Below are 40,897 nucleotides of genomic sequence, written 5' to 3'. Positions count from 1 at the left end.
GTTGCCCCCTCAGATTCTCGCTGGGCAACCCACCGACTCAGGGGTTAACCCCTAGATGTCGCGCGGGGGTGGGGTGAAGGGCGCGGGGTGGGGTGAAGGGTGGGGTGGGGTGCGGGCGAGGGGTGAGGGTGGCCGGGGGGTCAGTTGGGGTTTTGGCCCGACGGGACCGGCTGGGTGGGGCGGATGCTGGGGAGGCAGAGGGTGGTGTTCTTGGGGAGGGTGATCGAGGGGATGCCCTGTTCGCGCAGGCCGAGGTAGCCCTGGCCCAGGACGAGGTCGACGGTGTGGTCGGGGCGTTTGTCGGCGGTGGGCTTGACCTTGCCCTTCACCTGGCCGGCGACGAGCCGCATCTCGGGGCCGTTGGCCTCCGTACCGCGCAGGGCGACGCCGGTGATCTTGTCGCCGTTCGGCTCGTTCGCGACCTTGGCGACGTGGAACCCGCGCTTGCGCAGAATGGTCGCCACCGCAGCCGCGGTACCGGCCTTGGCGCCGCCGTTGTAGACGTTCACCGAGACCTGCTTGGGTGTCAGCCGGTCGTTCGCCATCTTCGTGTCGACGCAGTTCGGCTCGGCGCTGCTCTGGGTCAGCGAGTTCCAGCCCCACCAGCCGCCGCCGACGAGCACGCCGAGCAGCACCACCATGGTGATCGGTGTCCGCCACTGGATCCGCGGGTGTGGGCGCGGCTGTGGGTGGAAGGCGCTCATCTGACAGTCCCCCGACTCATCGAATCAGTCCACGACCAGGACCCGGGCGTGCAGGACCAGACGCTGCTGCAACGCCGCGCGCAAGGCGCGGTGCAGGCCGTCCTCGAGGTACATCTCGCCTTTGAACTCGACCACGTGGGCGAACAGGTCACCGTAGAAGGTCGAGTCCTCGTCGAGCAGCGCGTTCAGGTCCAAGGTGCCCTTCGTCGTCACGAGCTGGTCGAGCCGCACCTGCCTCGGTGGCAGCACGGACCAGTCCTTCGGCTTGTACCCGTGGTCCGGGTAAGGCCGTTCCTCGCCGACGCGCTTGAAGATCACCCACCGGAGTCTAGCCGGGAAGGAGGGTCGGTGAGAGGTCAGGAATGTCACCGGAAAAAGACGCGCCGAGCACTCAACCAGAACCGGTCCCCGGGCGTCTCATGGGGTTAAGGACTAGTTGGGGGAGAAAAATGAGGACTTTGACCCGAATAGGCGTCGGGATGGCTGCCCTCGCGGTGGCTGTCGCCGGTACGACGATCCCGGCCGACGCGCTCACCGTGACCCAGACCAAGGCGGCCCAGACCCGTCTGACCAAGCTCGGCTGCACACCGGGACCCGTCGACGGCAAGGCCGGGGCGATGACGAGTGCGGCGACGGTGCGATTCCAGTCCGCCAACGCGCTGAGCCAGACCGGCGCGCTGAACAGTACGACGTACGCCCGGTTGCTGGCCTCCACGGCGAAGCGCTGTGACGTGCGCGCGGTTCCCCGGCGTACCGGAACTGGTCGCCGGATCGTGATCAGTCAGGGCCAGAACTGGGTCTGGCTGGTCGATGCCAGAGGCAAGGTGGTGCGCCAGGGCGGCATCATCGACAACCCGACGTACCTGAAGCCGGGCACCTACACGAGCGGCGCCAAGTGCGGCCGGGCGGCCCGGATCCGCAAGAACACCGACGGCGGCCGGCTCTACCTGAACAACTTCGTCCGGTTCGCGCCGTGCGGGATCGGCTTCCACCAGATCCCGACGTACAAGAGCAACGGCGCCCAGATCCACGCCGACTGGCTGCTCGGCACCAACTCCAAGGCCTCGCACGGCTGCATCCGGGTCTCCGCCTCGATGTCGGCCACGATCTGGTCCTTCGCGGCGACTTCCGTCAGGGTCGTCGTCATCCGCTGACAATCCCACTAGCATCTCGAACGCACGGGGAAGCTTCCCTTCGTACGTTCGAGAGGCACGTTGAGATGGCCGAGTCAGCCGACGTCGTGGAAACCGTCAAGCAGGGGTACGCGTTCGAGGGGCCGGCGATCGAGCTGGGCGCGCTGCTGGTGGACGGTACGCCGAAACCCGAGGCGGCGGTCCGGATCCCGCTCTCGATGGTGAACCGGCACGGGCTCGTCGCCGGCGCCACCGGTACAGGCAAGACCAAGACCCTGCAGCTGATGGCCGAACAGCTGTCGGCTGCGGGGGTCGCGGTCTTCGCGGCCGACATCAAGGGCGACCTGTCCGGCATCTCGCAGCCGGGGCAGTCGAGTGACAAGCTGCTCGACCGGACCAAGACGATCGGCCAGGAGTGGACGGCGACCGGCTTCCCGACCGAGTTCTACGCGCTCGGCGGACAGGGCACCGGCATTCCGATCCGGGCCACGATCACGTCCTTCGGGCCGGTGCTGCTGTCGAAGGTGCTCGGGCTGAACGAAGTACAGGAGTCCTCACTCGGGCTGATCTTCCACTACGCCGACTCGCAGGGCCTGACGCTGCTGGACCTGAAGGATCTGCGGTCGGTGATCACACACCTGACCAGCGACGAGGGCAAGGACGACCTCAAGGACCTCGGTGGGCTGTCGGCGGCGACGGCCGGGGTGATCCTGCGATCCCTGATCGGGTTTGCCGACCAGGGGGCAGAGGCGTTCTTCGGGGAGCCGGAGTTCGACACCGCCGACCTGATGCAGCAGCGCGACGGCAAGGGCGTCGTGTCGCTGCTCGAGCTGCCGAACCTGCAGGACCGGCCGGCGCTGTTCTCGACCTTCCTGATGTGGCTGCTGGCCGACCTGTTCCACGACCTGCCCGAGGTGGGCGATGTGGACAAGCCGAAGCTGGTCTTCTTCTTCGATGAGGCGCACCTGCTGTTCGCGGACGCGTCGAAGGCGTTCCTGAGCTCGATCGCGCAGACCGTGCGGCTGATCCGGTCGAAGGGGGTCGGCGTCTTCTTCGTCACCCAGACGCCGAAGGATGTGCCGGACGACGTGCTGGCACAGCTCGGGTCGCGGGTCCAGCACCAGCTGCGGGCGCACACCCCGAACGACGCGAAGGCGCTGAAGGCGACGGTGTCGACCTTCCCGAACTCGTCGTACGACCTGGGCGAGGTGCTGACCCAGCTCGGTATCGGCGAGGCGATCGTGACGGTGATGAACGAGAAGGGCGCGCCGACCCCGGTCGCGTGGACCCGGTTGCGCGCCCCGCAGTCGCTGATGGCGCCGGCTACGGCCGAGCAGCTGACCGCTGCCGTGCAGGCGTCGGCCGGCAACGCGAAGTACACCGAGGTCATCGACCGCGAATCGGCCTACGAGAAGCTGGCCGCCCGGGTCCAGGCCGGCGCTCAGCAGGCGGAGGAAGAAGCCAAGTCCGCACCGCAACCCAAGGCGGCGCCGGCTCCCCGCCCCCAGAAGCACGAGAAGTCGATGGTCGAGCAGGTAGTCGGTTCCTCGGCCTTCAAACAGTTCGCCCGCACCGCCGGCCGGGAAATCGTGAGAGGCCTCTTCGGCGCCGCCCGCCGCAAGCGCTGACCGAACGCCCTCGCCAGGGTGACTATTCGATCCTGATCGAATAGTCACCCTCCGTACGGCGATCATTGATCCTTGATCAAACGACTGATCGCTCAACGACTGATTTTCGTTTCCAACTGGTTATCCACAGCACGCCGTAGCGGATTGGGACCAAACCCTCACTCGACGTACCGTGAGAGGCAATGGTCGCGCAGAGTAGGCGAGCGGTACGTTCCTGGGCGCTGTGGACGCTGTCGGTCCCAGCGCTCGGCCTGGTCGTGCTCGTGGACCTCGCGGCGATCGCCTACGGCTTCGAGGCGTTCTCCGAGGTGCAGTCCTGGAGCGGACTCACCGTCGTCTTCGCGCTGACCGTCTCGGCATTGATCTCGGTCGAGGGCGCGCGAAGGGTCGAGAGCCGGCGTCGGCGCGGTGGCGCGCTGCACAAGGACCTCGCGCCAGCCTGGATGATCGCGGCCGCGCTGATCCTCCACCCGGCCCTGGCGATCATCGTCGTGCTCCTCCTGCGGAGCTGGTGGCGGATCCGGGCCGGCAAGTGCATCCCCTATCGGTGGGCCTTCTCGACGGCCGTCTGCGTCCTCGCCGTCGGCGCCGCCCACGCGGTCTACAAATCGGCGCTGGACCTCACCGGCGGCGGCGATCTCGGTCTGGTCGTCTCGATGGCGGCCGGAGCTCTGGCCTATCTCGCCGCCGACACTTTGCTCTGCGGCCTGGCGATCTCCCTGATCGTGCCGGGCAGCAGCCGGCAGGACGCGATCGGCGACAAGGACGACCTGTGCGTCGACGCGACGGCCGGCACGCTCGGCGCCCTGCTCGCGGCGGCGACGCTGGTCAGCCCGTGGTTCGCCTTCGTCGCGATCCCGATCACGCTGACCGCCCAGCGCGCGTTGCTGCTCGGCCAGTTGGAGACCGAGGCGCAGACCGACCCGAAGACGAGCCTCGGCCGGGTCGACTGGTGGCGGCGCCGGACCGAGGAGATGCTCCGTACCTCTCGCACCCAGCGCGAGCCGATGGCGGTCCTGCTGATCGACATCGACCACTTCAAGCAGGTGAACGACCGGCACGGCCACCTGGTCGGCGATGAGGCACTGCGCGCGGTGGCGACGATCCTGCGCTCGGCGATCCGTACCAAGGATGTGATCGGCCGGTTCGGTGGTGAGGAGTTCGTCATCGCCCTCCCCGATACCGATCTGGACGACGCCACGGTCACCGCCGACCGCCTCCGCTCAGCAGTCGCCGGCAGTCCGCTGGCCGCGATGTGCGCCGGCGTCCTCGACGATCCCGACCTCGACCCGGACACCTTCCGTCTCACCGTCTCCATCGGTGTGGCTGTCTACCCAGCGGACGGCAGCACGGTCGACGACCTCCTCCTCCGGGCGGACAGGGCCATGTACGCCGCCAAGGCCGCCGGCCGCGACCGAGTCCGCCTGGCCGCCGACCTCCAGCTACCCCCACGCCAATCCGGCCCGGAGCGGACCGCCCTCCCACGCCCGACCCCAGCAGATCTCCAACACCGCTAGAAGCTTTTCCTCGGTCGCGCAGAACCTTTCGGTGGTGGGCGGCGTCCTCTGGGTGGGACGTGATGGCTGAGGGCAGGAGAGTGGATGCAGCGGGCGGTGAGTCGCGATGAGGACTTCACGGCCTTCGTACTCGCCAGGTCGGCGCGGTTGGTGCACTTCGCGCGGATGCTGTGCGGGGATGCCGAGCTGGCGGAGGATCTGGTCCAGACGGCGCTGGAGAAGGCCTACCTGCGCTGGGACCGGATCGAGCTCGGCGACCCCTTCGCCTATGTCCGGCAAGCCGTCGTCAACCAGCATCTGTCCTGGGTTCGCCGTCGGCTGTGGAGGGAGCGGCCGACTGGGAGCACCGCCGAACTGGACGAGCAGGCAGGCTATTCGCTGCAGTACGCCGAAGACCCGAGTGCCGGGGTGGAGCACCGGATCGCGATCGCCGAGGCGCTGGCGACGCTGACGAGAAGGGAACGGGCCGTGGTGGTGCTGCGATTCGTCGAGGACCTGACCGAGGCGCAGACCGCGGCCACCCTCGGGATCGCGGTGGGAACGGTGAAGAGCGCGAACGCCCGGGCCCTTCAGAAGTTGCGGGCCGCCCCCGAGTTGAGCGGCAGCTATGCGGGGGAGCAGTCATGAACGACGAAGACCTGCGGGAGGCACTGCGGCCGCCGGGTGGCATCGAGCCGCTCGACCCGGCCAAGGTGATCGCCGGGGCACACCGCCGACGCCGGCGCGGCATTGTGGCCGGCGGGGCGTCCGCTGGCGGAGTACTGGTTGTGGTCGCGGTCAGTGTGCTCGTCGGGATGCGGCCGAGCGGCAGCCCAGTGATCGAGCAGCCGGTGACGCCTTCGATCAGTACGCCGAGCACGCCGCGGCCGAGCGCAACCCCGAGTACTCCCAACCCCGGTACGCCGACCCCCGGTCAACCGTCCCAGGCACCGACCAGCCAACCGGTGCCACTCGTACCTCCGAACAAGACCCCGCCGCCCTTCACCCCGTCCGCCCGTACGCCGACGCCACCCGAGACGCCATCGGCCAACACCCCACAGCCGCCGGCCTCGCCGCCGACCGGTACGCCGAGCAGTCCGGCGCCGCCGCAGACGCCCGGCACTCCATGATTGCCTACTGATCCGGCAGAACCTTTTCGCTGGCCGGTCGCGTCCTTGAGCCCGACAGTGAGAAAACCTTGCGGAGGGCAACAAATGACGAAGACCCTGATCAAACAACTCGTGGCCGGCGGGGTGGCCGTGATGGCGCTCGCGGGTGGCGCCCTGGCTGCCTCCGCCGCCGCGGACGGTGGTCCGGGCAACCCGCCCAAGCCAAGCTCTCAAACCCCGAGCAGCGCCCCGATGCCGCCGACCGAAACGCCCCAGCAGACGCCGAGCAACGCTCCGGTACCGCCGACCGAAACCCCGAGGCAGACGCCGAGCAACGCCCCGACGCCGCGCCCGGCCGAGCCGCCCACGGAGACACCCAGGCAGACCCCCGGGCAGACCCCCAGCGCTTGGCCTACCCCGCAGCAGCCGCCCGCGCAGACGCCCAGCAGCTGGCCTACCCCGCAGCAGCCCGGGCAGACGCCCAGCACTTGGCCCACTCCCCAGCAGCCGCCGACCCCGAGCCAGGCGCCCAGGAAGTGACTTGTTCCGAAGAACCGGAGGCACACAACTCCGGTTCTTCGGAACATGGTGAGCTCAGCAGGCGCCGAAGGAACCAGCCGAGATCCAAGCCTTCGACACATACATCCCGGCATGGACGCGCAACCACACATTGGTTGTGCCCTGCGATCCCGTGACGCTCTGACCAGTCGTCTGGCATTCGACCGTCACCTGCGCCGACTTCCCCGCCATCCCGACAACGGCGCCGCTGGAGCTCGCGGAGTTGCGGACGTTCAGATAGCCCGACGAGATCGACACAGTCCCGCGTCCACCATCCCCCGTCCACAGGTACGTCGCGTCTACCCACGAGTTGTCCGTGAGCTTCAGTGCATCCCAGAAGACGCCGTCCGCAAGATCGATCCCGGCCGGATTCGCGACCGTCCGGCCGAACTGATCCTTCCCGCCGTTGTAGCCGTTCTGGTACGCCGCCTGCGACTCGGGCTTGCCCTGCGGCAGGTCCTTCCACATCTCCCGGGTGGCACCCGGGTTCCAGTAGTCGTCCTTCGTGTTCCACGGCCCGACGTCCCACACCGGCTCGAACGCGCACCGGCTGGCGGTGCACACCTTCACCGTGTAGCTGCCCGATCCGTTGCTCGCCAGCCCACGCCGCGACGGCAACGCGACGAAGTGATCGCGGCTCGCGATGACGTGTCCGTTGGCCGTCGTACCGCCGACCAGCCCCTCGCGAGTCGCGAACACGTGCGACTTCAACGGAGCCGCCTGGATCGTCATTCGGCTCTCGGCTGCCTTGTCCGTGGGCTGGACGCTGACATCGCTGATCCACGGGCTGCCACCCTGCGGCGGCGCGATCACGATGATCCTGAGTTGCACCTGGTCGCTGGCGTCGGGCAACGCGGTCGGCTGCCCTGCCTTGGCGGGCGTCCATTCCGTCCAACGGTCTTTGACCAACGCCCGTACGTCGACCTCAGCCGTCGACCTGTCCGGCGTACCGGCGGTGTAGTTGACCACGACGGCTGAGGCGGCCGAGGCGAACCGTACCGGCGCCAGGTTGGCGATGCCCGACCGTTGCCGGACTTCCACCGAGCCCATCGAGGCCGGCGCGTCGCCGAGGATGATCCGCTGCCCGTCGACGCGGACGTTGGTCGAGCCGTCCACTGGCTGAGCAGCCGGTTTGACCGGGTCGGTCGGGCTTGCTGAGCTGGGTCCGGCCGCGAGCGCGAGCGGACTGATGGCGACGGCGACGGCCAGACAGGCCGCCGTTCGCAGCTTGGCGGTGAGATGCATGACTGGTACCTCCGGGGCGGTGAAGGTCACCGGGTGCGATCACCCGGTGAACCCAATGTGACAAACAAACCGCCTCCGTGTATAGCTCGTGAATAAATTTCTGAAGATTACTTGGTGACGAACAGAACCTAAGTGGTGACCCAGCGGGTTCTACCGGGTGTGACAGAGGCTGAAGCTGAGGAGAATCGATGACCCGGACCGCGGACGCCGACTTCGAGCATTTCGTGCGGGCGCAGTCGACCCGATTGCTCCGGTTCGCGGAGATGTTGTGCGGTGATCGGCATACGGCCGAGGACCTCGTGCAGCAAGCGTTGATGCGGTCTTACCCGAAGTGGCACCGGCTCGACGGTGACCCGCTTCGCTATGTACGCCGGGTGCTGGTGAACCGCTTCTTGTCGGCGTCTCGCCGGCACTGGTCCAACGAGGTCCCGAGTGACCCGGTCGACAACGACTGGGACCAGCGCGAGGTCGCCGACTTCTCCGCGGAGGTGCAGACAAGGGAGGCCGTACTCGCGGCCCTGGCTGGTCTGACCGTCCGGGAGCGGGCCGTGGTCGCGCTGCGCTACTCGCAGGACCTCTCCGAGGCAGAGACCGCCGAATTGCTCGGCATGGCCGCAGGGACCGTCAAGAGCACGGCGTCCCGGGCACTGGCCAAGCTGCGTCTGGCACCCGACCTGATCGACACCACTGTTGGAGGAAACGTATGACCGACGAGCAGCGGGTGCGCAGCGCGCTCGAGTACGACCTGGAGCCCTGGCAGCCCGACCCGGCCGACCTGATGCGTCGTGGCCGCCGGCTCGCCTGGATCCGCCGAGGACTGGCCGCGGCGGGCGTGACTGCCCTCGCCGGCACTGTCGCTACAGTGTCCGCCGCGGTCGGGGGACCTGCCGACGTGAAGAATCTGCTGGCGGGTGGCGGCAAGCCGCCGGTGCCGGTCACGGTCCCCACGCCGACGGTCGACCCCACTTGCCTGCCGAAGGTGCCGGGCAAGGTGGAGGTGTCGGCCAGCATCAAGGTCGAGGTGCCGCCGGTGAAGAAGCCGCACGTGCCGGTACCGACCACGACGTACACACTGCCGGGCAAGCCGGGTAAGCCGGGTAAGCCGAGCCTGCCTCCGGTACCGACGACGAAGCCGACCCTGCCGCACGTCGCGACGCCTTCCCTGCCAGGGAAGCCGGGCCTTCCGGGGAAGCCGAGCCTGCCGGGCAAGCCCACCCTGCCGCCGGTACCGACCACCAAGCCGACCCTGCCGGGCAAGCCGTCGCTACCGCCGGTGCCGACGACCAAGCCGACTCTGCCGGGCAAGCCCACCCTGCCGAAGCTCCCGACGACCAAGCCGTCACTGCCGGGCAAGCCCACCCTGCCGAAGCTTCCGACGGCCAAGCCGACCCTGCCGGGCAAGCCGGAGCTCCCGCCGGTCCCGACCCCGTCACACCCGCCGGTACCGCCGTGCGTTCAGGTTCCGGTCCCGACCGCCAAGCCCTCGCTCCCGGGCAAGCCGGAGCTCCCGCAGGTGCCGACCACCGCGCCTTCGCTGCCAGGTAAGCCGAGCCTGCCGGGCAAGCCGACCCTGCCCCCGGTACCGACCACCAAGCCGACGCTGCCGGGCAAGCCCCAGCTCCCGCCGGTCCCGACCACCAAGCCGACCCTGCCCAAGCCGTCGTGGCCCACCGCCACGCCGAGCTGGCCCGGCAAGCCCCACAACCCGTTGCCCACCGGTACACCCTCCTTCAACCGGTAGGCCTTCCCCCCGAAAAGGCCGATGGAGCCACCAGCGAGACGAGAGAATCGACCTCTACTCGCCGGTGGCTCCATCTGCCAACTCCCGCGCGATGTCCAGCTGGCCGACCTGCCGCGCGTGCTCCTGCAGCAGCAGTTCGCGGGAGTCGGCGAGTTGGTCGTCCGGCAGCATCAGTTCTCCCGGAGGTACTCGGCGGTCATCTCGTCGGCGGGGAAGAAGGACTCGATCATCAGCTCCGAGACGGTGACGTCGAGGGGTGTGCCGAAGGTGGCGATCGTGGTCAGCAGCGACAGTTGGTGATCGCCGTGCCGGAGCTTCAGCGGTACGACGACCTCGGAGGCCGCGGCGATCTCCGTCCGCTCGCCACTGGAGTACTGGCGCAGTTCGTCGTACAGGTCCTGGAGTTCTGGGTCCGCGGTGCTGGCGACCTGGCGGTGGAGGCTGGTCAGAACGCTGGCGCGGACCTCGGGGAGGTTGCCGATCCGTGGCGCGAGGCCGTCGGGGTGCAAGGTGAGGCGCAGGGCGTTGATCGGCGGTTTGAGCAGCTCGGCCGAGACTCCCTCGGTGAACAACGCGATGCCCGCGTTGGATTCGACGATGTTCCACCAGCGGTCGACGACCAGGGCCGGATACGGCTCATGTGCCTTGAGCAATCGCCGCAGCGCTGCCCGAATCGCCAGCATCGCCGGTGAATGCAGCGACGCCTCGGTGTAGATCGGCGCATATCCGCCCGCCAGCAGCAACTGGTTGCGATCGCGCAGCGGTACTTCGAGATGCTCGGCCAACCGCAACACCATCTCCCGGCTCGGCTTCGACCGCCCGGTCTCGACGAAGCTCACGTGCCGGGTCGACACCTCGACCTGGTTGGCCAGATCGAGCTGGCTGAGCCGCCGGCGCTCCCGCCAGCCGCGCAGCAGCTCACCCACCGGGCGCTGGAACGTCTCGTCGATCGTCGCGGTCATGCCCCGACCGTAACCGCTCAGGTGGTCACCCTCATTACCTCCGACGTCATCGACCGCCCGCACCATCCGGCGGCAAGGTTCTGGTCATCGAGACCAACCCGAACCGAGGAGAAACACCATGAACGCCAGCACCATCGCCACCCGGTACTTCGCGATGTGGAACGAGGCCGACGCCGACGCCCGGGCCGCCATCATCGAGCAGACCTGGTCCTCCGACGGCACCTTCACCGACCCGAGCTTCGAGGTCACCGGCCACGAGGGCCTGACGAAGATGGTCGAGACCGCCCACCAGATGTTCCCCGGCCACGCCTTCTCCCTCACCGGCACCGTCGACGAACACCACAACCACCTCCGCTGGTCCTGGCATCTCGCCGCCCCCGGCCAGCAACCCGTCGCAGGCGGCACCGATGTCGTCACTCTCACCGACGACGGCAAGATCACCGAGGTCATCGGCTTCCTCGACTTCGCCCCCGCCCACTGAGGACGGCACCGGCCCCTGGAACCAGGGGCCGGTCAGGGGCCGGCTACGACTTTCGTCGGGGCCGGCGGCCCGACGGATGGGGGATGTCCGCCGGCCCACCCGGCCGCTTAGGTTCGACGGTATGGAAAAGCGTTGGAAACAAGGAGTTCTGGCGACGGTGGTCGCCGCCGTCATCCTCGCCTTGGTGCCGGGTAATGCGATCGCCGAGCCGGCCGGGATCAAGTGGAGCCCGTGCAAACCGGACAGCGTGGTGCAGTGCGGATATCTGACCGTCCCGCTGGACTGGTCGAAGCCGGACGGAGTGAAGACGCAGATCTACGTCGCGCGAGTACCTGCGAAGGATCAAGCGCACAAGCTCGGCTCGCTGACCTTCAACCCCGGCGGCCCCGGTGGAGCCGGGGCATCGATCTTCGCCGAGGGCCTGGCGGACCAGGTGTTCCCGGACTATCGCGAGCGCTACGACCTGGTGAGCTTCGACCCACGCGGGACCGGCCTCAGTACGGCCCTCGCTTGTGGGCCGGTGCTGCGTCCCGGCGTACCGATGTTTCCCAAAAGCAAGGCCGAGTACGCCGCGATGGTCGCCTCCAGCCGCAAGACCGGAGAAGATTGCCTCAAGCAACATGGTGACCTGGTGCGCAACCTCGACACCCGCACGGCCGCCCGTGACCTGGACGCGATCCGGGCGGCCCTCGGCGAAGCCGAACTCAACTACATCGGCCTGTCCTACGGGTCCTATCTCGGTACTACGTACGCCCAACTCTTCCCGCGCCATATCGGCCGGATGGTCCTCGACGGCATCGTCGATCACGCTCAAGGAGCCACCCGGTTCACGCTCAATGAGGCGAAGAGCATGGAGGACACCTTCGACCGCTTCGCCGCCTGGTGCTCCACCGATGCCCAGTGCGCACTGCACGGGCAGGACGTCGGCGCCGTCTGGGACAAGTTGGTCGCCAAGGCCGACAAGACTCCGCTGCAGGTGCCCGACCACCCGCCGGTCACCGGCGACACGATGCGGATGACGTTGCCGGCGCTGCTGCCGAGGACCGACTTCATCGGCAACCCGTGGCCGTCGCTGGCCGAGGGGATCGCCAAGGCGGTGAAGGGCGACGGCACGTTGTTCGCCCAGGTGAGTTATCTCGCCGACTACGAGACGGCGTACGCCGCGGTGTCGTGCATGGACTTCCCCGGCGAACTGAAGGGGTACGCCGACGCGAAGGCCCGGATCGCCCTCGCCGAGAAGATCGCACCGCGCGTGGGCGCCGCCGTGGAGGGGTGGGCGATGACCGCCGCGTGCTCGGGCTGGCCGATTGAGCCGAGCAACCCGTGGCAGCCGACGCCGGTGAAGGACGCGCCGCCGATCCTGATCACTTCGACGACGCATGACCCGTCGACGCCCGTGAGCAACGCGCGGGGGCTGGCGCGTCAGGTGAGGGGCAGTCACCTGTTGCTGGCCGATGACGCCATCGGGCACACGGCTTACTTCAACTCGCCATGTGCTCGTGGGGCGATCGCGGAGTACCTGCTCGACGGGAAGTTGCCGCCCAAGCGGTCCACGTGCGGCTAGTCCACGAAGGCCTGGAGGATTCGGCGGCAGCGTTCGGGGTCGATGGTCAGGCGGTGGGCGAGTCCCCAGAGTCCGTAGTCGAGGGCCCGGAAGACGACCCAGTCGCGCGCCCGCTCGGGGTCGAGTTCGGCTTCGGAGACGATGGTGGCGAAGTGGTCGCGGATCTCGGCGCCGTCGGCCATCTCGTCGACGCGGGTGAGCAGTGTCCGGGCGAGATCGCATTCGGGGTCGCCGCGATAGAGGAGGGGGTCGACCACGATCCAGGGTTCGCGGGCGCCTCGTAGTACCTGGTCGGCGTGGAAGTCGCCGTTGGCGGCGAGACCGCTCGTGGTGTGGGACAGATGTTTGGCAACTCGGAGCGCCTCGGTGAGCTGAGCCTGGTCGAAGGGCTTGCCGAGGCGCTCCCAGTCCGCCTGCAACTGGGGCGTGCGGCCGCTCACGTTGGCTGCGGTCGACACGGCATCGGCGGGCGCGGGTACGGCGAGCCGGCGCATCAAGCGGCCGAGGACGGCCATCGCGTCGCCGATGGGCTGGTCGAGGAGGGAGTCGCCGAGGCGCTCCAGCAGCATGGCGCCGCGCGGGAGGTCGACGTCGTACAGGCGAACCGTCCCGCGGCCGTCCCACCAACGGAGCGCCCGGGCATGCTCGGGGAGGTCGGGGCCGGGCGGGGACATCCGGAGCACCAGCTGCTCATCGTCTCGGCTCACCCTGACGACGATCGCATTCGACCCATGGGAGATCGGCCCGTCAATCTCGAGCCCCCACATTTCACACTGCCGATCAACCGCCGCAGGCAGCCCAGCCAGCCACTCGCCGCCCTCGGTCCACCACCGCGGCATCGCAAGGAAGGCCTCCGGCAACGAGATCATTGGGGCACCGTAGCGAGTTCGTGCGCATCTGGTCTCCCCGTTTACCGGTTCGGCACCCCATGATGTGGAGCATGGGCGGAACGGTTAGGCGTGTGGATGAGTAACTTGCAGTTCGATCCCGAGGTGTCGCGGCAGATCGAGTCGGTCTACACGACACCGGACGTGATCGAGCAGCGGCGAGTGGTCCGGACCGCACTTGCGCTCCGGCCGGGTGACCGGGTGCTGGACGTCGGCGTCGGGCCGGGGCTGCTGGCTGCGGAGATGGCGGCGGAGGTCGGCCCGGAAGGGCGGGTCTGCGGGATCGACATCAGCGACAGCATGCTCGCGATCGCCGCGACCCGGGCCAAGGTGCCGGACGGGCCGACGCTGGAGCTCGAGCTGGCGGCCGCGGGGCGGATCCCGCACGGCGCCGAGAGCTTCGATGTCGTCGTGTCGACCCAGGTCTTCGAGTACCTGGACGACGTACCGGGCGCTCTGAACGAGATCCGCCGGGTACTACGCCCCGCCGGGCGCGTGGTCCTGCTCGACACCGACTGGGGTTCGATCGTCTGGCGCTCCACCGACGACGCGCGGATGGGCCGGATCCTCACCGCGTTCGAGGAGCACCTGGAGGACCCACACCTCCCGCGCACCCTCGGCGACTCCCTCACCAAGGCCGGCTTCACCGTCACCCATCAGCAAGTCGTCCCGATGCTCAACACCGGCTACGACGCCCGCACGTACAGCGCCGGCCTGATCGACATCGTCGAAGCCTTCGTCCCCGGCCGCGCCAAGGTCACCGAGCCGGAAGCCACCGCCTGGGCCGACGACCTCCGCTCCCTGGCCGACAGCTACTTCTTCAGCCTCAACCGCTACCTCTTCGTCGCCTCAGCCCTCTAGCTGTCGCCTCCGCGCTCTAGCTTTTGACCGGCAACAGCCGATCAACCGTCGCGCGGCCGACCTCGCGCATCGCCTCGGGCGTCATGTCCGTCTTGAGGAGGAACTGCAGTCCCTGCTGGATGGTCAGTAGCAGGCGGCCCAGTTCGCGCGGATTGGTGTCGTCAGGCAGATCGCCCTCCGCCACCGCCCGGGCGACCGCAGCGGTGAAGCAGTCCTCCACCGACTGGTACGTCGTACGCGCGCAGCTGGTCACCTCGGGGTCACGGGCCGCCAGCTCGGTCGAGCTGTTCGCCAGGAAGCAGCCGCGGGTGGTCGCGACCGGCCCGCCGTGCTCGGCGACCGGGTCCGGCGGGCCGGGGATGAAGAAGCTTCGCAGTACGTCGATGGCGCGGTCGCTGCTGCTCACTGCGTCGCAGACCCCATCAGACGTCTCATGCGCATACGTGCTCAACACCTTGAGGAACAGCTGACGCTTGTCGCCGAACGCGCCGTACAGGCTTCCCTTGCCCAGCCCGGTCGCCTTCATCAGGTCGTCGAGCGAGGTCGCGGCGTAGCCCTTCTGCCAGAACTCGTCGCGCGCAGCTCGCAGTACCTGCTCCTCGTCGAACATCCTCGGCCTGCCCATGGCGCCAGCATACCGGGTATTTGACCGATCGGTCCTGAAAGGCTTTACTGGACCGTATGGTCAATTACTCACTGCAAGGCAAGACCGCACTGGTCACCGGCGGCACCCGCGGCATCGGCGCGGCGATCGTCGCCAAGCTGCTCGCCGGCGGCGCCACCGTGGTCACCACCTCCCGAACGCCGGTCGACAACCTCCCGGCCGGCGTCCACTACGTCCAGGCAGACCTCGGTACGCCGGAAGGCGCGACCCAACTCGCCGAGCAGACCCTCGAGCACTTCGGCGGCAAGCTCGACATCCTCGTCAACAACGCGGCCTCCGGTCAGGCGCATCCTCAGGGCGCCGCCTCCATCCCGGACGACGAGTGGCGATCGGCGCTGGACACTTCGTACCTGAGTGCCGTCCGGGTCACCTCACGCCTGCTGGCCAGCCTGCTCGAGTCCAGGGGTGCGATCGTCAACATCTCGTCGGCGGTCACGCTCGAGGTCGTGCCCGCACTCGCGCATTACGCGGCGGCGAAGGCCGCGCTGGAGAAGTACAGCCAGACCCTGGCCGCGGAGCTGGCGCCCCAGGGCGTCCGCCTCAACGTCGTCATCCCCGGCAACGTCCTCACCCCGGGCGCCGACAAGATCCGCCAGGACATCGCCGACGCCGCCGGCATCCCACTCGAAGCAATGACCGCCGGTACTCCGCTCGGCCGCGCCGGTATCCCCACCGATATCGCCGAAGCGGTCGGCTTCCTGGTCTCCGACCAGGCCGAGTGGATCACCGGCTCGCAACTGCTGGTGGACGGCGGCGCCTCGGTCGGCCTCGCCGCCTGACTTCGCCTGCCGACACTGTGTCGCCTGACGAGACCGTAGTCCGGGGGTGAGATCGTGGTCCGGGAGTGACGGCCAGGGGCGGGCGCATCGTGGGATACGCCCGCCGCCGTCGGTCGTTCTCCCGCCCCTCAGTGGGAGAACTCGCGGCTCGGTGAGCGCCACCCATGCCCGAATGGGGCCGACTGAACCGCGGGACCATCTACTCGTACCCCACTCGTCACCGCTCACACACGGCTGGTCGGAAAACTTGACGTTTCTCGTACACCCGGTGCCCGGACGGACATGGACGGATGCCACCGGGCCCCCTAACCTGAAAGGCGATTCCGGGGCCGGGGGAGGCCGTGGGCGTCAGGGGGAGGGACGAAGCGATGACGGACGTCTTCGACGAGATCCACGAGGACGAGTTGACCGAGGACGAACTCGACGAGTTGGAGGCGCTCGGCGCCGCCGAGGATGCCGAGCTGATCCTGGCTCAGGTCGACGTCGGGCAGTTAGATGCCTGAGGCAAGGATCGTCTGGCGCAAGACGCTGCTGAACAAGCGGACGGTGGCGATGCTGATCGCCGCCGAGAAGATCTACCACTCGAAGTTCAAATATCTGCAGGGGTCGTACAACAAGGGTGGTGTGGAGGCCTCGGCCGGCACCCATGACGGTGGCGGCGCGGTCGACATCGGCGTGGCGAGCCAGAGTCCGGCCCAGCGCCGGGCGATCGTGCTCGCGCTGCGCCAGGTCGGGTTCGCCGCCTGGCTCCGGACGCCGGCCCAGGGTCGCTGGCCGTACCACGTGCACGCGATCGCGATCGGGGACAAGGATCTGTCCCGTGGCGCGGCGGCTCAGGTACTCGAGTACAAGCGCAAGCGGAACGGGCTGGCGAATCGAGGAGCGGACGACGGGCCGCCCGGGTACTACTCGATGACCTGGGAGCTCTACCTCAAGGCGCATCCGGCGCCGCCGCCACCCGCAGTACCGGATTCGTCGATCTCGCTCGGGGCGATGGCCTATGCGCGGACTCATGACGCGATGACCGGTGCGTGGGGTGCCGATCGGGCGCGCGTGGTCGCGTGGGCCGCGCATCCGAAGGTCGCGGCGATCGGCCGGCACGAGACGGTACCGCCGGCCGGGGTGCCGTGGCATCTGCACTTCCAGCAGGTGCTGCGGAAGGTGCAGCTGAAGTTCAAGCTGCCGCAGACCGGGATCTTCGTCGATGGTGTCGACGACCAGATGAAGCGCTACGGCTACACGATCACTGCTTGAGCTGTTCGGAGCAACGACAAGGCCCCACCGGTAGCAGCCGGTGGGGCCTTGATTGGTCCACTACCGCCCGAATTCCGGTGCAGCTGTGGAGGTGGAGAGCGGAACCGGCGCCGATGCAGGGGTCAAGACGCCAGCTCCGCTTGCTTATGGGGTTATCTCGCGTCGACCGCCCAGACGTGCGCCTGGTGGAACTCGAGGTCCTTCTGCATTCCGACCGGCGCACCGTTGGCGCCGAGGTGCTGCAGGGTCGGTACGACGACCGCGCGTACGTCCGTCCGCTTCACTTCGTCCAGCAGCGCGTGGAACGCGGCGGACTCGGCGGCATCGCGCTCGGTGTACACCGTGCCGAGGGTGAATCCCTCGGCGCTGGCGAATGCCGCGAGCGAGTTCGTGGCCGCGGCCAGTTCCTCGGCGCAGCTGAGCGCGTCGGCCCGGACATAGCCGAGCAGCGTCGGACGGGTGGTCATCGCGAGCGCTCCGGGGCGCCGACCGCGTCGACGAGAACCGGCTCGCTGGTCACTCGCAGCGAGGCGAACCGGCGGCGCATGGCCTCTTCGTACTGCGCAGCGTGGTCGACGTCGGCGATGTGATCAGCGATCGTGGTGTGGCCGAACCAGACCCGCACGCGGCGGTGCGAGGCGGGAATCTCGATCGACTCGGTCATCGTGGTCACCAGTTCTCGAGGGGGCTGCCCGACGCTGGGCATAAGGAAAGAACACCGTATAAAGCCTGCCCCCGGAATAGACTGGCAGGGACCTTTACAGAGGCCTTACGCTGCTCTGGTTCCACCGCCTCATCCACCGTGAAACCGCTGGTCAGAGCACCGGTAGCGGTTCCGGGAAGCGGCCGGGTTTATGGCCTGTCAAGAATGTTTGCAGGAATTTGCCAATAACGATTCGGACAGCCGCTTCTATTAGGCCCCGCTGCAAATGTAGGGCTTCCTGGTAACTGTTGGCACACGCCCGGCCACGCTCCGAACCATTCCCTGACGACCTGCGGATCCGCCCGCAGGATTCCCTTCGCGCCACGCCGATCAGGCCGTCACCCACCCTGTCCGCAAACACTTACAGCCAGGACCGTAACTACACCGAGTAGCGCCTGCTGTAACGCAGAATGACGCCATGCAGCTGACCACCGAGCGCCTCGCCCTGGTCCCCCTCGACGTCGACCGCGACCTCGCCGACCTGCATGTCATGTTCGCCGACCCTCTCTGGGCGGAAGCCGCCTTCGCCGAGCCGACCGCCGACTTCGACGCCTCGCGCGACCGGCTAGCTGAGAACTTCAGCGACAACGGCGACCTGACCTGGGCACTACGTGCGCCGGGGTCGTCGGATGCAATCGGAGTAATAGGCGTCTACTCCGATCAGGGCACCTCCACTCGCCGCCTCAGCTGGTACCTCCGCCGCGATCACTGGGGCCAGGGGCTGATGGGTGAAGCTGCGCGGGTTGTCGTCGACCATCTGCTGACGCTGCCGGGTATCGATGACGTTGGGGCTCGATATCGGCGTACCGGTTGATGCTGTCTGTTCGGCTGTTGTGGATGCGGGGCTTGCTGTTGAGTCGGCGCCGGCGGACATGCCTTGGTCTCGGCGGGAGTTTGTGTTTCGGCTTGCGGATGGGCATGTGGTCACGGTGTCGGGAGCTTTGTCCGGGTGAGTGCGGCCGGATGGCTGGGTACTGCGAAGAGGGTGACCGGGGCGGCTAGTACTGCGAACGCGGCGATCGCGTTGAGGGTGAGTGGTAGGCCTGCGAGCCTGACCAGGGCTGGGGCGGCTAGGGCGCCGATCACTACCGTCAGGGAGTCCATCGCGAAGAAGAGGGCGCCGATGCGGCCGAGTAGTTCGGTGGGGGCTACCCGCTGGACTGTGGTTTCGGCGGTGATCAGGAGGATGCTGCCGGGGAATCCGATCAGTGCGGTGGCGGCGATCGCCCAGGGAATGTCGGGGACGTTGAACAAGGCGAAGAATGCCGCACCGACGGCTACCTGAGTGGCGATGAGCAGATCGCGAATGCTTAACCAGGTAAGGGCTTTCGGGCTCAGTGCGGCACCTAGCAGGAAACCGGCGCCCAGGCCTGAGATCAGATAGCCGACCGTTTGCCCCGGCGCGTCGAGTCGTTCGACGGTGAAGGGGACCAGCAGTGCTGTCGCTCCCGCGTTGGCGGTCAGGAAGACGCCGTTCGCGATCAGAATTCCGGACAGGATTTTGTTGTCGGCAACGCCTCGCAGGCCCTCTTTCAGTGCCTTGAATCCCTTACCTGTATCAGGTTTGCTGTCCAGGCGTCGATGGCTGATCGTCGCGATGATCGCTGCCGACAGCAAATAGCTGACGATGTCGATGATCAGGACGAAGGTGATCCCGGGGCCGGTCAGCAGGAGTGCGCCGAGGGGTGGTGCGGCCAGGCGGATGACGCTGCCGGAGAAGGCGCTCAGTGAGTTCGCCGCGGCCAGTTCTTCGCCGGTGCCCACCACGGCTGGGGTGAGCGCTCGGGCCGCGGGTCTGAACACTGTGGTCGCCAGGTTCTCGGCCAGCACTGCGACGTACACGACCCATACGCGGTCGGCGGAATCGGCGAACAGGATCAGGGCGACGGCGGCGGCGCCGGCGAGATCGGCCAGCCACATGGCGCGCGACAGATTCCACCGATCGAGCAGCACGCCGGCCCACGGCCCGACGACCAACGCCGGTACGGCTTCCAGCGCGACCGTGAGGCCCGTTGCCGCAGCCGAGCCGGTCAACTGGAAGACATGGACCGGAATCGCGACCACCAGCAGCCACGAGCCGATCCCGGAGATCGCCCCGCTGACCCACAGCCGCCTGAAGTCGCCGTTCCGCAAGATCCTCACGCCGGAAAAAACTATCCTCACGCGACATTCCTTGGCAACAGTGTTCTGTGAAGATACTCTCCTGTCGTGGACCTGAGCGCCGAACTGAGAGCCCGCCGCAAAGCGGCCAACCGCACCATCGCCTCCGTCGCCGTCGACGCCGGCCTCTCCGTCCCCTACATCGCCAACCTCGAGAACGGCCGCGGCAACCCCACCCTCTCCGCCCTCGACCGCCTGGTCACCGCCCTCGGCGCCCAACTACAACTCACCATCGTCGACGAAACGCCCCCTGACCCGCCCGAGCCATCGGGCGCGGCCGCTCTCCTGTCAGCGTCGCCCCGAGCCCGCCAAGTCATCGCCGAACTCGCCACCGCCCAAGCCCAAACCAAACGCTCCATCGAACGCCACCTGACCACCACCCTCGACGCCCTGAGCGAACTCCTCCCAGGCGAACCCACCACAGCCGACCTAGACCGCCTACTCGACCTCCTCCTACTCGCCCGCAAAACCTGAGCGGGTGGTTGGGGGTACGGCTAGGGTCGGGGAGTGGAGATTGCTGCGCGGATTGCGTCCGCTCAAATGATGGGACTGGGCCGGTCGCGGCGGCAGATTGTGGCTGGGCCGTTGGTCGGGATGCTGCACGACGAGGATGTGTGGTTCTTGTCGAGTGCGGTCGCCGCTGATCCGGGGACAGCCTTCGACCCCGAAGAAGTGCCGTGGGCGCTGGATACCATCCGCCAGGCCTTCGCCGCCGAGGGACGCTGGTTGCACGTCGAGCTCGTCGAAGAAGCCAGCCCCGGACTGGCTGAGGCCCTCGTGGCAAACGGCATGACGATCGCATCCCGCCCACCTCTGCTCGTGGTCGAGCCTGCCGACCTCAAGCTCCCCGACTTCCCCGAAGGCATCACCGCCTCCGTCATCACCTCCGTCGAGGAGCAGTCCGAGGCCGACGCAGTAGCTGCCGACGCCTACGAGACCGAAGACGCCGCAAACCCCTTCCAGCCCGACCCTGCCGACGGCGCCAGCATCCTCATCCGCCAGAACGGCGTACCAGTCGCCACCGCCGCCTGGACCGCCATCGCCGACGGAGTAACCGAGGTAGCCGGTGTAGGCACCCTCCACTCCCACCGCCGCCAAGGCCTGGGCGCGCTGGCCACCGCCTACGCAACCCAACAAGCCTTCGAAACCGGCGGCGCCACCCTCGCCTGGCTAACCCCCGGCGACGCCGGCGCCGACCGCCTCTACCGCCGCCTCGGCTACACCCCCCAAGCCACGGCAATCCACCTAGGCGACCCCGACGGCCACCTCGCCGACCTGCGGTAGGCAGCTGGGGTGGTTGGTTGTCCCGATCGACAGGACATAGTCCGCCAAACCGCCCTCCCGGCCTACGCCACAAGCGTGGCCGCGTCGCCGACCGGCGACTATGTCCTGTCGATCGGGACATCAACCTCGCGTCTCGCCGTACCGCTGGATCCACCGGCGCGGACGTCGGCGCGCTGTTCGGCGCCAAGCCGTTCGACGGGGTGACCTTCCTGCTGGCGATCTCGCTCGGCGCCGGCTTCCTCGCCAACCAGGTCGGCTACCTCGGTACGCTCGCCGGCCGCGGCGGCATCGCGTTGCTGATTTACCTGGTGATCGTCGTCGGCAAACTGGCCGTCAACTGCCTCAACGCGTACGGCGGCTCGATGACCCTGCTCACCACGGTCTCTGCCTCCACCCGCGCCGCCAAGATCGGCCCGGCCGCGCGTTCGGCTTAGCCTGCCCAGCTGATCCAGCCGTCTACACCAGTGCCTGGACCTGGTTTCTGATCTCCTGCACGACATCGTCGACCGGGGCGGCGACGTTGATCGTCGCCGCCATGCTGACGAACATGATCGCGGAGACGATGTGCGCGAGGGTCGCGGCATCGCCGGAGCCGATCCGCTCGTCTCGCTGGAGCACGTCGGCGATCGCCTGCTCGGTCTGCACGGTCAGCAGCAGCGCGTCGCGGTGGTGAGGCTCCTCGGGATCGCCGAAGATCATCTCCCGCAGGTAGGTCCGCCCGTTGTCGATCTGTTTGCGGTTGCATTCCACGACCGGACGGACGATGGCCATCACCGCGTCGAGCACAGCCGGGATATGTTCGGCCGCCGACGTGCCTTCGGCGAGTGCGTCAGCGTAGCTGGAGTTCTGTACGAGCAGGAGGAGCTCGCCCTTGGTCTTGGCATAGAGGAACAGCGTGCCCGCGCCGATGTCGGCCTTGTCGGCGATCTCCTGGGTGGTGACCTCGTCGACACCGCGCTCGGCGAAGAGCTCTCGGGCGGCGGCGGTGATGCGGTCGAGTTTCTGCTGCTTGTTCCGCTCGCGCCGTCCGACTGGTTGCGAGGCGAGTGGCATAGCTGCCGTCCTTGTCTGCTGGATGGACTCGAAGGTGCCGGCCCTCATTCTTCCATGTCGAGGAGAAGCGCCCACGGAGCGCGGAGCAGCGCTCGGGTCGTCATCGGCCGAGGAACTCGACGGCGACCGGGGCGAACTTCTGATGGAACTGGAAGATGCCGCCGTGTCCGGAGTCGGGGTAGATGATCAGCTCGCTGTCCTTGATGCGTCGGTGCAGGTCCTCGGAGAGGATCGAGGGCACCATCCGGTCGTTGTCACCGTTGGCGATCAGGGTGGGCTGGGTGATCTTCGACAGGTCGTCGGGGGCGGAGCGTCCCCACTTCTTGATCGCCTCGAGCTGCGTCCGGAACCCCCGCAGCTTCATCGGCGCGTCGCGGTCGACGGTGCGCTCCTCGAGCCGCTTGACGAACGCGCGCGCGGCGGGCTTGCCGGAGGCATTGCGGTTGAAGAACAGGAACTCCTTGGGGTCGGACCGGGTCAGGGTGGCGCGCAGGATGTCCCAGTACGTCGTACCGGCGACCTTGTCGATGTCCTTGCCGCCCTTCGGCCCGGTGCCGGTGAGGACGAGCTTGCGGACGAGGCCGGGGTGCTTGTCCACCAGGGCCTGGGCGATCATGCCGCCGAGGGAGAAGGAGAAGATGTCGACCTTGGTGAAGCCGAGCGCCTTGATGAAGGTCACGGCGTCGTCGGCCATGGCCTCGACGCTGTCGGGCACGCTGCCGCTGGAGGAGCCGACGCCGCGGTTGTCGAAGGTGATGACGTGGTGCGCCGCGGCGATGGGGTCGATGATTCGGGGGTCCCAGTTGTCCAGGGTCGCGGCGAGATGGACGAAGAAGATGACGGGGACCCCGCCCTTCGGCCCCAGCTCTCGGTAGGCGAAGGTGACGCCGTCGGCGTCGACGGTGCGGGTGGGCGCGTCCTTGTAGCTGGTGACGACGTCGTCGTGTGGGTTCCTGTTCGTGCTCATGGTGTTCTCCTGTTTCGGGTTCGTGCATGGTGTGCTGGGTTTCGTCAGGCTCTGCTGATGACGGCTTTGCCGCGGATGCCACCGCCTTCCAGCGGCCGCACGGTCAGTGACTGCACCGCCTGCGTGGTCTGGTCGAAGTCGAAGACCCGTCCGACGATCGGGCGCAACGCGCCGCCGTCGACGAGGGCAGCGATCCGGCGAAGCTGGTCACCGCTGGCGCGCATGAAGAGGAACTCGTAGGTCACGCCGAGGCGTCGGGCCTGGCGGCGGATGCCGCTGCTGAGTGCCGTCGTCACCAGCCGGAGCAGTGGGTTCGCGCCGATTTCACGCGCGAACGCCGAGTCCGGGGGCCCGGCGATTCCGATCGCCTTGCCGCCGGGGCGTAGTACCCGGAGCGACTTTTCGAGGTTCTTTCCGCCGAGGCTGTCCAGCACCAGGTCGTAGCCGTCAAGGAGCTGTTCGAAGTCCTCGCTGCGGTAGTCGATGACGATGTCCGCCCCGAGCTCGCGCACGAAGGCGACGTTGCCGGCGCTGACCGTGGTGGCGACCGTGGCGCCTAGGTGCTTGGCCAGCTGGATCGCGATCGTCCCGACTCCACCGGCGCCGGCGTGGATGAGGACCCGTTGCCCCGGCCGCAGGTTGCCCCGCTCGACGAGCGCCTGCCAGGCGGTCAGGGCCACCAGCGGCAGCGAGGCCGCTTCCTCGAGGCTGACTGATGCCGGTTTGAGTGCCAGGTCGGCCTCGGCGATCGCGATGCGCTCCGCGAATGTTCCGATGCGGTCCTTGTCGGGGCGGGCGTACACCTCGTCGCCGGGCTTGAATCCCTTCACCTTCGCACCGACGCCGATCACCGTTCCAGCGACGTCGTTGCCGAGGATCTGCGGCAGTTCGTACGGGAGGACCTGCTTGAACTCTCGCCGGCCCGGATCTTCTCGTCGAGCACGTTGAGCCCGGCCGCCTGGACCTCCACGAGCACATCGCGCTCGCCGACCACGGGCTCGGGGACCTCCGCTTGCTGCACCGGCCCCTTGTAGTGATTGACGACGAATGCTCGCATGGCGACCTTTTCTTCCCGCTCCGACGGCTTGCGCTCGATCTCTGAACCTGAGTTGACTCAATAATGAGTCCACTCAGTAAATCTGTCAAGGAGGCGCGATCCGGACACACGAATGCCGTCACCCCAGAGGTGGGGTGACGGCATTCGCCGAGCGGTACGTCGAGTTGGTTCAGTCGGGAACGGCCGGGGTCAGGTGCAGTAGCCCGGGGACGAACAACCGGCCGGCAACCCGTGGGGGTTGCCGGCCGGTATGCGTTGTTCTGGGTGTCAGCGGACGGTGAAGCCTGCCTTGCGGAAGGCGTCGGCGAGGGAGCCTTCGTCCATCGGTACGTCCTTGGCCGGCTGCGAGTTGCCCGAACCGCGGCCGCCCTGCCCACCGCGACCTTGACCGCCACTGCCACCTTGGCCACCGCGACCACTGCTTTGACCGCCGCCTGGGCCGCGACCTCCGCCGCCGGAGCCGCCCGGGCCACGGCCGCCGCCACCCGGTCCGCGACCGCCACCTGAGCCGGGGCCGCCTGAGCTGCCTCGGTTTTCGCCGGAGCGGGCTGAGCGGCCTTCGCCGGTGCGGGGGCCGGAGGTGGGGGCGCCTACCTCGTCGTCGAGGCGCAGCGTGAGGGAGATGCGCTGGCGGGGGATGTCGACCTCGAGGACCTTCACCTTGACGATGTCGCCCGGCTTGACCACCTCGCGCGGGTCCTTGACGTAGTTCTTCGACAGCGCCGACACATGCGCCAGACCATCCTGGTGCACACCGATGTCGATGAACGCGCCGAAGGCCGCCACGTTGGTGACCTGGCCCTCCAGCCGCATCCCCGGCTTCAGGTCGCCGATCTTGTCCACACCTTCAGCGAAGGTCGCCGTCTTGAAGGCCGGCCGTGGGTCGCGCCCCGGCTTCTCCAGCTCGGCCAGGATGTCGGTCACCGTCGGCAGACCGAACATGTCGTCCACGAAGTCCGCCGCCTTCAGCGCCTTCAGCGCGGGCGATCCGATCAGCGACTTCAGGTCCGTACCAGTCGAGTCGATGATGCGCCGCACCACCGGATACGCCTCCGGGTGCACGCTGGACGAGTCCAACGGGTCCGCACCGTCAGGAATCCGGAGGAAGCCGGCCGCCTGCTCGAACGCCTTCGGGCCGAGCCGCGGCACCTCCTTCAGAGCGGTCCGGGTCTTGAACGGACCGTTCTGATCGCGGTAGATGACGATGTTCTCCGCGAGCCCCTGGGTGATGCCCGAGACCCGGGTCAGCAGCGGCGCGGAGGCGGTGTTGAGGTCGACGCCGACCGCGTTCACCGCGTCCTCGACCACCGCGTCCAGCGAACGCGACAGCGAGGCCTCCGGCAGGTCGTGCTGGTACTGACCGACGCCGATCGACTTGGGATCGATCTTCACCAGCTCGGCCAGCGGGTCCTGCAGCCGGCGTGCGATCGACACCGCGCCGCGCAGCGTGACGTCCATCCCGGGCAGCTCGGCCGAGGCGAACGCGGACGCGGAGTACACCGACGCCCCGGCCTCGGACACGACCGCCTTGGTCAGCTTCAGCTCAGGGTGCTTGGCGATCAGCTCGGCCGCCAGCTTGTCGGTCTCGCGCGACGCCGTACCGTTGCCGATGGCAATCAAGTCGACCTTGTGCGCGGCGGCCAGCGCGGCCAGCGTCGCGATCGACCGGTCCCACTGGTTCTGCGGGACGTGGGGATAGATCACCCCGGTGGAGACGACCTTGCCGGTCGCGTCGACCACGGCGACCTTGACGCCGGTACGGAAGCCCGGGTCGAGCCCCATCGTCGCGCGGGTGCCGGCCGGTGCGGCGAGCAGCAGGTCACGCAGGTTCGACGCGAAGATGCGGACCGCCTCGTCCTCGGCGGCCTGGCGCAACCGGGTGCGCAGGTCGATGCCGAGGTGGACCAGGATCTTCGTCCGCCAGGCCCAGCGGACCGTCTCGACCAGCCACTGGTCGGCCGGGCGGCCCTTGTTCTCGACGCCGACCTTGCGGGCGATGGTCGCCTCGTACTCCGTCGGGCCGTCGGATTCCTCGGCGCCCGCGGGCTCGGGCTCGACGGTCAGCGAGAGGACCTCTTCCTTCTCGCCGCGGAACATCGCCAGGATCCGGTGCGACGGCATCTTGGTGAACGGCTCGTCGAAGTCGAAGTAGTCCGAGAACTTCGCGCCCTCGGTCTCCTTGCCCTCACGCACCTTCGACCCGAGCCGGCCGCGCGACCAGACCCGCTCACGCAGCTCGCCGATCAGGTCGGCGTCCTCGGCGAAGCGCTCGACCAGGATCGACCGGGCGCCGTCGAGGGCGGCCTGCGGGTCGGCGACCTGGTCGTTGACGAAGACCGTCGCGGCGGCCAGTGGCGGCACGGTCGGGTCGGCCAGCAGCCCGTCCGCGAGCGGCTCCAGCCCGGCCTCGCGGGCGATCATCGCCTTGGTCCGCCGCTTCGGCTTGAACGGCAGGTAGATGTCCTCCAGCCGCGACTTGGTCTCCGCCGCGAGGATCGATTCCTTCAGGGCGTCGTCCAGCTTGCCCTGGCTCTCGATCGACTCGAGCACGGTCTGCCGGCGCTCCTCGAGCTCCCGCAGGTACCGCAGGCGCTCCTCGAGCGTACGCAGTTGCGCGTCGTCGAGCTCGCCGGTGATCTCCTTGCGGTACCGCGCGATGAACGGCACCGTCGAGCCCTCGTCCAGCAGTCCGACGGTTGCCCGGACCTGCCCCACGCCGACTTCCAGCTCGTCGGCGATCCTCTGCTCGATCGACTGCAATGCCACTGTGTCCCGCATCCCCTCTACATCCGACTGACAGACGAGCTTTCTGCCCCGCTCGTCACACGCACATCCTTCCCTATCCCACAGACCACCGGCGACCACCGCCCCCACCCTGTGGACAACTCATCCAAGAAATAACGTGTTCAAGGTCGCCGCTTGGTGTTCAAGGTCGCCGCTTCTGGCCGGTCGAGGGGGTGCGGGGGCGCTACGAGGGGGAGAGGCGCCGGGGTTGGGGGACTCAGGAAATGCGGCGCGCCCGGCCGCTGGACCGGGCGCGCTAGGGGGCGGAGTACGGGTCAGGCGGCGTCGAGGACTAGTTCGGCCTCGGCCTCGGTTTCAGCGGCTGTACGGGTGGGGCGCATGAGGGTGCAGGCGATTAGGACGGCGGTGGCTACTAGTAGGCCGGCTACGGCGAAGGAGAGGTGGAAGCCGCTGGTGAGGGCTTCGAGGACGGGCTTGCCGGCGGTGGTCAGGGTTTCGGTGCGGGTGGCGGAGAGGGTGGCCAGGATGGCCAGGCCGAGGGCGGCGCCTACCTCGCCCATGGTGCCGATCAGGCCGGAGGCGAGGCCGGCGTCTTCGGGCTTCACGTCGGCCATCGACAGGCCCATCAGGGCGGGGAAGCAGACTCCGCCGCCGAGGCCGAGCAGGAAGAGGACCGGCATCACGTGGATGAAGTAGTTGCCGTTGACAGGAGCCTGGGTGAAGAGCGCGAGGCCGATCACGATCAGGACCAGCCCGCCGATCAGCGGCCGGCGCGGTCCGAAGCGCATCACCAGCTTCTCGGAGTACTTCACCGACAGCAGCCCCATCACCAGCGTCGTCGGCAGGAACGCCAGCCCGATCTCCAGGGCGTCGTACCCGAGAACGCGCTGCAGGTAGAGCGACCCGAGGAAGAAGATCCCGAACATCCCCGCCGAGGACAGTGCCTGGATCAGGTTGGCCCCGGTCAGCGTCCGCGACCGGAAGATCCGCAACGGCACCAGCGGGTTGGCGGCGGTTGCCTCCCGCACGACGAAGCAGGCCAGCAGCGTCAGCGTCAGCATCGACAGCGCGATGCTCCGGGGAGCGGTCCAACCGAGCTCGGCCGCCGGCTTCACGATCGTGAACACGCCGACCATCAGTGCCGAGGTGATCAGCACAGCACCCGGTACGTCGGTACCGCGCCCGAACCCGATCCCCTTGTCCTTCTCGATCACGCGCACGGCCAGCAGTGCGGTGACGACCCCGATCGGCAGGTTCACGAAGAAGATCCAGTGCCAGCTGATCGCCTGCGTCAGCACGCCACCCGCCAGCAGACCGATCGACCCACCGGCCGACGCGACGAAGGCGAAGACGCCGATCGCCTTGGCCTGCTCGCGCGGTTCGGGGAACAGCGTCACGATCATGCCCAGGATGACGGCCGAGGTGAGCGCCCCGCCGACGCCCTGCAGGAACCGGGCGGCGATCAGCAAAGTCGCGGAGGAAGCGAGCCCGCAGAGCACGGACGCGACGGTGAAGACGATCAGGCCGCTGACGAAGATGGTCCGCCGCCCGAGCAGGTCGCCGAGCCGTCCGGCCAGGAGCAAGAGGCCACCGAAGGCGATCAGGTACGCGTTCACCACCCACGCGAGGCTGGAGCTGCTGAAGCCGAGGTCGTCCTGGATGGCCGGCAGTGCCACGTTCACGATCGTCACGTCGAGAACGATCATCAGCATGCCCGCGCAGAGGACGTAGAGAGCAAGCCAGCGCGAGCGGCCGCCCTGGGTGGCCGGCGTCGTCACCGGGGTGTCGGTCGTCGCGTACATATCGGGGTACTCCTTCTGGTCCGGTAGGGGCCTTACACACCTACGTCGAACCAGCAGGGCTCAGATTGACACGTCTGGAGAATCTTTTTTCGCCGGTACGGTCCGGCTGCGCGAGATCCAGTAGCCGATCAGCGCCGGAACCAGCCCGGAGCCGATCGCGAACAGGGTCGGCAACTGGCTGACCAAGGCGAACCAAGTGAACAAACCGATCACGCCACCGGCCACCCCGAGCGAGCGCCGCAGCAGGAAGAGGTTCGCCTCGCGGAACAGACTCTTGGGCGTGCTGTCCTCGGGAGCGGCGGGCAGGACGGCGAGCGCGCTGAGGTACAGCCCGACGATCATGCCGGTCAGTGGGATCAGGATGACCAGCGCGACGACCCGGATCGGGCCGTTCGCGTTCGCCCAGAAGATCAGCCCGAAGGCGAGCGCGATGCTGCCGAAGTACAGGGCCAGACCGGACAGCCAGAAGCGCGGGAAGGCCCACCTGAACTGGCGGAAGAAGCGCCGCAGCAGCTGCGGATGCTCCTGGCTGAGGGCATCCGGCAGCACCCGCTGGAACGCGAACGCCGCGGGGTAGAGGGTGACGATGCCGAGGCTGAGGACCAGGAAGACGATCTGCAGCATCAGCAGGTCACCGACCACCGACAGCTTCGACAGCACGGCGTTGGTCCGGCCGGCTCCAGTGCCGGTTCCACCGGTCTCGCTCACGCGTTCTCCCTCACCTCGAAGCTCATGATCGTATGATCACAAACAATCACATCCGGATCACCGTCCCCGGAGGACCGCATGCTCGCACCGGAACGCCACGAGCTGATCCTGCGCAGCCTGCGCCGGCACGGCCGGCTGCGGGTGGCCGAACTGGCGGCCGAGCTGGGCGTTTCCGCGATCACAGTACGCCGGGACCTCGCCGAACTGGACACGGCCGGACTCCTGCGCCGGGTCCACGGCGGCGCCGTCGGCACCACGCCGGCCCCCGGCCGCAGCAGCCAGAGCGGCAATCAGCCAACCATCGGCATCATCGTCCCGAGCTCGACCTTCTACTACACCGACGTCATCCGCGGCGCCGAGGCGACGGCCGACCGGTACGGCGCCCGCCTGGTGCTCGGCGTCTCCGGGTACGACGTCGCCGTCGAGCGCGAGCGCCTCGAGAAGGTGCTCAGCATCGGGGTCGCCGGGCTGCTCCTCAGTACTGCGCTCGGCGACGGCCGTGCCGCCGAGATCAGCCGGACGCTGGACTCGATCGACGTGCCGGTCGTGCTGATGGAGCGGGCGTTCGGGTTCCCGGATGTCGGGCGTGAATACGACCACGTACGGACGGATCACGCGTACGGCGCGATGCTCGCGCTGCGTCATCTCGTCTCGCTCGGCCATCGGCGGATCGGGATCAACCTGAACGCCAGCGTTACGGCGTACTGGTTGCGGCAGGGCATCACCCAGGCGGCGGAGTCGCTCGGGGTGGAGCTGTTCATCTCGCCGGTCGCGCTGCCGGCTCGTGGTGAGGACCCGACCACGCTCGCCCAGCACGACAAGTTCCTGGCTGAATGCGAGGCGTTCGGTGCCCGGGCCGCGCTGGTTCACTCTGACGAACACGCCGCGCGACTGACCGAGCGGGCGATGGAACGCGGGCTGCGGATCCCGGACGACTTCGCGATCGTGGCGTACAACGACGAGACCGCCGCACTGGCCGTCATCCCGCTGACCGCCGTCTGTCCGCCGAAGCTCAGGCTCGGTGAGGCCGCCTGCGAACTGCTCCTCCGCAAGCTCCGGACGCCCCCCGATCAGGCCTCGGCGACCCAGCATTTGAGCCTCCTGCCGGAACTCCGCGTCCGCGAGTCCTGTGGGGCGGCACTAGCTGATCGAATTTGATCATTCGAGCGCTGGGGTATTGACGGGAAAGCCCTTTCCCCATACTTTCGCTGCACTCGGTGGTCTGGTCGTCACGTAGCTGGCGCCGGTCCCGCCCGTCAGCGAAGGAGTTCCCCTGTGAGACGTGGTGCCCGGAGTGGATTGGTGGTGCTGGCCGCCGTGCTCGGCCTCGCCGCCAGCAGTTGTGGCAACGGGGTGATCGACAAGTCCACGGACGGTGTCCCGCCGGCCGAGGCGACCGGCACGTTGCGGGTGCTGATCCCGTCCTTCCCGCCCAGTACGAAGGGGCGAGAAGAGTTCGACAAGGTCGTCGCGGACTTCAACAAGGCCTATCCGAAGATGAAGGTCGAGCCGGACTTCGCGACGTACGGCAACCTGAACGAGAAGATGTCGACCTCGATCGCGGCCGGCATCCCGTACGACGTGATGGTCACCGGCGTCGGCTGGATCCAGCCGTTCGCGTCGAAGCGGATCTTCGCCGACCTGGCGCCGTACGGGGTCACGCCGGACGTGATCAAGGAGAAGAGCATCGGCGCGATGGTCCCGGCGGCGACGTACGACGGCAAGCTCTACGCCTACCCGGTGGTCGCCGACGCCCGCGCCGTCGCGTTGCGGATCAGCGCCTTCAAGGAGGCCGGCCTCGACCCGGACAAGCCGCCGACGAATCTCGAAGAGCTGAAGGCCGCCGCGGAGAAGCTGACCAAGCGCAACGACAAGGGCACCATCACCCGGTCGGGGTTCGACCTGGCCGCGCCGACCAGCTTCCGGCAGACCTACACCACCCTGCTCGCCTCCACCGGCACCAACCTGTACGTCGACGGCCAGCCGAACTACGACAACGACAAGGGCCTCGAGGTCCTCAACTGGCTGAAGTCGATGATCAACCACGTCCAGCCGTACGGGCAGCAGAACGCGGCCCAGCAACCCCTCGTGCTGTCTGGTGATGCCGCGATGGGGATCGTCGGCGGCGCGGTCGACTGTTCCGACAAGGGGATCGGCCAGAAGAACTGCGACGACCTCAAGTTCTTCCGTTTCGACAACGGCAAGGAGGTCGAGTTCGTCGGTGGCGACCTGGCCTCGATCGGCTCCCGCAGCCGGCACAAGGAAGCGGCCTGGTCGTTCATCCAGTCGCTCACCAAGCCGAGTTCGGTCGACGCGATCGCCAAGCTGAACCGCAAGATCCCGGCGTACAAGGACGCGGTCAACTCGCCCCAGGCGCAGTCGAACCCGCTGAGCAAGTTCGTCGCCGGCGGTCTGGAGCTCGCCATCTACGAGGGCGGCTCGGCCAACTGGCTGGAGATGCGGGCCAATTTCGACTCCCAGCTCACCCAGGCGGTCCTCGGACAGAAGGATCCCGCCAAGGTGCTGGCCAACCTGGCAGGACAGTCCCGATGAGCGCAACCCTCGAACGTGCCACCCCTGCGGTCAGTACGAAGCGTTCGGCCGCCCCGGCCAAGGACAGCCGCAAGCTGATCCGCGGCCAGGTCCGGGCCGGCTGGGTGCTGCTGGCGCCCGCCCTGCTGCACTCTGGAATCTTCATCGTGATCCCGGTGGTCGCCGCGATCACCTTGAGCTTCACCGACTACAGCTTCGGCGACTCCTGGTCCTGGGTGGGCTTCACCAACTACACCGACCTGTTCCGCGACCAGGACTTCCTGGCCGCGCTGAAGAACACGATCCTGTACGCCGTCGTCGTGATCCCGCTGTCGATGGCGATCTCGCTCGCGGTCGCGATGGGGCTGAACCAGAAGATCAAGGCGATCGGCTTCTTCCGGACCGCCTTCTACCTGCCGACCGTCACCGCGACGGTGGCGATCGCGACCATCTGGCTGTGGATCTACAACCCGGGCTCGGGTCTGGCGAACGGCTTCCTGAGCCTGTTCGGCTTCGCCCCCGGCCGCTGGCTGTCCGACCCGAACACGGCCCTGCCGTCGCTGATGGTGGTCGGCATCTGGCAGGGGCTCGGCACGAAGATCATCATCTATCTGGCCGCCCTGCAAGGCGTTTCGCGGGATCTGCTCGAGTCGGCCGCGCTGGACGGCGCGAACCGCTGGCAGAAGTTCGTCAACGTGACCTGGCCGGCGCTGGGGCCGGTGCAGTTCTTCGTCCTGGTCACCTCGATCGTCGGCACCTTCCAGGTCTTCGACCTGGTCTACGTGATGACCAAGGGCGGTCCCGGTACCGAGACGACGGTGCTGGTGCTGGATATCTATCAGAACGCGTTCCAGGCCCTGCGACTCGGTGCAGCGTCCGCCGAGACGGTCATCATGATGATCCTGATCGCGGCGTTCATCGGGCTCGGACGCCTGCTCCAGAAGGCGGATGTCAATGACTAGCGCAACGCTGACCGGTCCCATCGTCGGTACCAAGCCGCCGGGTCTGCGGCCCGGCCGGGTGCTGCTGTACGTCGCGCTGAGCATCGGCGCGCTGCTGATGATCACGCCGTTCCTGTGGATGGTGCTGACCGCCTTCAAGAGCGACCTGGAGATCGCCAAGTTCTCCTGGCTGCCGGGCGAGCTGCGCTGGCACAACTTCGTCGAGGCGATGCAGACCGCGCCGTTCCTGCGGTACTTCCGCAACAGCCTGTTCATCGCGGTCGGCGAGACGGCCTTCACCCTGGCGGTCTGTACGACGGCCGGCTACGCGCTGGCCAAGTTGCCGATCCGCGGCTCAAAGGCACTGCTCAGCTACTTCATCCTGCTGCTGCTCGTGCCGTTCCAGATCATCTTGGTACCGCTGTTCCTGATCGTGAAGTCGATCCCGCTGTTCGGCGGCAACAACATCATCGGCCAGGGCGGCATCGGCTGGCTCAACTCCTGGTGGGGACTCATCATCCCGCTCGGCGCCGCGCCGCTGTTCACCTTCCTGGCCAGGCAGTTCTACGTCTCCATCCCGAACGAGCTGGCCCAGGCGGCCCGGGTCGACGGGCTGGGCGAGTTCGGCATCTTCTGGCGGATCATGACGCCGCTGGTGAAGCCGGCCCTGATCACCATCTGCGTCTTCCAGATCGAGGCGGCCTGGAACGGCTTCCTCTGGCCGCTGATGATCACGACGTCGGACTCGATGCGGCCGCTGCAACTGGGACTGGCGATCTTCGCCCAGAACCCGGCAGAGATCCAGTGGCCGTACCTGATGGCCGGCACGGCGCTCGCGACGCTGCCGATGATCGTGATGTTCGTCTTCGCCCAGAAGCGCTTCGTCGAAGGCATGGCCAACGTGGGAATCAAGGGCTAGAAAGCCGAAAAGGCCCCCTCCGCAGGTGCTCACCCCGCCCCGGGCGAGCACCTGCTGGGGCCCCCTCCAAACCACCGGCGATTCCGAAGAACCACCGGAGCGTCCACTTGCCCCCCTCAAGACCAGGACGTCTCAACCTTTTATCGTCACAACCTGAGGGCCGTTACACCTTTCTCCACAATTTCCCCGATCCCCCGCACTTTTTCCGTTCCGGCCGCCTTTCGGCCGCAATTCCACTACGGCTGGAATCGGTCGTATAACTCTCTGTGACGACAATCCGAAAATCTTCGTACTCCGGATTGGCCGGCGGCCGCGGCGGGCACCGGCCGATCGATGCGAGTCCTGACGATGAACGTCCAGCACGATCAGGGCGATCCGCGCCGGACCGCCCTGATCAACGCTGAACTCCGCCGCGCGTCCCCCGACATCGCGACCTTCCAAGAGGTCTGCCACCCCGGCACCCAACTCGCGGAACTGACGGCCGGTACCGGGCTGATCCACACCACTTCGCAACATGAGCTGATCGCGCCGGTCGGCGTCGGCCATGGCACGGTCGTCGCCACCCGATGGCCGCATCGGGTCGTCGACGTCGATGAGCATCGCGGCGATCCACACTGGTGGACGGTCGCGGTCGCGGTCGACGTACCGGACGGAGGCGAACAGCTCCTCATCGTGCCCACCACCCCGTGGCGACCCGAACACGAGCAAGCCCGCCTCCAGCAGGCGCACGAAATCACCGCGCTGGATGCCAGGCACCACACGGCGTCGCCGACGGTCGTCGCCGGTGATTTCAACGCAGCGCCGGACTCGCCGACCATGAGCTATCTCCTCCGGTACTACGAGGACGCCTGGTCCGCGACGACCGATGCACCCGGGTACACCTGGACGGTCGACAACCCGGTCGCGGCGGCCGAAATCCTCCGGCTACTCGGAGAAACCGAGCACCGTCGCCGCATCGACTACATCCTCACCCTGGCACCGATCAGCGCAGCTCGTCTGATCGGCGCCACCCCCGTCGAAAACATCTGGCTCAGCGACCACTACGGAGTACTGGCCGACCTCCGTTGAACTCTTCAGGAGAGGTGGGTGTGCACGATGCCCGGGATCAACGCGGCCGGGTCCGCGTCCAGAAGAGCCAGGGCGTTGGTGATGGTGAGGGTTGCGAGGCCGTGGAGGTTGGTCCAGAGGGTGATGGTTCGGGTGGGGGCGTCGGCGGCGCCGGTTTGTTCGATCAGGGTGGTGATGGTGGCCAGCAGGGGGAGTGAGGTCTGACGGAGGTTGCCGCCCGCGCCTTCGAGCAGGTCGTGGCGGAAGATGAGTTGGAACATCGCCGGGCGGGTGCGGGCGAAGGCCAGGTAGCGGACGCCCAACTCGATCAGCTGCTCCTCGGCGGAGCCGGCCGCTGTCGGCGTACCGAGGTCTCTTGCCAGATCGGCGAGACCGGTGGCGGCGATGGCTGCCAGCAAGGCGTTGTGGGTTGGGAAGTAGCGGCGAGGTGCGCCGTGCGAGACGCCGGTCCGCCGAGTGATCGCCCGCAACGAGAGCTCGGCCAGCCCTTCGGTTTCGAGCAGCTCGACACCGGCCACGACGAGTCGGTCGCGCAATGAGTCCACGACAGACATTGTGACCCGCTTGCTGGTTAATCTCTTCCCTGTGACTGCCGGGTCGGCCTCGAGCCATACACGAGTAGGGCACCCGGCTGCTCTCTGAGCGGCGGCGGGGGCGTTCGCGGGCCCCCTTCATCTCTGCGTTTCTCCGGTCCTGAGATTTCACTTCAGCCAGAAAGCAGACAGAACCCTGTCCGACTTCACCCAGCAGCTCATCGAGGAGTTCCGCGCGAACGACGGCCGCGTCGGCGGCCAGTTCGAAGATGCGCGATTGTTGCTCCTGACAACGACCGGCGCCCGCACCGGTCTGCCCCGGACGGCGATCCTCGGGTACTACCCCGACACCACCGACCGCGTCCTGGTCGTCGGCTCGGCCGGCGGCGGCCCCAAGCACCCCGGCTGGTACCACAACCTGCTCGCCAACCCCGCGTGCACGGTCGAGACCGGCCTCTTCACCTACCCCGCCACAGCCCTCGTACTACGAGACGCCGAGCGCACCGAAACCTTCGCCCGACTGGCCGCGGCCGACCCCGGCTGGGCGAAGTACCAGGCGAACACCACCCGAACCATCCCGGTCGTGGCCCTCGTCAGCGCGACAACCGGCCCGCCTGGCGAACGTACCGGCTCGATCGCCGACCTACTCCTGAAGATCCACGAAGCCTTCCGCCGCGAACTCACCCTGATCCGCAAGGAAGTCCTGACCACCGGCGCCACCACAACCCTCGGCGCCCAACTCAGAATCAACTGCCTCAAACTCTGCCAGGGCCTCCACAACCACCACAGCGGCGAGTCCCAGGGCATCTTCCCCGCGGTCCTGGCCCAACACCCCGAAGCAGCCGAAACCATCAACCGCCTCCAAGCCGAACACGACACCATCGCCACCCTCCTCGACGACCTCCAATCCCTCCTCGCCACAGCCACCCCCGCTGCCATCGCCCCGGAACTGGACCGCCTGACCAAAGCCCTCCTCGACCACCTGGCCCACGAGGAAGCCCAGCTGCTTCCTTTGCTCGGCGGCTGACCCCGTCCTTCCGGCTGGCCGTCAGTGCTGTTGTGATGGCCCTGACGACCAGTCGGAGGAGGCGCGCATGCAGGTTGGTGGGATTCGGGTGGATGCGGTGAGTGACGGGACGTTCGTCGTGCATCCGAAGTACTTCGGAGAGGATGTCGGGCCGTCTGCGTTTTTTGGGCGGGCTGGGTTCGCCTGGTTGCCGATCGGGTGTTTTCTGGTTCGGACCGGGGAGCGGACGATTCTGGTCGATGCGGGGCTGGGGCCGGATCAGGATGAGTTGGCGCAGGGGATGCGGCTGGTTGGCGGGCAGTTGTTCGTCGGGCTGGGGGCGTTGGGGGTGGCGGCCGGGGACATCACCGACGTCGTGGTGACGCATTTTCATACCGACCATGTGGGGTGGCTCTTCGATCTGGCGGCCGAGCCGGTTTTTCCGAACGCGATGATCTGGTACGGAGCGGCGGACTGGGACTACTTCGTCAACGGGCCGGGTGATATCCGGGCGCATATTCGGGACGGGTTCCTGGCGCATGCCGATCGGCAGCATCCACTGACGCATGACACAGCGGTCGCGGCGGGCGTCAGCGTCGTACTGACTCCGGGGCATACGCCGGGGCATCTGTGCCTGGAGGTTGCCTCGGGCAATGAGGCTTTGCTGCTTGTGGGGGACGCGATCACGTGTCCGATTCAGTTGGCCGAGCCGAGTTGGCATTCCTATGGTGACGTTGACGCCGCGGCCGCGCAGCGCAGTCGGGACCGGCTCTGGGAGCGGATGCGGAGTACGCCGGGGGTGGGTGCGCATTTCCCGGGGCTGGCCGCCGGCCGGGTGAGCTCCGGCATCGAGTGGGTCACAGGCTGAATCTCGGTCTGGTCCGGAACGGCCTTCTGTGCTTAACCTCGAAAGAAGGGGAGTGGGGTCCAGGGGGGAACCATGGTCCGGAGGGTGTTGTTTCTTGCTGTCGTTTTGTCGGTGATCAGTTCGGTACTGACCGCAACCGCTGTGGTGAGCGCCAATGTGACCGTCACCGCGTCCACAGGGTCGCCGACGACCCTGACCTATCGCGGAACGATCACCCGCGCGGGCGTACTGCGAGACGTCGTCATGGCGGTGCCTCCCGGATCGACTGGCAGGATCACCTCCGTGAACGGCACGGTGACGACGGCGTCGCCCGGTGTACTTCGCTGGCGTCCGGCCAAGCCGATCGCTGTCGCTGTCGGCGCCAGACTCGCCATCCCGCTGTACGGCCTACGCTTGCCGAGCGGCGGCCCCTGGAGCCTTGTTTTCAAGGCGACGGGGACAACCGGGGCAGTACTGTCCTCAGGCAGCGGCATATTGGGGCTGCAGGCAACCGTCCCGCCGGCGGCGGTGAAGATCATCGCCACCAATCCGATTCCAGGGCAGACGACGACGCTCACCTACGCCGGTACGGTGGGGCGGGCCGGCGTGCTGAGCTCGGTGCGGATGCAGTTGCCGGCCGGCGCATCGGGCGCCGTCACGAGTATCAACGGAACGCTGGCCACCTCCGGCGGATACGCCACCTGGAGGCCACGAGCACCGCTCTCGGTCAAGGCCGGCGCCCGCTTGTCGATCCCGGTCAACGGGCTCGTACTGTCCAAGTACGGCGGAATTCTCACGCTGGCGATGTCCGCGTCGACCTCGACGGGCACGGCGCTGATGTCCGGATCCACGACCCTCGCCCTGATCGCTCCACCGGCCGCGATGCCTGCCATACCGCCCGGATCGCTCCCGGGAGGCCGTGCGGGATGTCCGGCGAACTGGCCGGCCACAGCTACCGAAAACGCGAAGACCGGGACCGCCGACTGGGTGATCCCGCCCTCGATGAACGGTGCGCTCGCCGCGTACCTCACCCAGACGTCCGCGACCTGCGGCGACATCGTCGGCCTGAAGGTGACGTCGGGCGACCCGGTCAGCGTCGTCGCCTACCGGATGGGCTACTACCAAGGCTTGGGCGCTCGAGAGATCTGGCGACAAGATGGCGTGCCGACCGTGATCCAACCGGATCCGACCACAGGCGGCACGGACAACGGCCACGACTTGCGGATGACGTCGGCGGCGCACTGGTCGATGACTACGACCATTCCGATCGATGGCACATGGGTGCCCGGCACCTATCTAGTCAAGGTCAGCGGCGGCGGCGTCGCGTCGTACGCGCCGCTGACGATCCGCGACGACAGCGGGGCGAAGCACGATCTGCTCATCCAGCAGGCCACGGCGACCTGGCAGGCGTACAACAACTACGGCGGCGTGAGCTTCTACACCAGCCTGGCCACCGGCTCGGGCCGGCTGACCTTCGACCGCCCGTACGCCGAGGGGCAGGGCTCGGGCCAGTTCCTTCCGCTCGAGCAGGGGCTGGTGTTCTGGGCCGAGTCGAAGGGGCTCGACGTCACGTACTGGACCGACGAGGACCTGGATGCCTTCGGGGGGCAGGTGGCTGATCGGGCCAGGACCGTCTTCCTGCCTGGGCATGACGAGTACTACTCGTTGCGGATGCGGGCGGCTTTGAGTCAGGCGATTGCGGCTGGGGTCAATGTGGCCAACCTCGGCGCCAATACGGCGTACCGGCGGATCACCTATACCGACGACAGCAGGCGGGCCTGGGACATCGACCGCTACACGGCCGGTTACACCTCGACTACCTGGCGGTACCTGGGTGATGGCTATGCGTCGCAGCCGTTGCTCGGCGCGGAGTACATCTGCGCCGTCGTCGGCAACACCCTGACGACCACGAACGGTTGGCTCTTCGACGGAGTCGAACCAGGCACGGACCTGCCCGGATTCGTCGCGGGCGAGGTCGACTACGTCCAGCCGGGTCTCTACCAGCAGGCGGGACAGGCGATCGTGGCGTCCGCTACCGGAGCCTGCCGGACGAGCGGCCAGGCGACACCGATGCACGTGACGACCTATACGGCGCCGTCCGGGGCTCGGGTCCTCAACGGCTCGACCTTCGCATATGGCTGCTTCCTGGTCGCGCGATGTCCGTCCAACTGGGCAGTCCCCGCGCCATCGGTGACCTCCCAGCAAGCGGTCGGCGCGATGGTCGCGAACATCGCCGAATGGGTGAGTCGCGGCGACCTCGTCGTACCGATCGACACCGCGAAGCTCCGCGCCGCAGTACCGAAGCAGGCCCTCGCAACGGCCAGTCAGCCATAGGGCGTTTCGGGTGCAGGTGCGCGGGCACTGGGGATTGATGACGACGGCTGGCGTGGTGGTGCGGACGCGGGGGTGGCGGCTGCTGCGTGGGGTCCTCGCGATGGCGGTGTTCGCGCTGCCGGTGCTGGTGCTCGGGTTCGCGGTGCGGCAGCAGTTCGATCCGTTGATCGATCTGGACAACTCGGCGATCGGGCGGGCGACCAGCTTCTCCGTGCGGCACGGGCTGGTGACGGCGTTGGAGGTCGTGCAGGCGATCAGCCAGCCGGTCTGCGTCTACGCCGTCTCGCTCGTCGTGGTGATCTGGGCGTGGCGGGCCAGGAAGTTGAAGGGCAGGGCGTTGTGGGCGGGCGTCACGATGATGGCCGGCTGGTCGATCGGGGCGCTGGCCAAGCTCGTCGTTCAGCGGGAGCGGCCGATCGTCGACGATTCGGTTCCGCATGCCCAGGGGTACTCGTTTCCCTCGGGTCACGTCCTCAACATCACCTTGGCGGCCAGCGTCCTGGTGTTCTTGTTGTGGCCGTTGCTGTCGGTGGCCGGCCGGCGGATCGGGACGGCGGTGGCTGCCCTCGTGGTGGTCGCCGTCGGTCTGGACCGGATCTTCATCGGCGCCCATTTCCCGTCCGACGTGGTCGCGGGATTCATCCTCGGCGTAGGGATCGTGTACTCATCATGGATCGGTTTCATCGGCAAGACGGCAGCGACCTCCTCACCCGGGCCGTCGCACCCTGCGTAGGGCTGGGTGGCGTGATCGTCGGCTTCGGGTTCGCCTTGAAGGGCCCGCTCGACGGGTTGTCGCACTCCGAGGAGGCGGTCAACAAGGACCTCGCGAACCAACGCGACGGTACCTGGAACACGATCACGCTGATCTGGTCGCACATCGGCAATACGGAATCGGTCATCGGTGTCTGCATCATCGTCGCGGCCATCCTGTTGTGGCGGACCCGTGACTGGCGGTTCGCCGCAGTACCGGTGCTGGCGATCGCCATGCAGGGCCTGATCTTCCTGATCGCCTCCCAGGTCGTCGGCCGGCAACGCCCCGAGGTCGAGAAACTCGACCCCTCACCCCCGACGGGCAGCTACCCCAGCGGCCATACCGGCGCCTCCACCGGCCTGTACCTGTCGTTCGCCCTGCTGGCCCTGGCCATTCACCGCGCCTGGCTCCGAACCCTGAC

The 40,897-nt window shown here is 67.7% G+C and carries 45 protein-coding genes (1 of these 45 running past the window's edge); 27 read left to right on the top strand and 18 right to left on the bottom strand.

Annotated elements, in window-relative coordinates:
• Positions 1–140: 140 nt before the first annotated feature.
• The gene (locus ABD768_RS25665; protein ID WP_343967186.1) at positions 141–704 is read right to left on the bottom strand and encodes a LytR C-terminal domain-containing protein; all 564 of its coding nucleotides are present in this window, start codon (positions 702–704) and stop codon (positions 141–143) included.
• A gap of 24 nt (positions 705–728) precedes the next feature.
• Positions 729–1,022 (bottom strand): type II toxin-antitoxin system VapB family antitoxin, encoded by a 294-nt coding sequence (locus ABD768_RS25660; RefSeq protein WP_020388608.1) that lies wholly within the window; start codon positions 1,020–1,022, stop codon positions 729–731.
• A 131-nt stretch (positions 1,023–1,153) separates the two neighbouring features.
• On the opposite strand from ABD768_RS25660, the gene ABD768_RS25655 reads away from it, so the two are divergent.
• The 5 genes from ABD768_RS25655 to ABD768_RS25635 all read left to right on the top strand — a co-directional run bounded on the left by ABD768_RS25655 (position 1,154) and on the right by ABD768_RS25635 (position 6,091).
• On the top strand, positions 1,154–1,858 hold the full coding sequence (locus ABD768_RS25655; protein WP_343967188.1) for a L,D-transpeptidase family protein: 705 nt from the start codon (positions 1,154–1,156) through the stop codon (positions 1,856–1,858).
• A gap of 65 nt (positions 1,859–1,923) precedes the next feature.
• Positions 1,924–3,465 carry a helicase HerA-like domain-containing protein gene (locus tag ABD768_RS25650; protein WP_343967190.1) on the top strand — a complete coding sequence of 514 codons (1,542 nt, stop codon included), beginning with the start codon at positions 1,924–1,926 and terminating at the stop codon, positions 3,463–3,465.
• Between the two features lie 182 nt (positions 3,466–3,647).
• Complete coding sequence (locus tag ABD768_RS25645) at positions 3,648–4,982, top strand: GGDEF domain-containing protein (protein ID WP_343967192.1); 1,335 nt, start codon at positions 3,648–3,650, stop codon at positions 4,980–4,982.
• Between the two features lie 84 nt (positions 4,983–5,066).
• Positions 5,067–5,609, top strand: a complete 543-nt coding sequence (locus ABD768_RS25640; RefSeq protein ID WP_344844726.1) for a SigE family RNA polymerase sigma factor — start codon at positions 5,067–5,069, stop codon at positions 5,607–5,609.
• Positions 5,606–6,091 (top strand): hypothetical protein, encoded by a 486-nt coding sequence (locus ABD768_RS25635; protein WP_344844724.1) that lies wholly within the window; start codon positions 5,606–5,608, stop codon positions 6,089–6,091. The genes ABD768_RS25640 and ABD768_RS25635 overlap by 4 nt, the downstream gene beginning before the upstream one ends.
• 209 nt (positions 6,092–6,300) lie before the next feature.
• Here the strand turns inward: ABD768_RS25635 and ABD768_RS25630 are convergent, their stop codons facing one another.
• Together ABD768_RS25630 and ABD768_RS25625 are read right to left on the bottom strand one after the other, a co-directional pair.
• A complete protein-coding gene (locus tag ABD768_RS25630; RefSeq protein WP_344844722.1) occupies positions 6,301–6,657 on the bottom strand; it encodes a hypothetical protein in 357 nt (118 codons plus the stop codon).
• A 7-nt stretch (positions 6,658–6,664) separates the two neighbouring features.
• Positions 6,665–7,873, bottom strand: a complete 1,209-nt coding sequence (locus tag ABD768_RS25625; RefSeq protein WP_344844720.1) for a hypothetical protein — start codon at positions 7,871–7,873, stop codon at positions 6,665–6,667.
• A gap of 188 nt (positions 7,874–8,061) precedes the next feature.
• On the opposite strand from ABD768_RS25625, the gene ABD768_RS25620 reads away from it, so the two are divergent.
• Positions 8,062–8,580: a SigE family RNA polymerase sigma factor gene (locus tag ABD768_RS25620; RefSeq protein WP_343967203.1), complete on the top strand. Its 519-nt coding sequence runs from the start codon at positions 8,062–8,064 to the stop codon at positions 8,578–8,580.
• Positions 8,577–9,614, top strand: a complete 1,038-nt coding sequence (locus ABD768_RS25615) for a hypothetical protein (RefSeq protein WP_344844718.1) — start codon at positions 8,577–8,579, stop codon at positions 9,612–9,614. The genes ABD768_RS25620 and ABD768_RS25615 overlap by 4 nt, the downstream gene beginning before the upstream one ends.
• Positions 9,615–9,784: 170 nt before the next feature.
• On the opposite strand, the gene ABD768_RS25610 is transcribed toward ABD768_RS25615, so the two are convergent.
• Positions 9,785–10,576, bottom strand: coding sequence for a helix-turn-helix domain-containing protein (locus ABD768_RS25610; protein WP_344844715.1), 792 nt, complete (start codon positions 10,574–10,576; stop codon positions 9,785–9,787).
• Positions 10,577–10,694: 118 nt separating this feature from the next.
• Here ABD768_RS25610 and ABD768_RS25605 point away from each other — a divergent pair, with 118 nt between their 5' ends.
• Together ABD768_RS25605 and ABD768_RS25600 are read left to right on the top strand one after the other, a co-directional pair.
• Positions 10,695–11,057 (top strand): nuclear transport factor 2 family protein, encoded by a 363-nt coding sequence (locus ABD768_RS25605; RefSeq protein WP_344844713.1) that lies wholly within the window; start codon positions 10,695–10,697, stop codon positions 11,055–11,057.
• 121 nt (positions 11,058–11,178) lie between these two features.
• Positions 11,179–12,621, top strand: a complete 1,443-nt coding sequence (locus ABD768_RS25600; RefSeq protein ID WP_344844710.1) for an alpha/beta hydrolase — start codon at positions 11,179–11,181, stop codon at positions 12,619–12,621.
• On the opposite strand, the gene ABD768_RS25595 is transcribed toward ABD768_RS25600, so the two are convergent.
• A complete protein-coding gene (locus tag ABD768_RS25595; RefSeq protein WP_344844707.1) occupies positions 12,618–13,490 on the bottom strand; it encodes an aminoglycoside phosphotransferase family protein in 873 nt (290 codons plus the stop codon). The genes ABD768_RS25600 and ABD768_RS25595 overlap by 4 nt on opposite strands.
• Before the next feature lie 96 nt (positions 13,491–13,586).
• On the opposite strand from ABD768_RS25595, the gene ABD768_RS25590 reads away from it, so the two are divergent.
• Positions 13,587–14,369: a methyltransferase domain-containing protein gene (locus tag ABD768_RS25590; protein WP_343967217.1), complete on the top strand. Its 783-nt coding sequence runs from the start codon at positions 13,587–13,589 to the stop codon at positions 14,367–14,369.
• 16 nt (positions 14,370–14,385) lie between these two features.
• Here the strand turns inward: ABD768_RS25590 and ABD768_RS25585 are convergent, their stop codons facing one another.
• Entirely contained in the window at positions 14,386–14,994 is a 609-nt protein-coding gene (locus ABD768_RS25585; RefSeq protein WP_344844703.1) for a TetR/AcrR family transcriptional regulator, read from the bottom strand.
• A gap of 56 nt (positions 14,995–15,050) precedes the next feature.
• Between ABD768_RS25585 and ABD768_RS25580 the strand changes: the two genes are divergently transcribed.
• From ABD768_RS25580 to ABD768_RS25570, 3 genes are all read left to right on the top strand, one after another.
• Complete coding sequence (locus ABD768_RS25580; RefSeq protein WP_343967221.1) at positions 15,051–15,812, top strand: oxidoreductase; 762 nt, start codon at positions 15,051–15,053, stop codon at positions 15,810–15,812.
• A 368-nt stretch (positions 15,813–16,180) separates the two neighbouring features.
• Positions 16,181–16,315: a hypothetical protein gene (locus ABD768_RS25575; RefSeq protein ID WP_344844701.1), complete on the top strand. Its 135-nt coding sequence runs from the start codon at positions 16,181–16,183 to the stop codon at positions 16,313–16,315.
• Positions 16,308–17,066 (top strand): hypothetical protein, encoded by a 759-nt coding sequence (locus ABD768_RS25570; protein WP_344844698.1) that lies wholly within the window; start codon positions 16,308–16,310, stop codon positions 17,064–17,066. The genes ABD768_RS25575 and ABD768_RS25570 overlap by 8 nt, the downstream gene beginning before the upstream one ends.
• A gap of 152 nt (positions 17,067–17,218) precedes the next feature.
• Here ABD768_RS25570 and ABD768_RS25565 read toward each other — a convergent pair whose 3' ends face one another.
• Positions 17,219–17,533: a hypothetical protein gene (locus tag ABD768_RS25565; protein WP_344844697.1), complete on the bottom strand. Its 315-nt coding sequence runs from the start codon at positions 17,531–17,533 to the stop codon at positions 17,219–17,221.
• Complete coding sequence (locus ABD768_RS25560) at positions 17,530–17,730, bottom strand: hypothetical protein (RefSeq protein ID WP_343967231.1); 201 nt, start codon at positions 17,728–17,730, stop codon at positions 17,530–17,532. The genes ABD768_RS25565 and ABD768_RS25560 overlap by 4 nt, the downstream gene beginning before the upstream one ends.
• Before the next feature lie 457 nt (positions 17,731–18,187).
• Between ABD768_RS25560 and ABD768_RS25555 the strand changes: the two genes are divergently transcribed.
• A complete protein-coding gene (locus tag ABD768_RS25555) occupies positions 18,188–18,583 on the top strand; it encodes a GNAT family N-acetyltransferase (RefSeq protein WP_344844694.1) in 396 nt (131 codons plus the stop codon).
• Positions 18,584–18,693: 110 nt separating this feature from the next.
• On the opposite strand, the gene ABD768_RS25550 is transcribed toward ABD768_RS25555, so the two are convergent.
• A complete protein-coding gene (locus ABD768_RS25550) occupies positions 18,694–19,911 on the bottom strand; it encodes an MFS transporter (RefSeq protein ID WP_344844693.1) in 1,218 nt (405 codons plus the stop codon).
• A gap of 66 nt (positions 19,912–19,977) precedes the next feature.
• Between ABD768_RS25550 and ABD768_RS25545 the strand changes: the two genes are divergently transcribed.
• The 3 genes from ABD768_RS25545 to ABD768_RS25535 all read left to right on the top strand — a co-directional run bounded on the left by ABD768_RS25545 (position 19,978) and on the right by ABD768_RS25535 (position 21,647).
• The gene (locus ABD768_RS25545) at positions 19,978–20,403 is read left to right on the top strand and encodes a helix-turn-helix domain-containing protein (RefSeq protein ID WP_343967237.1); all 426 of its coding nucleotides are present in this window, start codon (positions 19,978–19,980) and stop codon (positions 20,401–20,403) included.
• 69 nt (positions 20,404–20,472) lie between these two features.
• Entirely contained in the window at positions 20,473–21,213 is a 741-nt protein-coding gene (locus ABD768_RS25540; RefSeq protein ID WP_344844690.1) for a GNAT family N-acetyltransferase, read from the top strand.
• A gap of 17 nt (positions 21,214–21,230) precedes the next feature.
• A complete protein-coding gene (locus ABD768_RS25535; protein WP_344844689.1) occupies positions 21,231–21,647 on the top strand; it encodes a hypothetical protein in 417 nt (138 codons plus the stop codon).
• Positions 21,648–21,669: 22 nt separating this feature from the next.
• On the opposite strand, the gene ABD768_RS25530 is transcribed toward ABD768_RS25535, so the two are convergent.
• The 7 genes from ABD768_RS25530 to ABD768_RS25500 form a co-directional block, all read right to left on the bottom strand.
• Positions 21,670–22,266: a TetR/AcrR family transcriptional regulator gene (locus tag ABD768_RS25530; RefSeq protein ID WP_344844687.1), complete on the bottom strand. Its 597-nt coding sequence runs from the start codon at positions 22,264–22,266 to the stop codon at positions 21,670–21,672.
• A 100-nt stretch (positions 22,267–22,366) separates the two neighbouring features.
• The gene (locus ABD768_RS25525) at positions 22,367–23,233 is read right to left on the bottom strand and encodes an alpha/beta fold hydrolase (protein WP_344844685.1); all 867 of its coding nucleotides are present in this window, start codon (positions 23,231–23,233) and stop codon (positions 22,367–22,369) included.
• Between the two features lie 44 nt (positions 23,234–23,277).
• The gene (locus tag ABD768_RS25520; protein ID WP_344844682.1) at positions 23,278–24,063 is read right to left on the bottom strand and encodes an NADP-dependent oxidoreductase; all 786 of its coding nucleotides are present in this window, start codon (positions 24,061–24,063) and stop codon (positions 23,278–23,280) included.
• A gap of 17 nt (positions 24,064–24,080) precedes the next feature.
• Positions 24,081–24,290: a hypothetical protein gene (locus ABD768_RS25515; RefSeq protein ID WP_344844681.1), complete on the bottom strand. Its 210-nt coding sequence runs from the start codon at positions 24,288–24,290 to the stop codon at positions 24,081–24,083.
• A 267-nt stretch (positions 24,291–24,557) separates the two neighbouring features.
• Positions 24,558–27,068 carry a Tex family protein gene (locus tag ABD768_RS25510; protein ID WP_343967258.1) on the bottom strand — a complete coding sequence of 837 codons (2,511 nt, stop codon included), beginning with the start codon at positions 27,066–27,068 and terminating at the stop codon, positions 24,558–24,560.
• Positions 27,069–27,349: 281 nt separating this feature from the next.
• Positions 27,350–28,837 carry a DHA2 family efflux MFS transporter permease subunit gene (locus ABD768_RS25505; protein WP_344844679.1) on the bottom strand — a complete coding sequence of 496 codons (1,488 nt, stop codon included), beginning with the start codon at positions 28,835–28,837 and terminating at the stop codon, positions 27,350–27,352.
• Positions 28,838–28,897: 60 nt separating this feature from the next.
• Positions 28,898–29,545: a DUF624 domain-containing protein gene (locus tag ABD768_RS25500; protein ID WP_344844677.1), complete on the bottom strand. Its 648-nt coding sequence runs from the start codon at positions 29,543–29,545 to the stop codon at positions 28,898–28,900.
• A gap of 78 nt (positions 29,546–29,623) precedes the next feature.
• Between ABD768_RS25500 and ABD768_RS25495 the strand changes: the two genes are divergently transcribed.
• The 5 genes from ABD768_RS25495 to ABD768_RS25475 all read left to right on the top strand — a co-directional run bounded on the left by ABD768_RS25495 (position 29,624) and on the right by ABD768_RS25475 (position 35,005).
• Positions 29,624–30,703, top strand: coding sequence for a substrate-binding domain-containing protein (locus ABD768_RS25495; RefSeq protein ID WP_344844674.1), 1,080 nt, complete (start codon positions 29,624–29,626; stop codon positions 30,701–30,703).
• Positions 30,704–30,820: 117 nt separating this feature from the next.
• Complete coding sequence (locus ABD768_RS25490) at positions 30,821–32,098, top strand: extracellular solute-binding protein (RefSeq protein ID WP_343967266.1); 1,278 nt, start codon at positions 30,821–30,823, stop codon at positions 32,096–32,098.
• Positions 32,095–33,039, top strand: a complete 945-nt coding sequence (locus tag ABD768_RS25485; RefSeq protein ID WP_344844671.1) for a carbohydrate ABC transporter permease — start codon at positions 32,095–32,097, stop codon at positions 33,037–33,039. The genes ABD768_RS25490 and ABD768_RS25485 overlap by 4 nt, the downstream gene beginning before the upstream one ends.
• Positions 33,032–33,937 (top strand): carbohydrate ABC transporter permease, encoded by a 906-nt coding sequence (locus tag ABD768_RS25480; protein WP_343967270.1) that lies wholly within the window; start codon positions 33,032–33,034, stop codon positions 33,935–33,937. The genes ABD768_RS25485 and ABD768_RS25480 overlap by 8 nt, the downstream gene beginning before the upstream one ends.
• Before the next feature lie 333 nt (positions 33,938–34,270).
• Complete coding sequence (locus ABD768_RS25475) at positions 34,271–35,005, top strand: endonuclease/exonuclease/phosphatase family protein (protein ID WP_344844669.1); 735 nt, start codon at positions 34,271–34,273, stop codon at positions 35,003–35,005.
• A 5-nt stretch (positions 35,006–35,010) separates the two neighbouring features.
• Here the strand turns inward: ABD768_RS25475 and ABD768_RS25470 are convergent, their stop codons facing one another.
• A complete protein-coding gene (locus ABD768_RS25470) occupies positions 35,011–35,550 on the bottom strand; it encodes a TetR/AcrR family transcriptional regulator (protein ID WP_344844666.1) in 540 nt (179 codons plus the stop codon).
• Positions 35,551–35,698: 148 nt separating this feature from the next.
• On the opposite strand from ABD768_RS25470, the gene ABD768_RS25465 reads away from it, so the two are divergent.
• The 5 genes from ABD768_RS25465 to ABD768_RS25445 form a co-directional block, all read left to right on the top strand.
• On the top strand, positions 35,699–36,565 hold the full coding sequence (locus ABD768_RS25465) for a nitroreductase/quinone reductase family protein (protein WP_344845313.1): 867 nt from the start codon (positions 35,699–35,701) through the stop codon (positions 36,563–36,565).
• 67 nt (positions 36,566–36,632) lie between these two features.
• On the top strand, positions 36,633–37,412 hold the full coding sequence (locus ABD768_RS25460; protein ID WP_344844663.1) for an MBL fold metallo-hydrolase: 780 nt from the start codon (positions 36,633–36,635) through the stop codon (positions 37,410–37,412).
• An 84-nt stretch (positions 37,413–37,496) separates the two neighbouring features.
• Complete coding sequence (locus ABD768_RS25455) at positions 37,497–39,725, top strand: N,N-dimethylformamidase beta subunit family domain-containing protein (RefSeq protein WP_344844660.1); 2,229 nt, start codon at positions 37,497–37,499, stop codon at positions 39,723–39,725.
• 37 nt (positions 39,726–39,762) lie between these two features.
• Positions 39,763–40,458, top strand: a complete 696-nt coding sequence (locus ABD768_RS25450; protein WP_344844659.1) for a phosphatase PAP2 family protein — start codon at positions 39,763–39,765, stop codon at positions 40,456–40,458.
• Positions 40,395–40,897, top strand: the 5' portion of a protein-coding gene (locus tag ABD768_RS25445) for a phosphatase PAP2 family protein (protein WP_343967285.1). It continues 187 nt past the right edge of the window; 503 of the gene's 690 nt are visible here — the first part of the coding sequence; its start codon is at positions 40,395–40,397; its stop codon lies off the right edge, out of view. The genes ABD768_RS25450 and ABD768_RS25445 overlap by 64 nt, the downstream gene beginning before the upstream one ends.

This window comes from Kribbella ginsengisoli (assembly GCF_039537185.1).
Classification (GTDB): Bacteria; Actinomycetota; Actinomycetes; order Propionibacteriales; family Kribbellaceae; genus Kribbella; species Kribbella koreensis.
The sequence above is the reverse complement of the archived record's forward strand: the minus strand, read 5'-3'. Positions and strand labels throughout refer to the sequence as shown.

Bases quoted from the DNA above. Each gene is read 5' to 3' on its own strand.
- ABD768_RS25565 (WP_344844697.1), bottom strand. From the start codon at position 17,533: ATGACCACCCGTCCGACGCTGCTCGGCTATGTCCGGGCCGACGCGCTC.
- ABD768_RS25580 (WP_343967221.1), top strand. From the start codon at position 15,051: ATGGTCAATTACTCACTGCAAGGCAAGACCGCACTGGTCACCGGCGGC.
- ABD768_RS25655 (WP_343967188.1), top strand. From the start codon at position 1,154: ATGAGGACTTTGACCCGAATAGGCGTCGGGATGGCTGCCCTCGCGGTG.
- ABD768_RS25640 (WP_344844726.1), top strand. From the start codon at position 5,067: ATGCAGCGGGCGGTGAGTCGCGATGAGGACTTCACGGCCTTCGTACTC.
- ABD768_RS25635 (WP_344844724.1), top strand. From the start codon at position 5,606: ATGAACGACGAAGACCTGCGGGAGGCACTGCGGCCGCCGGGTGGCATC.
- ABD768_RS25560 (WP_343967231.1), bottom strand. From the start codon at position 17,730: ATGACCGAGTCGATCGAGATTCCCGCCTCGCACCGCCGCGTGCGGGTC.
- ABD768_RS25645 (WP_343967192.1), top strand. From the start codon at position 3,648: ATGGTCGCGCAGAGTAGGCGAGCGGTACGTTCCTGGGCGCTGTGGACG.
- ABD768_RS25495 (WP_344844674.1), top strand. From the start codon at position 29,624: ATGCTCGCACCGGAACGCCACGAGCTGATCCTGCGCAGCCTGCGCCGG.
- ABD768_RS25575 (WP_344844701.1), top strand. From the start codon at position 16,181: ATGACGGACGTCTTCGACGAGATCCACGAGGACGAGTTGACCGAGGAC.
- ABD768_RS25630 (WP_344844722.1), bottom strand. From the start codon at position 6,657: ATGTTCCGAAGAACCGGAGTTGTGTGCCTCCGGTTCTTCGGAACAAGT.
- ABD768_RS25595 (WP_344844707.1), bottom strand. From the start codon at position 13,490: ATGATCTCGTTGCCGGAGGCCTTCCTTGCGATGCCGCGGTGGTGGACC.
- ABD768_RS25540 (WP_344844690.1), top strand. From the start codon at position 20,473: ATGGGACTGGGCCGGTCGCGGCGGCAGATTGTGGCTGGGCCGTTGGTC.
- ABD768_RS25510 (WP_343967258.1), bottom strand. From the start codon at position 27,068: ATGCGGGACACAGTGGCATTGCAGTCGATCGAGCAGAGGATCGCCGAC.
- ABD768_RS25530 (WP_344844687.1), bottom strand. From the start codon at position 22,266: ATGCCACTCGCCTCGCAACCAGTCGGACGGCGCGAGCGGAACAAGCAG.
- ABD768_RS25485 (WP_344844671.1), top strand. From the start codon at position 32,095: ATGAGCGCAACCCTCGAACGTGCCACCCCTGCGGTCAGTACGAAGCGT.
- ABD768_RS25460 (WP_344844663.1), top strand. From the start codon at position 36,633: ATGCAGGTTGGTGGGATTCGGGTGGATGCGGTGAGTGACGGGACGTTC.
- ABD768_RS25525 (WP_344844685.1), bottom strand. From the start codon at position 23,233: ATGAGCACGAACAGGAACCCACACGACGACGTCGTCACCAGCTACAAG.
- ABD768_RS25625 (WP_344844720.1), bottom strand. From the start codon at position 7,873: ATGCATCTCACCGCCAAGCTGCGAACGGCGGCCTGTCTGGCCGTCGCC.
- ABD768_RS25480 (WP_343967270.1), top strand. From the start codon at position 33,032: ATGACTAGCGCAACGCTGACCGGTCCCATCGTCGGTACCAAGCCGCCG.
- ABD768_RS25605 (WP_344844713.1), top strand. From the start codon at position 10,695: ATGAACGCCAGCACCATCGCCACCCGGTACTTCGCGATGTGGAACGAG.
- ABD768_RS25515 (WP_344844681.1), bottom strand. From the start codon at position 24,290: ATGCGAGCATTCGTCGTCAATCACTACAAGGGGCCGGTGCAGCAAGCG.
- ABD768_RS25615 (WP_344844718.1), top strand. From the start codon at position 8,577: ATGACCGACGAGCAGCGGGTGCGCAGCGCGCTCGAGTACGACCTGGAG.
- ABD768_RS25610 (WP_344844715.1), bottom strand. From the start codon at position 10,576: ATGACCGCGACGATCGACGAGACGTTCCAGCGCCCGGTGGGTGAGCTG.
- ABD768_RS25450 (WP_344844659.1), top strand. From the start codon at position 39,763: ATGACGACGGCTGGCGTGGTGGTGCGGACGCGGGGGTGGCGGCTGCTG.
- ABD768_RS25600 (WP_344844710.1), top strand. From the start codon at position 11,179: ATGGAAAAGCGTTGGAAACAAGGAGTTCTGGCGACGGTGGTCGCCGCC.
- ABD768_RS25665 (WP_343967186.1), bottom strand. From the start codon at position 704: ATGAGCGCCTTCCACCCACAGCCGCGCCCACACCCGCGGATCCAGTGG.
- ABD768_RS25590 (WP_343967217.1), top strand. From the start codon at position 13,587: ATGAGTAACTTGCAGTTCGATCCCGAGGTGTCGCGGCAGATCGAGTCG.
- ABD768_RS25585 (WP_344844703.1), bottom strand. From the start codon at position 14,994: ATGGGCAGGCCGAGGATGTTCGACGAGGAGCAGGTACTGCGAGCTGCG.
- ABD768_RS25555 (WP_344844694.1), top strand. From the start codon at position 18,188: ATGCAGCTGACCACCGAGCGCCTCGCCCTGGTCCCCCTCGACGTCGAC.
- ABD768_RS25570 (WP_344844698.1), top strand. From the start codon at position 16,308: ATGCCTGAGGCAAGGATCGTCTGGCGCAAGACGCTGCTGAACAAGCGG.
- ABD768_RS25475 (WP_344844669.1), top strand. From the start codon at position 34,271: ATGCGAGTCCTGACGATGAACGTCCAGCACGATCAGGGCGATCCGCGC.
- ABD768_RS25650 (WP_343967190.1), top strand. From the start codon at position 1,924: ATGGCCGAGTCAGCCGACGTCGTGGAAACCGTCAAGCAGGGGTACGCG.
- ABD768_RS25505 (WP_344844679.1), bottom strand. From the start codon at position 28,837: ATGTACGCGACGACCGACACCCCGGTGACGACGCCGGCCACCCAGGGC.
- ABD768_RS25620 (WP_343967203.1), top strand. From the start codon at position 8,062: ATGACCCGGACCGCGGACGCCGACTTCGAGCATTTCGTGCGGGCGCAG.